Annotated in this window: 55 protein-coding genes (2 of these 55 cut by a window edge); 19 read left to right on the top strand and 36 right to left on the bottom strand. The window is 43.2% G+C overall.

Annotated features, from left to right (window positions below; all coding sequences use genetic code 11):
• Window positions 1-216, top strand: partial view of an ATP-dependent DNA helicase RecG gene (gene recG / locus CYQ88_RS05085; RefSeq protein ID WP_101840269.1) — the 3' end only. The gene continues 1,860 nt to the left of window position 1, outside the view; only the last 216 of its 2,076 coding nucleotides appear in the window; its start codon lies off the left edge, out of view; the stop codon is at window positions 214-216.
• On the top strand, window positions 209-730 hold the full coding sequence (locus tag CYQ88_RS05080) for a chorismate lyase (RefSeq protein ID WP_101840268.1): 522 nt from the start codon (window positions 209-211) through the stop codon (window positions 728-730). Before recG ends, CYQ88_RS05080 begins: the two co-directional genes overlap by 8 nt.
• Here the strand turns inward: CYQ88_RS05080 and CYQ88_RS05075 are convergent.
• Window positions 720-1,763, bottom strand: coding sequence for a hypothetical protein (locus CYQ88_RS05075; protein ID WP_101840267.1), 1,044 nt, complete (start codon window positions 1,761-1,763; stop codon window positions 720-722). The two genes, CYQ88_RS05080 and CYQ88_RS05075, sit on opposite strands and share 11 nt — an antisense overlap.
• 74 nt (window positions 1,764-1,837) lie before the next feature.
• Here CYQ88_RS05075 and CYQ88_RS05070 point away from each other — a divergent pair, with 74 nt between their 5' ends.
• Window positions 1,838-2,344 carry a hypothetical protein gene (locus tag CYQ88_RS05070; protein WP_101840266.1) on the top strand — a complete coding sequence of 169 codons (507 nt, stop codon included), beginning with the start codon at window positions 1,838-1,840 and terminating at the stop codon, window positions 2,342-2,344.
• 23 nt (window positions 2,345-2,367) lie between these two features.
• Here CYQ88_RS05070 and ubiA read toward each other — a convergent pair whose 3' ends face one another.
• From ubiA to mnmG, 17 genes are all read right to left on the bottom strand, one after another.
• A complete protein-coding gene (gene ubiA, locus CYQ88_RS05065; RefSeq protein WP_101840265.1) occupies window positions 2,368-3,231 on the bottom strand; it encodes a 4-hydroxybenzoate octaprenyltransferase in 864 nt (287 codons plus the stop codon).
• 3 nt (window positions 3,232-3,234) lie between these two features.
• Window positions 3,235-3,501: a hypothetical protein gene (locus tag CYQ88_RS05060; RefSeq protein ID WP_101840264.1), complete on the bottom strand. Its 267-nt coding sequence runs from the start codon at window positions 3,499-3,501 to the stop codon at window positions 3,235-3,237.
• A gap of 35 nt (window positions 3,502-3,536) precedes the next feature.
• Complete coding sequence (gene glmU, locus CYQ88_RS05055) at window positions 3,537-4,901, bottom strand: bifunctional UDP-N-acetylglucosamine diphosphorylase/glucosamine-1-phosphate N-acetyltransferase GlmU (RefSeq protein ID WP_101840263.1); 1,365 nt, start codon at window positions 4,899-4,901, stop codon at window positions 3,537-3,539.
• Window positions 4,902-5,081: 180 nt separating this feature from the next.
• A complete protein-coding gene (locus CYQ88_RS05050; RefSeq protein ID WP_101840262.1) occupies window positions 5,082-5,516 on the bottom strand; it encodes a F0F1 ATP synthase subunit epsilon in 435 nt (144 codons plus the stop codon).
• 6 nt (window positions 5,517-5,522) lie between these two features.
• Window positions 5,523-6,905: a F0F1 ATP synthase subunit beta gene (atpD, locus tag CYQ88_RS05045; protein WP_199170163.1), complete on the bottom strand. Its 1,383-nt coding sequence runs from the start codon at window positions 6,903-6,905 to the stop codon at window positions 5,523-5,525.
• A gap of 29 nt (window positions 6,906-6,934) precedes the next feature.
• Window positions 6,935-7,798, bottom strand: a complete 864-nt coding sequence (atpG, locus tag CYQ88_RS05040; RefSeq protein WP_101840260.1) for a F0F1 ATP synthase subunit gamma — start codon at window positions 7,796-7,798, stop codon at window positions 6,935-6,937.
• Window positions 7,799-7,811: 13 nt separating this feature from the next.
• Complete coding sequence (atpA, locus tag CYQ88_RS05035) at window positions 7,812-9,353, bottom strand: F0F1 ATP synthase subunit alpha (RefSeq protein ID WP_101840259.1); 1,542 nt, start codon at window positions 9,351-9,353, stop codon at window positions 7,812-7,814.
• Between the two features lie 15 nt (window positions 9,354-9,368).
• Window positions 9,369-9,905 carry a F0F1 ATP synthase subunit delta gene (locus CYQ88_RS05030; RefSeq protein ID WP_101840258.1) on the bottom strand — a complete coding sequence of 179 codons (537 nt, stop codon included), beginning with the start codon at window positions 9,903-9,905 and terminating at the stop codon, window positions 9,369-9,371.
• Window positions 9,906-9,918: 13 nt separating this feature from the next.
• Entirely contained in the window at window positions 9,919-10,389 is a 471-nt protein-coding gene (locus CYQ88_RS05025) for a F0F1 ATP synthase subunit B (protein WP_101840257.1), read from the bottom strand.
• Window positions 10,390-10,446: 57 nt separating this feature from the next.
• Window positions 10,447-10,737 (bottom strand): F0F1 ATP synthase subunit C, encoded by a 291-nt coding sequence (gene atpE / locus CYQ88_RS05020; protein WP_019557536.1) that lies wholly within the window; start codon window positions 10,735-10,737, stop codon window positions 10,447-10,449.
• A gap of 142 nt (window positions 10,738-10,879) precedes the next feature.
• Window positions 10,880-11,692 (bottom strand): F0F1 ATP synthase subunit A, encoded by an 813-nt coding sequence (gene atpB / locus CYQ88_RS05015; RefSeq protein WP_101840256.1) that lies wholly within the window; start codon window positions 11,690-11,692, stop codon window positions 10,880-10,882.
• A gap of 11 nt (window positions 11,693-11,703) precedes the next feature.
• On the bottom strand, window positions 11,704-12,078 hold the full coding sequence (locus CYQ88_RS05010; protein ID WP_101840255.1) for an ATP synthase subunit I: 375 nt from the start codon (window positions 12,076-12,078) through the stop codon (window positions 11,704-11,706).
• Entirely contained in the window at window positions 12,071-12,367 is a 297-nt protein-coding gene (locus tag CYQ88_RS05005; RefSeq protein ID WP_101840254.1) for an AtpZ/AtpI family protein, read from the bottom strand. The genes CYQ88_RS05010 and CYQ88_RS05005 overlap by 8 nt, the downstream gene beginning before the upstream one ends.
• Window positions 12,368-12,540: 173 nt before the next feature.
• Window positions 12,541-13,407, bottom strand: coding sequence for a ParB/RepB/Spo0J family partition protein (locus CYQ88_RS05000; RefSeq protein WP_101840253.1), 867 nt, complete (start codon window positions 13,405-13,407; stop codon window positions 12,541-12,543).
• A 12-nt stretch (window positions 13,408-13,419) separates the two neighbouring features.
• Window positions 13,420-14,187, bottom strand: a complete 768-nt coding sequence (locus CYQ88_RS04995) for a ParA family protein (RefSeq protein WP_101840252.1) — start codon at window positions 14,185-14,187, stop codon at window positions 13,420-13,422.
• Complete coding sequence (rsmG, locus tag CYQ88_RS04990; protein WP_101840251.1) at window positions 14,188-14,856, bottom strand: 16S rRNA (guanine(527)-N(7))-methyltransferase RsmG; 669 nt, start codon at window positions 14,854-14,856, stop codon at window positions 14,188-14,190.
• Window position 14,857: 1 nt separating this feature from the next.
• Window positions 14,858-16,768 carry a tRNA uridine-5-carboxymethylaminomethyl(34) synthesis enzyme MnmG gene (gene mnmG, locus CYQ88_RS04985; RefSeq protein ID WP_101840250.1) on the bottom strand — a complete coding sequence of 637 codons (1,911 nt, stop codon included), beginning with the start codon at window positions 16,766-16,768 and terminating at the stop codon, window positions 14,858-14,860.
• A 444-nt stretch (window positions 16,769-17,212) separates the two neighbouring features.
• Here mnmG and CYQ88_RS04980 point away from each other — a divergent pair, with 444 nt between their 5' ends.
• The 10 genes from CYQ88_RS04980 (at window position 17,213) to CYQ88_RS04935 (ending at window position 31,323) form a co-directional block, all read left to right on the top strand.
• On the top strand, window positions 17,213-19,699 hold the full coding sequence (locus tag CYQ88_RS04980) for an EAL domain-containing protein (RefSeq protein ID WP_101840249.1): 2,487 nt from the start codon (window positions 17,213-17,215) through the stop codon (window positions 19,697-19,699).
• A 151-nt stretch (window positions 19,700-19,850) separates the two neighbouring features.
• Window positions 19,851-20,342, top strand: coding sequence for a Crp/Fnr family transcriptional regulator (locus CYQ88_RS04975; protein WP_101840248.1), 492 nt, complete (start codon window positions 19,851-19,853; stop codon window positions 20,340-20,342).
• 160 nt (window positions 20,343-20,502) lie between these two features.
• Window positions 20,503-21,906, top strand: coding sequence for a siroheme synthase CysG (gene cysG / locus CYQ88_RS04970; protein ID WP_101840247.1), 1,404 nt, complete (start codon window positions 20,503-20,505; stop codon window positions 21,904-21,906).
• 150 nt (window positions 21,907-22,056) lie between these two features.
• Entirely contained in the window at window positions 22,057-23,817 is a 1,761-nt protein-coding gene (locus tag CYQ88_RS04965) for an assimilatory sulfite reductase (NADPH) flavoprotein subunit (protein ID WP_101840246.1), read from the top strand.
• A gap of 24 nt (window positions 23,818-23,841) precedes the next feature.
• On the top strand, window positions 23,842-24,570 hold the full coding sequence (locus CYQ88_RS04960; protein WP_101840245.1) for a phosphoadenylyl-sulfate reductase: 729 nt from the start codon (window positions 23,842-23,844) through the stop codon (window positions 24,568-24,570).
• A gap of 10 nt (window positions 24,571-24,580) precedes the next feature.
• Entirely contained in the window at window positions 24,581-26,320 is a 1,740-nt protein-coding gene (locus CYQ88_RS04955; RefSeq protein ID WP_101840244.1) for an NADPH-dependent assimilatory sulfite reductase hemoprotein subunit, read from the top strand.
• A gap of 9 nt (window positions 26,321-26,329) precedes the next feature.
• Window positions 26,330-27,238, top strand: a complete 909-nt coding sequence (gene cysD / locus CYQ88_RS04950; protein WP_101840243.1) for a sulfate adenylyltransferase subunit CysD — start codon at window positions 26,330-26,332, stop codon at window positions 27,236-27,238.
• A 1-nt stretch (window position 27,239) separates the two neighbouring features.
• Window positions 27,240-28,685: a sulfate adenylyltransferase subunit CysN gene (gene cysN, locus CYQ88_RS04945; RefSeq protein ID WP_101840242.1), complete on the top strand. Its 1,446-nt coding sequence runs from the start codon at window positions 27,240-27,242 to the stop codon at window positions 28,683-28,685.
• Between the two features lie 13 nt (window positions 28,686-28,698).
• A complete protein-coding gene (locus tag CYQ88_RS04940) occupies window positions 28,699-30,471 on the top strand; it encodes an SLC13 family permease (protein WP_101840241.1) in 1,773 nt (590 codons plus the stop codon).
• A gap of 93 nt (window positions 30,472-30,564) precedes the next feature.
• Window positions 30,565-31,323 carry a DUF481 domain-containing protein gene (locus CYQ88_RS04935; protein ID WP_101840240.1) on the top strand — a complete coding sequence of 253 codons (759 nt, stop codon included), beginning with the start codon at window positions 30,565-30,567 and terminating at the stop codon, window positions 31,321-31,323.
• Between the two features lie 33 nt (window positions 31,324-31,356).
• Here the strand turns inward: CYQ88_RS04935 and CYQ88_RS04930 are convergent, their stop codons facing one another.
• Window positions 31,357-32,517 (bottom strand): YeeE/YedE family protein, encoded by a 1,161-nt coding sequence (locus tag CYQ88_RS04930; RefSeq protein ID WP_101840239.1) that lies wholly within the window; start codon window positions 32,515-32,517, stop codon window positions 31,357-31,359.
• Window positions 32,518-32,699: 182 nt separating this feature from the next.
• Between CYQ88_RS04930 and CYQ88_RS04925 the strand changes: the two genes are divergently transcribed.
• Complete coding sequence (locus CYQ88_RS04925; protein ID WP_101840238.1) at window positions 32,700-33,584, top strand: LysR substrate-binding domain-containing protein; 885 nt, start codon at window positions 32,700-32,702, stop codon at window positions 33,582-33,584.
• A 17-nt stretch (window positions 33,585-33,601) separates the two neighbouring features.
• Here CYQ88_RS04925 and CYQ88_RS04920 read toward each other — a convergent pair whose 3' ends face one another.
• The 3 genes from CYQ88_RS04920 to queF all read right to left on the bottom strand — a co-directional run bounded on the left by CYQ88_RS04920 (window position 33,602) and on the right by queF (window position 40,153).
• Window positions 33,602-36,085: a methyl-accepting chemotaxis protein gene (locus CYQ88_RS04920; RefSeq protein WP_143483763.1), complete on the bottom strand. Its 2,484-nt coding sequence runs from the start codon at window positions 36,083-36,085 to the stop codon at window positions 33,602-33,604.
• A 235-nt stretch (window positions 36,086-36,320) separates the two neighbouring features.
• The gene (locus CYQ88_RS04915; RefSeq protein ID WP_101840236.1) at window positions 36,321-39,215 is read right to left on the bottom strand and encodes an EAL domain-containing protein; all 2,895 of its coding nucleotides are present in this window, start codon (window positions 39,213-39,215) and stop codon (window positions 36,321-36,323) included.
• A gap of 107 nt (window positions 39,216-39,322) precedes the next feature.
• Window positions 39,323-40,153 carry an NADPH-dependent 7-cyano-7-deazaguanine reductase QueF gene (queF, locus tag CYQ88_RS04910; RefSeq protein ID WP_101840303.1) on the bottom strand — a complete coding sequence of 277 codons (831 nt, stop codon included), beginning with the start codon at window positions 40,151-40,153 and terminating at the stop codon, window positions 39,323-39,325.
• Window positions 40,154-40,227: 74 nt separating this feature from the next.
• Here queF and CYQ88_RS04905 point away from each other — a divergent pair, with 74 nt between their 5' ends.
• Window positions 40,228-40,422, top strand: a complete 195-nt coding sequence (locus CYQ88_RS04905; protein ID WP_101840235.1) for a hypothetical protein — start codon at window positions 40,228-40,230, stop codon at window positions 40,420-40,422.
• A 64-nt stretch (window positions 40,423-40,486) separates the two neighbouring features.
• Here CYQ88_RS04905 and CYQ88_RS04900 read toward each other — a convergent pair whose 3' ends face one another.
• The 11 genes from CYQ88_RS04900 to CYQ88_RS04850 form a co-directional block, all read right to left on the bottom strand.
• Window positions 40,487-42,025 carry a diguanylate cyclase domain-containing protein gene (locus CYQ88_RS04900; protein ID WP_101840234.1) on the bottom strand — a complete coding sequence of 513 codons (1,539 nt, stop codon included), beginning with the start codon at window positions 42,023-42,025 and terminating at the stop codon, window positions 40,487-40,489.
• A 165-nt stretch (window positions 42,026-42,190) separates the two neighbouring features.
• The gene (locus CYQ88_RS04895) at window positions 42,191-42,787 is read right to left on the bottom strand and encodes a YigZ family protein (RefSeq protein ID WP_101840233.1); all 597 of its coding nucleotides are present in this window, start codon (window positions 42,785-42,787) and stop codon (window positions 42,191-42,193) included.
• A gap of 81 nt (window positions 42,788-42,868) precedes the next feature.
• Window positions 42,869-43,828 (bottom strand): cation diffusion facilitator family transporter, encoded by a 960-nt coding sequence (locus CYQ88_RS04890; protein WP_233188815.1) that lies wholly within the window; start codon window positions 43,826-43,828, stop codon window positions 42,869-42,871.
• 10 nt (window positions 43,829-43,838) lie between these two features.
• Window positions 43,839-45,074 carry a 23S rRNA (uracil(1939)-C(5))-methyltransferase RlmD gene (rlmD, locus tag CYQ88_RS04885; RefSeq protein ID WP_101840232.1) on the bottom strand — a complete coding sequence of 412 codons (1,236 nt, stop codon included), beginning with the start codon at window positions 45,072-45,074 and terminating at the stop codon, window positions 43,839-43,841.
• Window positions 45,075-45,076: 2 nt separating this feature from the next.
• Window positions 45,077-46,432 carry a tRNA uridine-5-carboxymethylaminomethyl(34) synthesis GTPase MnmE gene (gene mnmE / locus CYQ88_RS04880; RefSeq protein ID WP_101840231.1) on the bottom strand — a complete coding sequence of 452 codons (1,356 nt, stop codon included), beginning with the start codon at window positions 46,430-46,432 and terminating at the stop codon, window positions 45,077-45,079.
• Between the two features lie 88 nt (window positions 46,433-46,520).
• On the bottom strand, window positions 46,521-46,847 hold the full coding sequence (locus tag CYQ88_RS04875) for a hypothetical protein (protein WP_101840230.1): 327 nt from the start codon (window positions 46,845-46,847) through the stop codon (window positions 46,521-46,523).
• Between the two features lie 66 nt (window positions 46,848-46,913).
• Window positions 46,914-48,575: a membrane protein insertase YidC gene (gene yidC, locus CYQ88_RS04870; protein WP_101840229.1), complete on the bottom strand. Its 1,662-nt coding sequence runs from the start codon at window positions 48,573-48,575 to the stop codon at window positions 46,914-46,916.
• A 64-nt stretch (window positions 48,576-48,639) separates the two neighbouring features.
• Window positions 48,640-49,095: a ribonuclease P protein component gene (gene rnpA / locus CYQ88_RS04865; RefSeq protein ID WP_101840228.1), complete on the bottom strand. Its 456-nt coding sequence runs from the start codon at window positions 49,093-49,095 to the stop codon at window positions 48,640-48,642.
• A 13-nt stretch (window positions 49,096-49,108) separates the two neighbouring features.
• Window positions 49,109-49,243, bottom strand: a complete 135-nt coding sequence (rpmH, locus tag CYQ88_RS04860) for a 50S ribosomal protein L34 (RefSeq protein WP_101840227.1) — start codon at window positions 49,241-49,243, stop codon at window positions 49,109-49,111.
• A gap of 130 nt (window positions 49,244-49,373) precedes the next feature.
• On the bottom strand, window positions 49,374-50,240 hold the full coding sequence (locus tag CYQ88_RS04855) for a cyclic nucleotide-binding domain-containing protein (protein WP_101840226.1): 867 nt from the start codon (window positions 50,238-50,240) through the stop codon (window positions 49,374-49,376).
• Between the two features lie 110 nt (window positions 50,241-50,350).
• Window positions 50,351-50,662, bottom strand: a complete 312-nt coding sequence (locus tag CYQ88_RS04850) for an MGMT family protein (RefSeq protein ID WP_101840225.1) — start codon at window positions 50,660-50,662, stop codon at window positions 50,351-50,353.
• Window positions 50,663-50,891: 229 nt separating this feature from the next.
• Between CYQ88_RS04850 and CYQ88_RS04845 the strand changes: the two genes are divergently transcribed.
• Both CYQ88_RS04845 and CYQ88_RS04840 read left to right on the top strand, forming a co-directional pair.
• On the top strand, window positions 50,892-51,842 hold the full coding sequence (locus CYQ88_RS04845; RefSeq protein WP_199170160.1) for a PAS domain S-box protein: 951 nt from the start codon (window positions 50,892-50,894) through the stop codon (window positions 51,840-51,842).
• Window positions 51,773-52,492, top strand: coding sequence for an HD-GYP domain-containing protein (locus tag CYQ88_RS04840; RefSeq protein WP_101840224.1), 720 nt, complete (start codon window positions 51,773-51,775; stop codon window positions 52,490-52,492). The genes CYQ88_RS04845 and CYQ88_RS04840 overlap by 70 nt, the downstream gene beginning before the upstream one ends.
• 236 nt (window positions 52,493-52,728) lie before the next feature.
• Here the strand turns inward: CYQ88_RS04840 and CYQ88_RS04835 are convergent, their stop codons facing one another.
• The 3 genes from CYQ88_RS04835 to CYQ88_RS04825 all read right to left on the bottom strand — a co-directional run bounded on the left by CYQ88_RS04835 (window position 52,729) and on the right by CYQ88_RS04825 (window position 55,885).
• Window positions 52,729-53,808: a c-type cytochrome gene (locus CYQ88_RS04835; RefSeq protein ID WP_101840223.1), complete on the bottom strand. Its 1,080-nt coding sequence runs from the start codon at window positions 53,806-53,808 to the stop codon at window positions 52,729-52,731.
• Window positions 53,795-55,156: a sulfite dehydrogenase gene (gene soxC, locus CYQ88_RS04830; RefSeq protein WP_101840222.1), complete on the bottom strand. Its 1,362-nt coding sequence runs from the start codon at window positions 55,154-55,156 to the stop codon at window positions 53,795-53,797. The genes CYQ88_RS04835 and soxC overlap by 14 nt, the downstream gene beginning before the upstream one ends.
• 291 nt (window positions 55,157-55,447) lie before the next feature.
• Complete coding sequence (locus tag CYQ88_RS04825; protein ID WP_233188814.1) at window positions 55,448-55,885, bottom strand: hypothetical protein; 438 nt, start codon at window positions 55,883-55,885, stop codon at window positions 55,448-55,450.
• Window positions 55,886-56,058: 173 nt separating this feature from the next.
• On the opposite strand from CYQ88_RS04825, the gene hemB reads away from it, so the two are divergent.
• On the top strand, window positions 56,059-57,078 hold the full coding sequence (hemB, locus tag CYQ88_RS04820; protein WP_101840220.1) for a porphobilinogen synthase: 1,020 nt from the start codon (window positions 56,059-56,061) through the stop codon (window positions 57,076-57,078).
• 4 nt (window positions 57,079-57,082) lie between these two features.
• Window positions 57,083-57,671 carry the 5' portion of a shikimate dehydrogenase gene (gene aroE / locus CYQ88_RS04815; protein WP_101840219.1) on the top strand. Its footprint extends 251 nt past the window's final position, so the window shows 589 of its 840 coding nt (coding positions 1-589); its start codon is at window positions 57,083-57,085; its stop codon lies beyond the right edge, outside the window.

The raw sequence follows: 57,671 nt of genomic DNA, 5'->3' as shown, positions 1-57,671 counted from the left end.
GCCGAAGAAGATTTGAAAATTCGCGGGCCAGGTGAAATTTTAGGCACGCGCCAAACGGGTGGCCTCCAATTTCGCATTGCCGACTTAAAGCGCGACCAACACCTTATCCCTGAAGCAAAACACTGGGCACAAACTTTAGTTAAAACTGCACCCGAAATCAGCGATCAGCTTCATCAGCGATGGGTGGGAACCAAGATGGATTATAAACATGCTTAAACACTGGCTTCCTTTGCGCTTACTTGAACGGTTGGGTTTACCCACTGAACTTAAGCCGTGGTTATTAGACAATGGATCTCTTACTGAAAACCTACGCCAAACGTTTGGCGCGATTGAAGTGGAAGTGCTCGCCGAGGGATTAGCAACGCCCATGGCGTCAGAAGCACGTTTATTAGAATTAGCGTCAGGAGAAAAAGTGTGGGTACGCTGTGTCTGCCTCCATGTAAAGGGGCTGCCTATGATCTATGCGCGAACCGTGATTCCAGATTGGCAACCCAACAACCCTTGGTACCAAATCAAACATCTCGGCAATCGACCCTTAGGTGAGGTGCTCTTTCAGATCCCAAACTTAGAAAGAACCCCTTTTGAATTGTGTCAACATCCCGCAGATTATTGGCCACACTTAACGACTGATTGGCCGCAAGGGCCAACATTTGCACGCCGTTCCATCTTCAAGCAGCAACAAGCCCCTCTTTTGCTGACAGAAGCTTTTCTACCAAGGTTCAAGGTTTAACTTTATAAAACTGTGCTTCTAGCATAAGCAGAATACTAAAGTCTGCCTGTTTAAAATCATTCGATTCCGAAAAATCGACTCTGGGTTCCAATTCAACAAATAACCATCTTTTATAAACCCGTTCTCGCCAATTAACGCCGGCATGATATGCAGACAAATGAAACCCTTTTTCTTTTGTGGTCCAACTCCAACCTAAGTGATAAGCCAAACCACGATGAACATTGACTTGATCAAACAAAATAAAATTATGGTCAATATCGTAAGCCTGTTCCTTATCTAACCAAGTCCCGATGGTTTCAGATCGAAATAAATGCTGTTTTCCTAAGTTTGCATCAAATGTTTGAGTAGACCTTAATCCCACACCTTGTACGCTTTCCCAAAATAAATCATGACTCATACGTGATGTCCAAACCGGACTTAACAACCATTTTTTATTCCCTTTAATTCGGGCATAAGGGTCTGGTTGGATAATATTCCGAAAATTAACGCCAAACCCAACAAACGAAGAAATGACATCCTTGGTATCAATTAAAAAACGTAATCCAACTGCATTACTGTTGTTTTTATCATTGACGGCCGTGGCCTTTCTTTGAACTGGTTGGGTATTGTCATTACCGGTTAAACTTTCCGTGAGAGATTGTTCAGCAGAAGTCACAATGATTTGCCATTTTTTATTGGTTCTTGGCAGATCTATTTTAGCGCGTAAATTGATTGACTGGTCAATCTGACCATCCTGGTGGAATTGAAACGGAAAACTGATGTCTAAGCGATTACCTTTACTTTGCTCAAAGGCCACTTCTGTGCCAAAAAAATTATCGGTTGCCTGACCTAAATCTTCAACTTCACTCCCCACCCACTTTTGCCAGTCATCCAACCTATTTAAAGTTTCATTCAACATCGGAATATCGGTATGTTCTAAAAAATAGGTTTTCTGATCCGAGGATTCGGCTGGCAGTTCATTGGAAGCTGGTGGGGGATTAGGGGGTTGCGAGGTTTCTGCAACGCATAAAACGGGCAGACAACTTAAGATCATAACGTTTAACCAAGCAGGACAAGGTATAATGCTTGATGCTCTAATATTCAAATAAGTTGCTCCCAAATAAGACTATGTCCGATCACATTAAACAGATACAAGCCCGTTACGAACCGCTCGAAGATCGGATCTTGTTTAAGCTGCACACCAAAAATCAACAAAGCCTGCAAGCTTGGATAACACGCCGTTATCTGCAATTATTATTGCCAACCTTACAGGGAAAACACCCTCAGACAGGCCAAGCTATTTTGTCTCAGAAATCATTAGCCATGTATCAAGCTGCAGCGGAAAAGGGTCAACTCGAAGCCAATTACAATGCGCCCTACCAGGAACCTGAGCAAGCTTCAGAGCCTTTAGGTAAGACCCCCATTTTACTAACTAAACTCACGTTGAAAGGACTTGAAACCCCGTCTCCTCAACTCATACTGGAACCAGAGACCGGACCTGGCATTCAATTTAGCTATGACGCTGAATTTATGGGCACCTTACTCAAAGTCTTTATACAAGCCTATGATACAGCCAATTGGCAGTTGAGCTTAGATCCACTGTTATCAACCCCTGAAAGCATAACCTTACAATAGCTTAAGCCTTTATCGCAAATCATCTAACCCGCTAAAGACTGGTCTCCGATAATGGCTACCAAAACCACCAATCCTACCCAGTGATTATTTAAAAATGCTTTAAAGGCTTGTGCAGGGTCGTTTTTTGATAGTAAGTATTGATGATAACCAAATAACCCGCAGACTGCAATTAAGGCTAAATGATAAACAGTCCCCAATTCAAATAACTGTCCTATCCAAACCAGTCCGGACAGCATAATTAGCTGAAAAAAGCCAATCACCCATTGAACCTGGTTTCCAAATAATATGGCCGTTGATTTGATACCAATTTTCAAGTCATCTTCCTTATCCGCAATGGCATAGGCGGTATCATAAATCAGTGCCCACACCAACGTCACCGAAAATACCACCCATGCTTGCCATGGGACTTGGTTTTGCACAGCGCTAAACCCCATCGGTATTGCCCAAGCGAAGGCCGCTCCTAAAAAGGCTTGCGGCCAATATGTATAGCGTTTCATAAAGGGATATAAGGTCGCCAATAATACGGCTCCCAATGACATCCATATTGTCAGACTATTCAATAACAAAACCAAACCAAAACCGAGCAAAACTAGGATTGTGAAAAAGAGCAATGCTTGCTTGTCAGACAATTGACCTGTGGCTAGCGGTCTTGCACAGGTACGTGAAACATGTCCATCCAAATGACGATCTGCATAATCATTAATGACACAGCCTGCGGAACGCATAATAATCGCCCCTAAAATAAAAATAATCACTGTATCAATGGGAGGGTTTCCATCAGCTGCTAACCACAGTGCCCATAATGCCGGCCAAAGCACCAAATAGATACCGATAGGTCGGTTTAAACGGGTCAATTGAAAATAGGCTTTGATCGTTTGTTTCGTCATAGGCTATTGACAGTTTTCAATTAAGGGTTCCAACAAGGGCTTGGCAGCAGGATTCAATTCACAATAGGATTCCAACTTGCCCTGATTGTCTGAATAATGCAACCATGCTTCCGCTAATTGTTTATCATGCATTAACTGATAATGAATGACATAAGCCCAACCGACAAACTGACTTTGACCGCCATCTTTACTGATGACCTGCCACCCCTGCTTTTCCATCAATGCTTGTAAAGGGTCTGCTTGTAATGGCTTTAACGTAATATAGAGCAAATCTTCTCTCCTAGCGTCTAAACAACCAGGCCTGGTTATTTTTTCTGCGGTCTTTGCCAAGTTGCAATACTTAGCTGCTTACTGCGCGATAAAGTCAAAGTGTTAGCTGGAGCCGTTTTAGTAATGGTTGAGCCGGCTCCAATCGTTGCGCCTTTCTCGATCGTAACGGGCGCCACTAATTGTGTATCTGAACCCACAAATACATCATCACCAATAAGGGTTTGATGTTTATTTGTACCATCGTAATTACAGGTAATAGTGCCAGCGCCAATATTCACATTTGATCCCATCTTGGTATCCCCAATATAAGATAAGTGATTCACCTTTGATCCCGTCGCAATTTGCGCGTTTTTGGTTTCGACAAAATTTCCAATTTTAACGGATTGAGCCAAAGTAGTTCCAGGTCTGAGCCTTGCATAAGGACCGATATCGCAACTTTCATCCAATTGCGCACCATCAATATGACTGAAGGGATGAATCACCGTGTTGGCAGCAATATGGGCATTTCGAATGACACAATTTGCACCAATTGTAACATTGTCTCCTAAAGAAACCTTCCCCTCAAAAATGACATTCACGTCAATAGACACATCCATCCCCACATCAACGTGCCCACGGATATCGAGTCGACTAGAGTCAACAAGTGTTACCCCTTTTGACATTAAATCATCTGCTAGTAAGGCTTGATAATCACGCTCTAACCCTTGAAGTTGACGCTTATCATTAACACCAAGTACTTCAATTTCCGAATCCGGTTGTGAAGTTGCAACCTGACAACCTGAATCGACACATAGTGAAACAATATCTGTTAAATAGTATTCACCTTGTGCATTATCATTGGATAGTTGTGACAACCACTGCCTAAGCGATCCACCTTTTGCTGCCAACATACCCGTATTAATTTCCTTGATCTGTTTCTGAGCTTCACTTGCGTCCTTCTGTTCGACAATAGAAGTCACTGCACCAGCCGCATTCCTGACAATTCGGCCATAACCACTGGAATCAGCTAATTCAATTGTAAGAAGTGCCAGTGGATGTTGTTCATCAACTTTTGAAATCAAGTTCTCAAGTGTCGATTTCCGGGTTAATGGAACATCACCGTATAAAATCAAGACCGTATCGTTATCATCGAAATGAGATTCAGCAACTTGGACTGCATGACCTGTTCCGAGTTGCTCTTCCTGCTCTATGTAGATTAAACCCTCAGAACCCATCACAGATTTAACCTGCTCTGCTCCGTGACCAACGATAGTGATAATGGCTTGATCAGTCAAATTTTCAGCGGTTTCTACCACATGGGCAAGTAATGGTTTCTGTGCTAAAGGCTGCAATACTTTCGGATGATGTGAACGCATACGAGTGCCCTTGCCTGCAGCAAGAACAAGAATTTTTAAGGACATTCAGTGGCTCCAAATATAATAAAAACACAAGGTAAATCATCTAAATTAAAGGATGGATTACCTTGAATCTCTAAGGGGTTAAACCGAGACAATCGTCGAGTATGAATTCTACCAAAGCAGACAAATTAACGGACAAAAAAAAAGCACCCGAAGGTGCTTTTTCTTAAACGAAAAATTGACTTAAGACAATCCTGTCTTTTGTAAACGATCCCGTAATTTGGTAATTGTCTGAATCTGCGCAACAGCTTCCGCAAGTTCGACTTGGGCACGCGCAATATCGGTATCCGATTTTGCTTGCTCCATCGCTTCTTCTGCACGCTGTTTGGCTTCTTCTGCAGCTGCATGATCCAAATCTTCTGCACGGATAGCCGTGTCAGCAAGAATGGTCACAATTTCAGGCTGAATTTCAAGGATACCACTGTTGATAAAGAATAAATCTTCTTCATCTCCACTGACAACACGAACTTGACCTGGTTTTAACTGGGACAACAACTGGGTATGTTTTGGCAGGATGCCGACTTCACCATCGGCAGCCTGTGCAAAGACCATATCCGCTTTACCAGAGAACATTGAACCCTCTGCACTTACAATATCGACTTGCATTGAGACTGCCATAATCAATTAATCCTTATATTTTTTAGCTTTTTCGAGAACTTCGTCAATGTCACCAGCATACATAAATGCTTGCTCAGCAACATCATCCATTTCGCCATTAAGGATCATTTTGAAACCACGAATGGTTTCTTTCAATGAAACATAACGTCCATCTTCACCAGTGAAGACTTTTGCTACGAAATAAGGCTGTGAGAAGAAGCGCTGCATTTTACGTGCACGAGCAACCAAAGAACGGTCTTCTTCGGAAAGTTCATCCATCCCTAAGATAGCGATAATGTCTTTCAATTCCTTATAACGCTGTAGTGTTTCTTGAACACCACGTGCTGTTTCATAATGTTCCTTACCAACAACCAATGGGTCCAACTGACGTGAAGTTGAATCTAAAGGATCGATTGCAGGATAAATCCCGGTTTCAGCAATTGAACGGTTCAGTACAACCGTTGCATCCAAGTGAGCAAACGTTGTAGCAGGTGCTGGATCCGTCAAATCATCCGCAGGAACATATACTGCCTGGATAGACGTGATAGAACCTGTTTTAGTAGACGTGATACGCTCCTGAATTTGACCCATTTCCTGAGCCAAAGTAGGCTGATAACCAACCGCTGATGGCATACGACCTAACAATGCGGATACCTCAGTACCAGCCAATGTATAACGGTAGATGTTATCAACGAAGAATAGGATATCACGACCTTCATCACGGAAATACTCAGCCATGGTTAGACCCGTCAAAGCAACACGTAAACGGTTACCTGGTGGCTCATTCATCTGACCATAAACCAACGCAACTTTATCAAGTACGCCAGATTCTTCCATTTCATAATAGAAGTCATTCCCTTCACGAGTACGCTCACCTACACCAGCAAATACTGAGAAGCCTGAATGCTCAATCGCGATATTACGAATCAATTCCATCATGTTAACGGTTTTACCAACACCGGCACCACCGAATAGACCAACTTTACCACCTTTTGCAAAAGGACAGATTAAGTCGATAACTTTAACACCCGTTTCCAAAAGCTCTTGAGAAGCCGCTAGCTCATCAAATGCTGGTGCTGGACGGTGAATCGTCATAGTTTCTTCATTGCCTACTGGACCAGCATTGTCGATTGCGTTCCCAAGAACATCAAAAATTCGACCTAGTGTTGCTTTACCCACAGGAACAGAAATTGCCTTACCTGTGTTAGAAACAGCCATGCCACGTTTTAGACCATCAGATGAACCCATTGCGATTGCTCGCACTTGGTTATCACCGATCTGTTGTTGAACTTCAAGTGTTAGTCCTAGTTCATCAACTTTTAACGCGTCATAGATCTTTGGTAAATCAGCACGATTAAACTCGACATCGATTACCGCGCCGATTACTTGTACTATTTTTCCACTCATAATCTTTAACCTTTTATTGAAATACTTCAAACTTAAACAGCTGATGAACCAGCCACAATTTCCGATAACTCGGCAGTGATTGCTGCTTGACGTGCCTTGTTGTAAGACAACTTAAGCTCATTAATCATTTCACCTGCGTTATCAGTCGCATTCTTCATTGCAATCATTCGAGCACCTTGTTCACAGGCTGCATTTTCAACAACTGAGCCGTAAACGGTACTTTCAACATAACGACGCATTAATAAATTAAGTGCAGTCTTCGCATCAGGTTCATATAAGTAATCCCAGTGCGATTCATCGTCAGTTGTTTCTGATTCCAAAGGAACTAGCTGCTTAATGGACGGTGTTTGAGTCATTGTATTTACAAATTCATTGTAAGCTAAATGTACTTCATCCACTTCACCTGACTCATAACGGTCTAAAACCACCTTAATGGTTCCGACCAAATCATCAATATGAGGTGCATCACCGAGATCAGACACAGTTGCTACAACATTACCGCCATAGCTTCTAAAGAAAGCTTGTGCCTTATTTCCAACCAATGCCAGTTCAACTTGAACTTTTTGTTCTTGCCACTGCTTAAACAGAGGCAATGCTTTTCGGAATAAGTTTGAATTTAAACCACCACATAAACCGCGATCAGAAGAGACGACAATCAATGCAACACGCTTGACACTTTCACGCGCCTGAGTATAAGGATGCTTATATTCAGGATGCGCACTTGAAACGTGATTGATGACTCTCTTCACTTTTTCAACATATGGGCGAGTAGCATACATACGAGCCTGCGCTTTACGCATTTTCGATGCAGCCACCATCTCCATGGCTTTGGTGATTTTCTTGGTATTCGTTACGGACGTAATTTTAGCCCGTATTTCTTTACTCCCGCCTGCCATGGCTTACCCCTTCTTAATAAACGCCGTTTGCTTTAAATGCATCAATCATTGCTTTAACTTCTGCAACGATTTCATCGTTCCAGTCGCCTTTAGCATTAATTTTTGCTGCCAAATCGGCATTTTCAGAATTAAGATAAGCATGTAAAGCGCTTTCAAAATCAAGAACTTTTTCTACTTCAACATCATCAAGATAGCCTTCATTTGCAGCATACAAAGAAACTGCCATTTCAGCTGTGGTTAAAGGAGAATATTGGCTTTGCTTCATTAGTTCAGTAACACGCTTACCACGTTCTAGCTGAGCTTTGGTTGCTGGATCAAGATCCGAAGCAAACTGAGCAAATGCCGCTAATTCGCGATATTGAGCCAAATCTAGACGGATACCACCACCTAGTTTTTTAATGGCTTTTGTTTGTGCAGCACCACCAACACGAGAAACCGAAAGACCCGCGTTTACAGCAGGACGAATCCCTTGGGTAAACAAACTAGTTTCAAGGAAGATCTGACCATCTGTAATCGAGATTACGTTAGTCGGTACGAATGCAGAAACGTCACCAGCTTGCGTTTCGATAATTGGTAGTGCAGTTAAAGAACCTGTCTTACCTTTCACTTCACCATTAGTAAATTCTTCAACATACTTCGCATTTACACGAGCAGCACGCTCAAGTAAACGGGAATGTAGATAGAATACATCACCAGGGAAAGCTTCACGTCCAGGAGGACGACGTAGTAGCAATGAGATTTGACGATAAGCTTGAGCCTGCTTAGTTAGATCATCATAGATAATCAAAGCATCTTCACCACGGTCACGATAGTATTCACCCATCGCACAACCCGCATATGCAGCCATGTATTGTAGCGCTGCAGGATCTGAAGCATTAGCCGCAACAATAACAGTGTTTTCCATTGCGCCATACTCTTCTAGCTTACGAGCAACGTTATTGACTGTAGAAGCTTTCTGACCCATCGCAACATAGATACACTTAACACCAGTTCCCTTTTGAGAAATGATAGCGTCAATCGCGATTGCGGTTTTACCTGTTTGACGGTCACCGATAATCAACTCACGCTGACCACGACCAACTGGAATCATTGAGTCGATAGACTTGATACCAGTCATCATAGGTTGATCAACAGATTGACGATCGATTACGCCCGGTGCGATACGCTCAATTGGGGAAGTAACCTTCGCGTCAATAGCGCCTTTACCATCGATAGGACGACCTAAACCATCCACAACACGGCCGTTCATTTCTGGACCGACTGGGACTTCTAAAATTTTACCGGTACAAGTTACCTTGTCACCTTCAGAGATGTGATCATATTCTCCAAGTACAACAACACCTACCGAGTCACGCTCTAGGTTAAGCGCCATACCGAAGGTTTGCTCGTCAAATTGAACCATCTCACCATACATTACGTCTGATACGCCGTGAATAAGAGCGATACCGTCAGCGATACTGACAACCGTTCCTTCACTGCCAGACTCTGCAGCACCTTCAAATCCTTTAATACGGTCTTTGATTAGGTTACTGATTTCAGAGGCATTCAATTGCATGTGTGTTCCTCTCCATTATTGGGCGATTGCTGCGCCAAGTTTGTTTAATTGTGAAAGTGCTGAGCCATCAATTGCCCAGTCACCAACTCGAATTCTTACGCCTGCGATTAAAGAAGGATCTTCTTCATAAGACACTTCAACCTCAGCATCAAACTTAGCATTTAAAGCAGCACTTAATTTCTTTTTCTGCTCATCCGTAGGCTTTTGAGCCGAAATAACGGTTGCCAATACACGTTTCTCTTCCTTCGCTTTTAGCTGTTGGAAAAGCCCTGCAATTTCAGCAAGTGCATTGAGTCGTTTATTTTCAGCCAAGACGGTTAAGAAATTCTTAGCTTCGTCAGTCAAACCAGACCCCATGATTTCAACCAAAAGATTCGTAACATCATTCGCTGCTACTGATGGTTGAGACATAAAATCTTGCATTGCTTCATCTGAAGCAATTGCAGCCAAACTATTTAGCTGCTCTGACCACTCAGCAAGTGTATTTCCTTCTTTAGCAGCTTCAAAAGCTGCTACAGCATACGGTCTTGCAATGGTTATTAATTCTGCCATAGCTTATAGTTCCTTAGATTGATTTAACTAAGGTGTCAAGCATGTCGTTATGTACAGCTGCATCAACTTCTTTGTTAAGAATTTTTTCTGCACCTGAAACGACCAACGAAGAAATCTCTTTACGAAGTTCTTCTCTGGCACGACTTACTTCTTGTTCTAGTTCTGCTTGGGCGGAAGCTTTAATGCGGTCAGCTTCTTCTACGGCTTTTACTTTCGCATCTTCTACGATTTCAGACCCGCGCTTTTCAGCTTGACTCAATACATTTTGAGCTTGTAGTTTTGCGTCTTTTAGTACATCTTTAGCACGTTTTTCAGCTAACTCAAGTTCATGCTTTCCTTTCTCAGCGGCAGAAAGTCCGTCATTAATTTTCTTTTGACGATCTTCCATTAACTTAGAAAGTGGCCCCCACAGCACTTTATTCACAAACCAAATCAACAGCAAGAAAGCTATTATTTGGATGAGAAGCGTTGCGTTAATACTCACAGTGGTTACCTCGCCATTCGTTATTTAAAAAAATATAATTGATGCGTTGCAGCTAGATTATGCACCTAGCGCAGCAGTCATCGCTCCAACGAATGGGTTTGCAAACAAGAACCACATAGCGAAAGCTAGGATAATGAATGGGAAAGATTCCATAAGACCAGCGAAAATGAACATGTTAGTCATTAAAGCAGGACGCATTTCTGGTTGACGAGCAATCCCTTCTAAAGTTTTAGAACAAATTAGACCCCAGCCAATAGCTGAACCTAGACCTGCAGCAGCCAAAATTACACCTACACCAATAGCAGTTGCGGCATAGATATCAGCAATCATAGTAGCAGTTACTTCCATCGATTTTCTCCAAAGTTTAAAGTTAAAGTTAAAAAAAGCTTTTTACCCCTGTCGTCCCAATTAACGAAACTCGGTGATAGGTGCGCTTAAACCTTTTGAAAGAGTTTTTTAAAAACCCTTTCTATTCCTTTTTATTTGCCTCTTAGTGCTCTTCGTGAGCCATGCCAAGGTAAACAATAGTAAGCACCATAAAGATAAAGGCTTGCAAGGTAATAACCAATAAATGGAAGATTAACCAAGCCAAATCCAATATAGCTTGTAGTGGCGCCCAGAATAAGGCAGCGGCACCCACTGCCAAAGTTCCACCAATCAAAGCGATCAGCAGGAATACAAGTTCACCAGCGAACATATTACCGAATAGTCGCAAAGCTAAAGAGAGAGGCTTTGAAACTTCCTCGATAAATGTCATAACGACATTCACTGGTACAAAAAATTTACCAAAAGGATGGAATAGGAACATTTTAATAAAGCCCAAAAGACCTTTACATTTAATGTTGTAGTATAGAATTAAACCAAATACGACTGCAGCCATTGCCAATGTCGTGTTCAAATCCGTGGTCGGGACCACTTTTAGATAGGCATGAGAATCACCCGTAACTAACTGGAAAAGATATGGCAGTAGATCAACTGGAATCAAATCCATAAAGTTCATCAACCAAACCCAAACAAAAATGGTTAATGCTAAAGGTGCAATCAATGGATTGTGGCCAGGGAACGCATCGCGTACATTTGTCGAAACAAAGTCCAGTATACTTTCAACAAAATTCTGAAATCCACCCGGGGTTCCAGATTCCAATTGTTTCCCTAAACGCGCAGCAACCAATACGATCAATGCACCCAACAAAAAGCTCACCACGATGGTATCGAGGTTGAACGTCCAAAAGCCTTCGCCAATGTGGTTGTTTGTCAAGTGATGTTGAATATACTCGACAGTTCCCATTTTTTCAGCACTCAAGGGTCTTCTCCTTAGTCAGTCAAACGCTGCTTACCTTTCAAGTTAAACACCTGAGCCAACTGCATTGCCACAAAGGTCAATACCACTGGCATCGGCGCAAACTCAAATGCTTGCAGCCCCAAAACAAATAACACAGCAAGTAGACTAAATCTAATTACTGCACTCAAATATAAAACCTGTATACCCTGCTTAGGGTCATGCTCTGCTTTTCTATCCGCTCGTGCAAAGCTGTTAACCAGGATCAGCAAATTTGCTATCCCAATCAAAAATCCGTAGATTGCTTCCAACCATTGGCCTTGCGTTGCAAATATGGCAACCGCAATCACACCAATAATGCCTTGTATTCTAAAGGCTTGTTTTAAATGACCACCTTGCAACTTATTCATCTCTTGCTGGCTTAGGTTCTGTTTTTTGCGCTTTCCCTGTATCGAGAAGTGACATTTTCTCCAGCAGCTTATGAACTTTCATCATACCGCCTACAAAACCCAATACACCACAGCTCAACAAAAACAAAGGGGTTGTTTCAAGCAATAAATCAATAACATAGCCAACCAAGAATCCAGCAATAATCATACTGGTAAATATGGATCCTGCACTTAATAATAAAAAATTCAGTGCTGGCTTATGTTTTCTCGGAGCTGTCTCAGCGGATACAGGGGTTGACTCTTCTTTCACGCTGACATCTCCAAATATTTGCAACCAAACCAAAGGTTAGGCCGAAGTAAAACAGTCGAGAATCATAGCGGTTTATTGCCTGAAAATCTAGTGGAAAAGTAATAATTTTTCATCCACCACTAGATATTGTTAAAACACTAAACACTTACACTAAATGTAGATTTTTTAATTCGCTACTTTAATAACCCGATTAACCGCTCTAATTCCGCTTCTGACTTAAAGGGAATCTCGATCTTACCACGTCCCTTTGCACCTTGCGATATTTTAACGTTCGTCGCCATTTTTTCAGCCAACTGCTGTTGCTGTTCTTGTAATTTTACGGGTAAAGTATGACGGTTTTGTTGCGATTTGAGTGTTTTAGGTACCAATAGGTTTTGCACGGCCTGTTCCATCTCTCTGACAGACCACGACTTGGATATTGCTTTTTCTGCTAATGAAAGCTGCATATCTTCAGGCAAGGTAATAATCGCCCGTGCATGCCCCATGGTTAGATCGCTCTGGTGCAACCAATCTTGTATCTGCTTAGGCAGGGTCAGCAATCTTAACAGGTTGGTTACCCCTGTCCTCGACCGTCCAACGGCATCCGCTACGGCTTGCTGAGTGAGTTCAAACTCTTTCATTAAGCGCTTTAGCCCCATTGCAGTTTCAATGGGGTTTAAGTCTTCACGCTGAATATTTTCAATTAACGCCATTGCCAAGGTCGCCTGGTTATCCGCTTTGCGAATCACGACTGGCACTGACTCCAACCCTGCGAGTTTTGCAGCACGCCAGCGACGCTCCCCGGCAATAATTTCAAACTGCTGATTAGCGACCGCTTTTACAACAATGGGCTGAACAATTCCTTGAATCCGAATTGAGTCGGCTAATTCTTGCAACGCCACTTCTTCAAACTGCTGCCGAGGTTGATATACACCAGGAATTAAAGAATCAATGGCAACCTTATCGATTCGCAAATCAGCCACATTACTGTCAACCTTTTGCTTGCCTCCAATTAAGGCGTTTACCCCTCTGATACCCATGCCTGATCGTTTTTTTGCCATGTCCGTTTCCAGTTACAGTTTTGTTCGTCTAATCAATTCATTTGCCAATGCCAAATACGCAATCGCACCATTTGAAGCCAAATCATAATCCAAGATGGACTCACCATAACTTGGTGCTTCTGCCAAGCGTACATTTCGCGGAATAATGGTCTGTAAAACTTTCATACCAAAGTGCGCGACCAACTCATTTGACACATCATTTGCCAAGTTATTCCGACGGTCATACATCGTTCTTAATAAACCATCGATATGTAAATTAGGATTTAAGTCCGACTGAACCGCTTCAATCGTATCCATCAAGGCCGACAAGCCCTCCAAAGCAAAATACTCGCATTGCACAGGCACCAAAATACCTTCTGCAACGGTTAATGCATTCAAGGTCAACATATTCAAAGTCGGTGGACAATCCAATAGAATCACATCGTATTGTTCTCGAACTTTTTTTAAGGCTTTACGCAGTTTTTTGGGGCCTTTTGACTCATCGATCAAGTCTACTTCCGCCGCAGTCAAATCACCGTTCGCCGCAATCAAGTCCAAATTTTCAACAGCGGTTTCCAGGATTGCATCCCGCGCCTTGACTTCACCGACCAATACATCATAGGCGGAAACCGGCAAATCCTCTTTATCCACACCAATGGCAACCGTTGCGTTACCCTGTGGATCCAAGTCCATCATCAACACACGCTTGCCCATTCTGGCGAAAGCTGCTGACAAGTTAACGGTAGTAGTGGTTTTACCGACACCGCCCTTTTGATTCGCCACCGCAATGATTCGAGCCATTTAACTTTCCTGATGATTTTCGATTTGTATCAAGGTTCTTTGTGCTGACAATCCAGGCACATCCAGATTAAAAACTTGCAACATTTTAGCAAACTCTGGCAGATGTGCGACCTCATCTTGCGTTTTTTGCGCCTTCATTGCCCACCAACTTCCATTCGACGTCAACAAATGTCGTGTCCAGTTCAACATATCATCAAGTGAAGCGAAAGCGCGAGAGATCACCCCTTCATAAAGAGTTTCAGGCGCATAATGCTCTACTCGTTGCTGTATCACTTGAACGTTAGACAAGCCTAATTCGGCTTTCGCTTGAATGAGAAAACGGGTTTTCTTACTATTGCTATCGAGCAAATCAATCTGCCGCTCTGGAAAGACAATGGCAAGTGGAATCCCTGGCAACCCTGCACCCGTTCCGACATCGATTAATCGTTTGCTCGAGACATAAGGCGCCACACATAAACTATCAAGCAAATGCTTTACAAACATTTCCTTTTCATCACGAATAGCGGTCAAGTTATAAACTCGGTTCCACTTTTGCATTAACGCCAAATACTCAAGCAATTTTAACCAGGCCTGGTTGTTTTTAGGTAAATTAAGCGCTTCAAACACCTGTGCTAGGATATCCAAATAATCTGATTGAGTCAGCGTCACATTAGAGTTAAGACGATTCATATTAGTTTGTCTTCTCTGTCACTTTATTGGATTGGCGCCATTTCTTAATATAAATCAACAGTAATGAAATCGCTGCTGGCGTCACCCCTGAAATTCGTGAGGCCATGCCTAAGGTTGCAGGGCGATGATCTCTTAGCTTTTGCTTTACTTCATTAGACAAACCTGAAATCTGGTCCAAATCCAATCCTTCTGGAATCAACACTTTTTCAGCCCGTTTTAACTTATCAATTTCTTCTTGCTGACGCAGAATATACCCCATATATTTTGCTTCAATCTCAATTTGTTCAACCACCTTGGCATCCGAGACTGACGCTCCGAACATCGATAGCGTTGCCAACGCATCATATCGTACATTCGGTCGTTTTAATAAATCGAATAGCGTCTGCTCTTTACTGAGCGGCAGATCCATCAAGGCCTCCGCTTTTTTAGCATCCGCATGCTGCGGGTAAATCCAGGTTTGTTTCAACCGACTGGTTTCGGCCTGCAAGGTTTCCATTTTTGATTCAAATGCCAGCCAACGTGCATCATCCACCACACCCAATTCTCGCCCAATCGGCGTCAACCGTTGGTCAGCATTATCTTCCCGCAACATGAGTCGATACTCTGCTCGCGAAGTAAACATTCGATAGGGTTCAGAGGTTCCCAGCGTAATCAAGTCATCGACCATCACCCCAATATACGCTTCATCTCGACGAGGATACCATTGCGGCAGCTCCTGCGCACGACGACCGGCATTCAATCCCGCTAACAGCCCCTGTGCTGCCGCTTCTTCATAGCCAGTTGTACCATTAATTTGCCCGGCAAAATACAAGCCATGAATGGCTTGAGATTCTAAGGTTGGATTCAATCCTCTCGGATCAAGATAGTCATATTCGATGGCATAGCCAGGGCGCATAATACGAGCATTTTCCATCCCCTTCATCGACTGCACGATCTGCACCTGAGTTTCAAACGGCAAGCTGGTCGAAATACCATTAGGGTAAAGTTCATTAGACGTTAAGCCTTCTGGCTCAATAAATACCTGATGCTGGTTGCGCTCACTAAAACGCATCACCTTATCTTCAATTGACGGGCAATAACGCGGTCCGACACTGTTTATTTCACCCGCATCCGAATACATAGGCGACTGATCTAAAGCTCCGCGAATAAAATCATGGGTCTGCTCATTGGTATAGGTAATGTAACAAGGCATTTGCTGAGGGTGCATCGCTACCTTACCCATAAAAGAGAAAACGGGCAAAGGCGTATCGCCTGGCTGACATTGCATGGCATCAAAATTCACCGACCGCGCATCAATTCTCGGCGGCGTTCCCGTTTTCAAACGACCAACAGGCAATGCCAATTCTCGCAACTTTTCTGCCAAGCGGTTTGCTGGCGCATCCCCTGCTCGCCCGCCTTCATAGTTTTGCAACCCGATATGAATGCGACCAGCCAAAAAAGTACCCGTTGTCAACACCACTTGTGCCGCATAAAAACTTAACCCCATGCGTGTCTTCACACCAATAACATGTTCACCTTCAACCAGCAAATCTTCAACGGGTTGCTGAAACAAGGTTAAAAACGGCTGATTTTCTAATCGAGTCCGAATCGCCTGACGGTACAAAACTCGATCTGCTTGGGCGCGTGTTGCGCGCACAGCAGGACCCTTTGATGCATTCAAAGTACGAAATTGTATTCCGGCCTCATCAATCGCCAATGCCATAGCACCGCCCAGTGCATCCACTTCTTTAACCAGATGCCCTTTACCAATACCACCAATCGCTGGATTACAGGACATTTGACCCAAGGTATCGATATTATCGGTCAATAACAGCGTCCGAACCCCCATTCTAGCTGAAGCCAAAGCCGCTTCGGTGCCTGCGTGTCCACCACCGACAACAATGACATCAAAATGGGTAAATCGTGTTTCCATAAACCTTCCTAAAAAGCGTCAAAAACGCAACAAATTCAATTATGCGAAGCTCATAACTAACCATTTTGGTCATAATCGCTTCACAAAAGCGCATTATATCATGGTCACCTTGATAAGCGTCTCGAATAACCCAACGCATCCTCCACATTTCTTTCACAATTCAACACCCCAAGCCACATTAAGATAATGATGAGTTTTTTAACTCGCTATTTAAATGATGTTGTTTTAACTCGCTTGTAAAAGTTATTTTAAAAATGCTTTGTCGATCCGGTTTTGGATTTCAAGCGAGTTTTTTTACCCTTCTAAAACCCTTCAAACCCTCCACCCCCTACAAAACCAAACCAATATCCTAATAAAATATCTCTATCATCAATTCCCTGTGAAATATACCTTTCTAAAAAAACCTGCGCTATACTGACCAACAATTTATTGTTGAGAACTGTAATGTCACATCGCCCGCTTGAACAAGCTGAACCGACCTTGCAAAAGCAAGAAAAACGGTTGATACAACTCCAGGAGTTTGCCAAGGTGGGTCTATGGGAACTGGATATTGCAACCGGCAAGCTGAGTTGGTCCAGTGAAATCTACAAAATGCACGGCAAAGACCCAGCCACCTTCTCCCCAACATTGGACTATCTCCTCAACTCCCTTTCAGTGACCGATCGCGAACGAATGCAGCGCAAACTGAAAACGGCCATTGAAACAGGCCAAAAACAACATTTGTCGCATAAATTGGTTAGAGAAGACGGCACAGAAGTATTTATCGAATTGGTTGGCCACATTGAATATGATGAAAATCAAACCCCAATAAAAGCCGTTGGTATTTCCAGCGACATTACCCATCTGATACAACTGGAACGTCGATATCAAGAATTGGCGCATTTAATGCAAATTGCCCACCAGGAAATCTATATTTTTGACTACCATAACCTACGATATTTATATGCGAATGACTGCGCTTTAAATAACCTAGGCTACACGCTTGAAGAATTGACGCAACTCACCGTACTGGACACCAACCCTTATCTAACCCTTGAGCACGTTGAAAAACTGAAAGCGCTTGAAGGCAGCCAGAAAACGGTGACCAACCTCTCTATTCACCAGCGCAAAAATGGCAGTCGATACCCTGTTAAAGCCATTTTGCAGCACCTACCCTATCAGGGCCAGGATGCGGTGGTGTTATTTGACACAGACATTTCAGAATTAAAAAACATTGAAGCCCAATTAACCCAACAGAAAGAGTTAATGGAAAATGTATTGGAAACCGTTCCGGTTCGCATTTTCTGGAAAGACTTAGCGGGCAAATACTTAGGCGCGAACCAACTATTCCTATCGGATGCACAACTTGAATCTCAGCAGCAATTAATCGGCAAAACCGATTATGATTTACCTTGGCAAGACGACCAAGGCGATTACTACTTCCAAACCGATATGGCCATTATTGAATCCGGTCAATCAACACTCACCCAACAAGAAAGTTATGTTGATGAAGATGGCTCCGAAAAAACTTGGCTAGTTTCGAGAATGCCTTTGAAAAACGGTCAGCAACAAATTGTCGGTATGCTCGGTACCTATGAAGACATTACCGAACGTCGCAATTTAGAAATCCAGCTCAAACACCAAACAGAAATCTTAAAACATCAAGCGCATCACGATGAATTAACCCAGTTACCCAACCGAACTTTGTTTAATAACCGCTTACAATACGCCATCGAAAAAGCTAAACGTGCTCAAACCGCTTTTGCTGTGCATTTTATTGACCTGGATCAGTTCAAAAAGATCAATGATTCTCTCGGGCATGATATCGGTGATGAAGTACTGAAAATCATTGCCAACCGAATTCGCCGTACCATTCGAGCCGAAGACACCTTAGCTAGACTGGGAGGGGATGAGTTCACTATTTTGCAAGAATCTCTTAACAGCCCGCAAGATGCCGTTACCCTTGCACAAAAGATATTGGATGCGACCCATGACCCCATCCAAGTGACAGGTCATACATTTCTTTTGTCCAACAGCATTGGGATGAGCCTCTACCCAAAAGATGCCGACACCCCTGAAGACCTCCTTAAATATGCTGACGCTGCAATGTATCGCGCCAAAGATGAAGGTCGAAATAACTTCCAGTTTTATACAGAAGAACTCAGCAATAAAGCGTTTGAGCAAATGGCCATGCAAAGCAGCCTTCGCCAAGCCCTACATCAACAAGAGTTTTTAGTTTACTATCAACCGCAATATCATGCAGTAACCGAAAAACTAATTGGCATGGAAGCTTTGGTCCGCTGGCAACATCCCACCAAAGGACTATTACCACCCATCGCTTTTATTCCAGTTGCCGAAGAATCCAATCTCATTGTCGAATTAGATCGACAAGTGATGCGCGGGGCACTACACCAGCTCAAACACTGGTTCGATCTCGGTCTTAACCCACCAAAGCTATCTCTGAACTTAACAGTCAAGCACCTCCAGCAAGATGACTTTATCGAAAAACTTGACGAACTCCTGAAGCAATCTAACTGCAAACCGGAATGGATTGAATTCGAAATTACTGAAAGCAACCTAATGGAAAACCTAGAGAAAATGAATTTCAAACTAACACAACTGAAACAGTTTGGCTTTCATATTGCCATTGATGATTTTGGCACAGGTTATTCCTCTCTCGCTTACTTAAAACGACTACCTGTCACGAAATTGAAAATTGATAAATCTTTTATTTTAGATCTGCCTCAGGATGAAGAAGATGCAGTCATTACCAAAACCATGATTGCGATGGCTGAGAGCCTTGGCTTGACAGTGATAGCCGAAGGTGTTGAAACACTTGAACAAAAGTCCTTCCTCATTAATCATCAATGCTACCAACATCAAGGCTACTACTACAGTCGACCTATTTCATCTCTTGACATGACTGAAATCCTCAGTAAACTCGCCGAATAACGACCATGCCTGGTTATTTTTTGCCCTATTTTGACAACAATCAAAAAAAGATTTAAATGAGAAGGGTGCAAAGCCGAGAAAGATACAATACAATAAAAAAAATTTCGAAACGCTTAAATGCACAATAACGAATTCCATTAAGGAGAACTTAATGCAAGACATGACCTCTGAAAAACTCTATGACTTCTTTCAAGAGCACCACATTTGTACGTCACTGACACGTGAAGAAGTCAACAGCCTGACTCACTTTGTCAATCAAAAATCCTATACCAAAGGCGAGACCATTGCCGACAAAGGCGATCCGGGTGATGCCATGTTCTTGATTCTAGATGGCAAGGTCAACTTTGTGTCTTATGATGGCGCAGATGAAATGGTGGTCGGAACCCAAGGTCCTGGCTATTTTATCGGTGAAATTTCTTTCTTTGATGGCAAAGACAGAATGCTCAAAATGGAAGCGGCAACCAAGGAACTAACGCTGTTTGAAATTCAACGCGATATGTATGACCGTTTAAGAATTGAGCACCCTTTCTTAGCGTTGAATTTAGTTGAAAATGTGGTTAGCAATACAGATAAACTGGTTCGCAAAATTTCAACCGACCTATCTCACATGGAACACTATATGCGTGGTTACGGCCGTCATTAAGCCCCATCATGCCTTCTGCATCTCTTTAACACATTAAACAGATGCAGAACCTCATTCCCCTCTCGCATATCACAAAATTTAATATATAAATCTATTTAAATCATTTTATTTGATTTAACTTTTTTTCTATGATAGCGCCAACAATTACGAGGCACTTATCATGGATTACTTACCGATTTTTATAAAACTGCAACAGCAAGTTTGCTGGGTCATTGGTGGCGGCACCATCGCGGCACGTAAAGCTAGCTTACTACTCGAAGCCGGTGCAACCGTCACGGTTATTGCGCCACTCGTTAAAGACGAAATGGCACGATTGATTGAACAAGGCCAGTGTCAATGGATCGAGCAATCTTTTTCCGATGTCGACTTAAACGCACTTACCAAGCCCAAATTGATTATCGCCGCCACCGATGACCGTGACACCAATAAAGCTGTTTATCAATGGGGAGAATCCGCTGGAATTTTAGTTAATGTCGCCGACCAGACCGATTTATGTCGCTTTATTTTACCCGCCATTATTGACCGAGCACCGCTCACGATTGCTCTGTCAACTGGCGGTCGCTCACCTGTGCTAGCACGCATCCTTAAGGCTAGACTGGAAGCACTGATTCCTGCTGGATTTGGTCGAATCACAGAGCTACTCGGTCAATTTCGCGATAAGGTTAAAGCCAGCTTACCCACAGTCGAAAAACGCAAAGACTTCTGGGAAGAAACCTTAACCCCGAGCCTGATTGAACAAAGCTTACAAGGTGATTTGGACGGTGCAGCACAACAGATTCAGCAACAGCTCACTCAAACAGCACAGAACCAGCAAGCGATAACAACTCGCGGAGAAGTCTATTTAATTGGCGCAGGACCAGGCGATCCTGAGCTATTAACCCTCAAAGCACAGCGTTTTTTACAACAAGCAGATGTTGTCGTGTATGACAAGCTGGTCGCCCCAGAAATTGTTAACCTAGCGCGGCGCGAAGCCGAACGCATTTTTGTCGGCAAAAGCCGTGGGAATCATACGCTACCCCAAGAGCAAATTAATCAACGCCTGGTTGAACTCGCCAAGCAAGGCCTAAAAGTTGCCCGTTTAAAGGGGGGCGACCCATATGTATTTGGTCGCGGCGGAGAAGAAATGGCAACCTTGCAACAGCAAGGCATTCGCGCAACTGTTATCCCCGGGATTACTGCTGCCGTTGGCTGTGCCGCTTCATCTGGTATCCCACTCACCCACCGTGACTATGCCAAGTCTGTTTCCTTCATTACAGGCCATAAAAAAGCAGGCGACTTCGAGGAGGTCGATTATGGTCGCCTAGCCGATGCCGGAGACACTATGGTGTTTTACATGGGTCTACACAATGCGCCCAAAATTCGCACTGGGCTTCTGGATAAAGACATGGCAGCCGACACCCCCGTTGCCTTGATTGAAAATGGTACCTGTCCGAATCAAAAAGTATGGATTACGGATTTACAAAACTTTCCAGATACCATTCTTGAAAAAAACGTGCAATCTCCAGCCCTGATCGTGATCGGTGACGTTATCAAGGCCAGAGTCAGCACAGTATCGGCAGCCTGATTATCTTGCCCCAACCCAGTTATGAGTTGGGGGCAAAACAAGGTAATTATCTATTTTATAGATAGTTAAATCACTTTTAATCATTTTTATTAATAGATTTTACTTTTTATAATTCGACCATATTTCAAAGACTTTACAGAAGAGACCCCTATGAACCTGTTTAACACCTCCCAAATTGAAACCCTTGAAGCGCTTCGACAAGACAGTTCACCAGAACAACAATTGTGGTTAAGTGGCTATTTCTATGGCCTATCACAAGCTTCTTCAACCGTAACATCTGCCATCACTGCAACCAATCAATCGGTCAATTTACCGAGCGTAACCATTTTAGTGGCCACCCAAACCGGTAATGCACAACAGGTGGCAGAACAGTTGAAAGCCACCTTAGAAGCCGAATCTATTACTGTCACCCTCAGCAATGTATCAGACATTAAGGTCAAAGCGCTCACTAAAATCAGTCACTTAATTTTGGTCAGCAGTACCTATGGTGAAGGCGAACCCCCAGATACGGCGGCCGCTTTTCACAAATCGCTATTTGCAGCAAAGGCTCCCCAACTAGCAGACTTAAACTATGCGGTGTTTGGTTTAGGCGACAGTAGCTATGACCAATTCTGTCAAACCGCGATAGAGTTTGATAACCGCTTTGCAGAACTCGGTGCCAATCGTCTATTACCGCGTGTTGAAGCCGATGTCGAGTTTCAGCCACTCGTTGATGAATGGGTCATTTCTGTCAGGGATAGCCTTCTAAAAGAAGCTGGCGCGAGCACTACTGCTCAAGCGCCCGTTGCCTCTAAAAATAACCAGGTCTGGTCGGAAAACAACCCCTATTCAGCGGAAGTGCTTGCCATTACCCCGTTAACGGACGAAGCGTCGAATAAAACTGTATTTCATTTAGAGCTAGACCTTGATGGCTCAGGTATTGAATATCAAGCAGGCGATATTGCCGTCATTGGCACCCAAAACGATGCCGAGCTGGTCGCCAGTGTGATTCGACAAGCTGGATTGAGTGCCTCTGAGACGGTCACCTTAAATGGCGAAGAGTTTTCATTAGAACAAGCGCTAACGCACAAACGTCAATTACGCTGCATCACTACTAAGCAACTGGATGCTTATGCCGAAAAAGTCGGTCAGCCGAGCTTAGTCGCCAATACGCCATTAGATAAAACTGCTTTAAACCAAAGCGATGTGCTCGATATTTTCAATCTTGCTTCACCTGCAGGCGTATTGACAGCACAAGATTTAGTCGATTGGTTGCTACCATTACGCTCGCGTCAATACTCAATAGCCTCCAGCCAGGCGTTGGTGGAAGACGAATTGCACCTATGCATTGGCCAAGTGGTCTATGAATTGAATGGACGCACGCGTTACGGCACTTGCTCTAATGCGCTAGCCCATCTGCAAGAAGGTGATCAAGTTTCATTGAGCATCAAGCCCAATCCGAATTTCAAATTGCCTGAAAAAACGGATGCACCCATTATTATGGTGGGGCCAGGCACCGGAATAGCGCCCTTTAGAGCCTTTATGCAAGACAGAGAAGCGAATCAAATTAATGGCAAAAGCTGGTTATTTTTCGGCGAACAACATTTTAGTAGTGACTTCCTGTATCAAGTGGAATGGCAAAAATGGGTCAAAGCTGGCACACTGGAAAAAATCAGTTTAGCCTTTTCTCGTGATCAAGCTGAAAAAGTCTATGTGCAACACCGTCTTTCTCAGGCCGCTACAGAGATCTTTACTTGGCTAGAATCTGGTGCTTATTTTTATGTTTGTGGCGATCAAGCAAAAATGGCCAAAGATGTCCATGCAACACTATTGAAAATCGTTGCTGAACAAGGGCAGATGGATGAAGAAGCCGCCGAAGACTATTTGCAAAACTTGATTCAGCAAAAGCGCTACCAGCGCGATGTGTACTAAAAGTCGCTCGAGAAGGAATTTAAAATGACCAACACTAAAGACTTAGAGGATTTTTCGACCCAGTTATTGAGTCAAAACCTAGAACAGCGTTTACAAAACGTGGTAGCGACCTACGCAGGTCAGCGCATCGTGTTTTCAACCAGCCTAGGCGCAGAAGACCAGTTAATAACAGAAGCCATTGCCCGTTTAAAGCTTCCCATTGACATTTTTACGCTTGAAACGGGGCGTCTATTTGCAGAAACGCTCACCCTGCTAGACGAGACTGAAAAACGTTATGACATTTATATAGAACGTTTTCAACCGGACCCAGAAGCACTCAAGTCCTATGTTGAAAACTACGGACTCAATGCCTTTTATGACAGTATTGAACGTCGTAAACAATGCTGTGGCATTCGCAAGGTTGAGCCTTTAAATCGTGCCTTAGCCGGTGCAAACATTTGGATAACTGGCTTGCGTCAACAGCAATCTGAGTTTCGTCAAAACTTGGACTTATTGCAACAAGACGGTGAGCGCCAATTAATTAAATTTAACCCATTATTGGATTGGACACATGATCAACTATGGCAAGCCCTAGAAGAGCGCCAGATACCGATTAACCCATTACACAATAAAGGCTATCCCAGTATCGGCTGCGAACCTTGCACCCGAGCCATTAAACCTGGTGAAGATGAGCGCGCGGGACGTTGGTGGTGGGAAAATCCTGAACAAAGCCAACAAGAGTGCGGCCTACATGTCGCCCAGAACCATCATTAAGGAAATCAAAATGACACAGAAACCAACCCCTAAAGTTTTAAATGAACTGTCGCCCACTGATAGCGATATTGAAATTTTAAAAGACCAAAGTCATTACCTCAGAGGCACATTGGAAGACAGTCTTGCTGATCAGCTCACCGGTGCAATTTCTGAAAATGACACCCAAATCATTAAATATCATGGCAGCTACCAACAAGACGACCGCGATGTGCGCAATGATCGCCTAGCACGCAAACTGGAACCCGCTTATTCATTCATGATCCGCGTGCGTTTGCCGGGGGGCGTCATGAGCGCTCAGCAATGGCGAAATTGTGACCAAATCAGCCGCTCCTATGGCAATAACACCATGAAGTTATCAACGCGCCAAGCGTTGCAATTTCACGGCATTATTAAAAACGATTTGAAGCCGACCATTCAATCGATGGATAACGCCTTGCAAGACAGCATTGCCACTTGCGGTGACATCAACCGTAATGTGATGTGTACCCAAGACCCAAGCTTGAAAGCAATTCAACGACAGGTCTATCCTTATGCCAAACTCATCAGTGAAGGCTTTTTGCCGCAAACGCGAGCTTACCACGAGATTTGGTTAAACGACGACCAGGATAAAAAGCTGATTGCAGGCGGAGGTCAAATTGATGAGCCTGTTTATGGCAAACACTATTTACCACGTAAATTTAAAATTGCGATTGCGATTCCACCTTACAACGATGCCGATGTCTTTACCAATGACATAGGGTTAATTGCGATCGAAAAAGATGGGGAATTAGCAGGATTCAATATCAGTGTTGGCGGTGGTTTAGCCATGACCTTTGGTCGCAAAGATACTTTCCCTCGTCTTGCCAATTTGGTGGGCTTCTGTGAACCAGATCAGGCAATGGAGGCCATTGAGCAAATCATGTGTATACAGCGTGATTTCGGCAACCGTGAAGAGCGCAAACTGTCGAGATTTAAATACACCATCGAAAAATATGGTGAAGACTGGTTTGCCGAAGAGTTACAAAGCCGGTTAAGCTTTACGTTACAAAACACCAAACCCTTTGAGTTTACCACCTCTGCCGATCGCTACGACTGGCAACAGTGTGATGAAGGCCTATGGCATTGTGTCCTCCATATTGAAGGCGGCCGTATTCAAAATACAGACTCACTGGCACAACAAGATTTATTGCTGGCCATTTCAGAATTGGAGGCTTGTGAATTTAGGCTAACCCCAAACCAAAACCTACAATTGGTGGATATTCAGCCTGATGACAAACCAAAAATTGAAGCGCTTTTTAAACAGTTTAATCAGCCAGTTGCTGCTGATACTTTAAATGGACTGCAACGCAATGCGATTGCTTGTGTGGCATTAAACACCTGTTCCTTAGCAATGGCAGAATCTGAACGCTACTTGCCAAAATTGATTGCAAAATTGCAACCTCTATTGGCAGAACACGATTTAGAAAATCGGGATATTAAAATCCGCATGACAGGCTGTCCAAATGGCTGTGGTCGCTCAGTGATGGGCGAGATTGGGCTGATTGGTAAGTCGCTTGGAAAATATAACCTTTATTTAGGGGGCGATTTCCAAGGCCAACGCCTTTCCAAGCTTTATCAAGAAAACTTAGATGAGGATGGCATTATCGCTGCGCTATCACCACTATTTGCACGCTACAGCAAAGAAGGACTCGACCAAGAACATTTTGGCGACTTTCTCGTGCGCAACGAAATTATTCAACCCGCTCAAGGCGGTTTAGCCTTTCATTCATAGGAGTGGTTCATGACCCATTTAGACACAACTCATTTAAAACGCTTGGAATATGAATCCATCGAGATTATGCGCGAAGTGGTCGCTGAATTTGAAAACCCAGCCATGCTTTATAGCATCGGTAAGGATTCCTCGGTCATGCTGCATCTGGCACAAAAGGCTTTTGCCCCAGGCACACCGCCTTTTCCATTAGTTCATGTTGACACCACTTGGAAGTTCAAGGAAATGATTGAATTCCGAGATCAACGGGCGAAGGACGTAGGCATGGATTTGATTGTTCATACCAATCCGGAAGGGATTGAGATGAATATCAGTCCGTTTGAACATGGTAGCGCCTTACACACGGACATTATGAAAACCCAAGGTCTAAAACAGATGCTAGACCAGTATCAGTTTGATGCCGTTTTTGGTGGTGCTCGACGGGATGAAGAAAAAAGCCGTGCTAAAGAGCGGGTTTTTTCCTTTCGCGACAAAAACCATCGCTGGGATCCGAAAAACCAACGCCCTGAGCTGTGGAACATCTATAACTGCGAGCACCATAAAGGCGAAAGTTTCCGAGTTTTCCCATTATCAAACTGGACAGAATTGGATATTTGGCAATACATTTATTTAGAAAACATTCCGGTGCCCTCATTGTATTTGGCACAACCCCGATTGGTTGCTGAAGTCGATGGCATGAAAGTGTTAGTGGATGATGATCGCTTTCCTGAAGACTTACGGCAAAATGCAAAAGTGGAAAATGTTCGCTTCCGCACACTGGGTTGCTATCCACTCACGGGTGCCATTGAGTCGAATGCCACCACCTTGCCAGAGGTCATTCAAGAAATGCTGCTAACCAAAACCTCTGAACGACAAGGCAGAGCGATCGATAAAGACGCTTCAGCGTCAATGGAAAAGAAAAAACAAGAAGGATACTTCTAACATGGATGCGAATAACGCACTGATAGAGCAAGATATCGAAGCCTATCTAAAACAACACGAGAATAAAGAACTGCTGCGTTTTATTACCTGCGGCAGTGTTGATGATGGTAAGAGCACACTTATTGGACGACTGCTGTTTGATACCAAAATGATTTTTGAAGATCAATTGAACAGTGTCACACAGGACAGCAAAGTACACGGCACCCAAGGCGATCAAGTTGATTTAGCGTTGTTGGTCGACGGCTTACAGGCTGAAAGAGAACAAGGCATTACCATTGATGTCGCCTATCGTTTTTTCGCCACCGACAAACGCAAATTCATTGTTGCCGACACTCCTGGCCACCAACAATACACCCGCAATATGGCAACGGGGGCTTCCACCGCCAATGCCGCGATTATTTTGGTCGATGCACGTCATGGTGTTTTGGAGCAAACTCGTCGCCACAGTTTTGTCACCCATTTACTGGGTATTCGCCATCTCATCATTGCCGTCAATAAAATGGATTTAATTGATTATGATGAAGCGAAATTTAATCAAATCCAACAAGATTATTGGGCATTTGCCCAACAACTTGGTATCGAGCAAGCGCAATTCATCCCTATCAGCGCTTTAACGGGTGACAATATTGTCACCCCTAGTGAGCAGATGGGCTGGTATTCAGGCCCTGCATTATTGGAATCTTTAGAACAACTACCGCTCGATGAACAGGATGAATCCCAAGATTTCCGATTTGCCGTGCAATGGGTCAACCGTCCCAATTCTAACTTCCGAGGTTATAGCGGCACTATCAGTGCGGGCAAAATCGCGGTCGGTGATGCCATTACCGTCTACCCTTCTGGACAAACCACCCAGATTGCGGACATTATTGAGCCTAGCGTTTCTCCACAAACCGGTTCAGTCAGTTCGGCAAAAGCTCCTATGGCGGTCACCTTAGTGACAGCAGATGAAGTGGATATTAGCCGTGGTGATTGGATTGTGAAAAGTGATCAATCTGCGCCACAAGTCAGTCACGGCGTTGAAGTGGATTTGGTATGGCTTCATGAAAAACCAGCTGAAGTGGGTCAGCGCTATTTACTCAAAGATGCCACGCGAAAAACACGCGGCCGTTTACAAGCAATTGATGCCATTATCAATGTCAATACCTTGCAAAAAAACACTGGGAATCAATTACAGGTCAATGAAATTGCCCAGGCACAAATCCATTTTGACCAGGCCTGGCCATTTGATGCCTATGCGCACAATCGTGCGACGGGTAGCTTTATTTTAATCGACCCGATTACGCAGGCGACCGTTGGTGCAGCAATGGTTCGGAAAGTGCTAGACACGCCGGCTTCCGATACCGTTCAAAAACGTGATTACACCCCTTTTGAGCGCGATTTAAATGCATTAATACGTCAACACTTCCCAGAATGGGAAACGCGTAGTATTGATGAACTAGTGAAGTAAGGAACACTGCGGAATGGAATGGCAAGGGTGGTTTTCACTACTACTGACTGGGGCAGTTCTACTCGTATTAGTTTTTACGAAGGCAAAACCTCATTTTGTCATGATGTCCGCTTTAACACTACTCAGTGTTAGTGGCATCTTGTCTATTGAAGAATCACTGGCGGGATTTAGCAACCCTGGCTTAATTACAGTGGCGGCTATGTTTGTATTGGCAGCGGGCGTCTATGCCTCAGGGGGCATTGATTTAATCGTCAATACCTTTTTGGGTAACCCCAAATCGGAAAGAGGTGCGTTACTTCGTATCTTTCTGCCGGTTTCGGTACTTAGCGGGTTTTTAAATAACACTCCGGTGGTGGCCACTATGATCCCGGCCATCCATTTGTGGGCGCGTAAAATCAATATTGCCCCCTCAAAGCTACTGATACCATTAAGTTACACCGCCATTCTTGGCGGCACACTCACCATGATAGGTACCAGCACGAATCTTGTCATCAATGGTCAATATCAAAGTCTAACAGGTGAAGCAGGCTTTTCATTATTTGACATTACCCTGATAGGACTGCCTGTCGCCATTGCAGGGCTGGTCTTTATGTGGTGGTTTTTCCCCAAATGGTTACCGAATCGCAGTGATCAGAAAATGTTCTCAAACTTTCGAGAATTTACGCTAGAAGTATTGGTTTCACCACAAGGGCCTTTGGTTGGTAAGACTATTCAATCAGCGGGTTTGCGTGATCTCAATAGCCTCTATCTGGTCGAAATTGAGCGCGAAGGCAGTATCATTACAGCCGTGTCTTCTGAAGAAAAATTAAAAGGGAATGACCGACTGGTGTTTGCAGGCGACACCCAAGCGATTAGCGACCTCTTACGAATCAATGGTCTGGAAGCCCCCTTGTCCGAAGGTAACACGACGCTTGATAAAGAAAGTGCCGAGAGGCGTATTGTCGAAGCCGTCGTTTCGCCTAGCTGTGAGGCTGTCGGTTATGCTATTCGCGATGTGCATTTCCGGAATCGGTATGGTGCTGTTATTTTAGCCGTTGCCCGTAATGGCGAGCGGATTAAAGGTAATTTAGGAAACATCAAACTCGAAGCCGGAGATACATTATTACTGGAGGCGCGACCTGCCTTTGTCAGTCGTCAGCGCTATAATCGTGATTTTCTGCTCATTAACGAACATGATCAAGCGCGTTTACGTCATGATCGTGCCTATATTGCACTTGCCATTCTAGTCGGAGTCGTCATTACCGCCAGTTTTGGTATTTTAAGTATGTTGCATGCCACGTTACTCGGCGCAGGTTTAATGGTAATTTCTGGCGCTTGCACAGTAGCTCAAGCAGAAAAAGGCCTAGACTTACCGGTTATTATTACCATTGCAGCGGCTTTTGCACTGGGCGCAGCTCTAAATAAAACAGGAGCTGCCGATTTGCTCGCACAGGGGATGATTGAACTGAGTTTTGGCCAGGCCTGGTTATTATTAGTGCTGACCTATTTCACCGTGTCAGTCTTAACCGAAATGATTACGAATAATGCGGCTGCCGTACTGATGCTCCCCATCATTCTTGAGATGACGGACAAACTCAGTTTAAACAATGAACCCTTTATTTTTGCCATTATGATGGCTGCCTCCGCCAGCTTCGCTACCCCGCTTGGTTATCAAACCAATTTAATGGTTTATGGTCCTGGCGGCTACACTGTCAAAGACTTTTTGAAAGTGGGCTTACCAATGAACCTGTTTATTGGATTGGTTACCTTAAGCATCTTATTAATAGGTTGGCCACTTTCTGTTTAACGCTTCCCAGTCAAAAACCGCTATAATTCGTCCCTGTTAAATAGCGTTCAGCATGCTGAACGCAGTCATATCTGTTACTTTGAGAATCGAGCAATGAAACGTTATTTTGTCATTTTAATGGCCTCTCTATTAGTCCCAACAACCAGTTCGGCCATTGTTAATATTGAAACGCAACGAATGGATGAGGATAAGCCTGGATGGTCATCAAACTTTTCGCTAACGTTGGATGGTAAACAAGGTAACACGGATAAAAGCGCTCTAGCAGTGGCACTTGGAACGCAATGGGTTCAAGACAAAAACCGCACACTGTTAATTGGTGCGCTGAATTATGGAACTTCTGACGGCGTTAAAGATGATGAAGAGTATTTTGCCCACCTAAGGCACACCCATCAATTTGCACCTGGACTTGACTGGGAAATTTTCACCCAAAAGGAATATCAGCCGTTTACTTTTAATCGGAAACGGACCTTATATGGTGGCGGTATGCGCATCGAAACAAATTTTTCGCAATTTCATGGACACTCAGGACTCGGCATCATGCACGTTGACGAAAGCGCGATCGAATTAGATCGTTCAAATCATCGCACCCAAGCAAACCGCTTAAACCTATTCAGTGCCTTAAAATATCCATTGTCAAAAACAACGCAGTGGATGGGGGTTCTATACTTTCAACCCCAAATGAATCGCTTTTCAGACTATCAAGCAAGCCTCTCAACGGGTATTAATGCCGAGGTTATCGGGCCGCTACAGATAACTTTTGATATTAGCTATCAATATGATGTTGAACCAACGGCCTCTACGTTAGGGCATGAAAACCTTAACTACAATTTCTCTATGACCATTGACTTTTAAGCCATTGCCGAGGGTTCAGCAAAATGCGCGCGCTTAACGTCCTACACTGAACCTTGTCATCAATTTATAGCCGACCCAGTTGCCAAGCACCGCTGCAAAAATCCAAACCCAACCATGGAGACTACCGGATGCCACGCCGCTGAAAAAGGCGCCAATATTACAGCCGTAAGATAAGGTAGCACCAAAGCCCATTAACAGCCCGCCGATAATCCCGCCCGCTAAACTGATAGGGGTAACTGGCATTTTATTAGTCGCTTTTCGGTGCCATAACGTTACCCAAAAAGCACCCAAAATAACACCAATTGACGTTAGGCTAACGGGGTCTTCTAGTACAGGTCGATCAATACGGGTTTCATACAACGTCATGACCTCCCAAAATGGCCAATCGAGTCCCAAACTTGCCCAATCGGAAAACTTAATACTCCAAACGGTAAATATTGAAGCTATTGACCAGGGCTGACCCGACACCCAAAAAACCGCAAAGTTCAAAATAGCCAGAAATATGGCTGCAATCAATAATGGATGCCAAGCGGCCAGCCCAGTTGCATCGGATTTTTGTGCGAACAACGTATTTACATTACTATGGCGTCGCTTTTCGAGTTTTGAAAAGACACTATAAAACACTGCTAAGATTACAACGCTTATCAAAATGCCGAAACCATTACCTAGCTCGGTAAATGAAAAAGGCGCCAAGGTCGGCCAATTTACCCATTCACCGTAATAGTAAGCGCCGACAAGACCGCCTACAAACATAAAGCCAAAAGTAAGAATCGATAGAGGGCGTAATTGTCCCACACGATTTAAGGTTCCTGATGAACAAGACCCGGCCAACTGCATCCCGATGCCAAACATAAATGCCCCCAAGACCACTGAGCTGCTCACCGGTCGCACTAAGCCTTGAAAGCTTTGATCTCCAATTTGCTGTAGAACAATGAGTGGCGTAAAGAGTAGACTGGCAAGCATCAACATCACCAACTGAGAACGAATCCCTTCGGTTCTTCCCGTGGAAAAGAATTGACGCCAGCCACTGGTAAAACCAAAAATGAAATAATTTAAAGAAACCCCTAAAGCAATCCCCAAAACTAACAATAGCTGTAATCGAAATTCTGACACTGAAAACACCAATGCCAACATAAAAACACTGGCAATCCAAAACCACGGATACCCTAATTGACGCTGTGCAACAAATAACATAAGCCATCTCCATTTAACCGGAATATTTCATAAATTTGCACTGTCGTTGAGTAGAAATATATGAGACATCCAGGTTATGCCTTTTTTAATAAGTTGCATTTTACCCAGTCATCTTTATTTTATATAATGATGTTTTTTAATATTATTATCTAATTTATAGATATATTTGATCAGGTGCGGCTATGAATCTCAGTCAAGTCAAATTACTCATTGAATTGAATCGCAACCAATTTAATCTGTCTGCAGCCAGTGACGCACTGCATATTGTGCAATCTGCTGGAACTCGGCAATTAAAGCTATTAGAAGAAGAACTGAATTTAGCGCTTTTTGAACGAAAAGGAAAACGATTAACCGGCTTTACCGAAACCGGCCTCAAGATTTTGCAACAAGCTGAGAAAATGTTACTGGCTCAGGATAATATCTATGCAATTGCCTTGGATTTTCATCAACCGCAATCAGCTCACCTTAAAATTGCTTGCACCCATACCCAGGCAAAATATTTCTTGCCGAAGAAACTGGTCGCTTTTAAACGCAGTCATCCAAAAGTGAAGGTTCACATTGAACAAGGCACTCCGAAACAACTTGTGGATTGGGTCAAGCAAGGACAGGTGGACTTGGCAATCAGCACGGAAGCCCTGGATGATTGTGAACAGCTGACTAAAATTGACTGCTATAGCTGGCACCATGTTCTGGTTGTGCCCAACCATCATCATTTAATAGACGGACCGCTCAATCTCGCCGCGATTGCAGATTACCCCATTCTGACCTATATGGCGGGTATGACAGGGCAAGGCAAGATATTACAAGTCTTCAAAGATGAAGGACTGACTTTAGAAGTGGATTTATATGCGACTGACAGTGATGTGATAAAAGACTACGTCCGACTAGGCTTTGGGGTAGGAATTATTGCCGAAATGGCGATTGACTCCAAACTCGATAAAGACCTAACCGTTATCGATTTAACCCCTTGGTTGAGCGCTTGCACAACCAAGGTTGGTTTCTTATCCAATCGCTATCTTCCCAGTTTTGTGCATGACTTTATTGAGCTGGTCACTAACCCATCTTAGCCGCCTGGGAAAAACGCTTAAAATTCACCCCATTCATCATCAGAAGACGGGATTGGTGCAGACGATTTCATAGGCGCAGGTTCTTCCTTTTTAGGAATCGACGGTGCCGGTTTCGTCACTGGGCTGATGATTTTCGGTGGAGGCGTAAGCTTGACCTGACCATTTTGACTAATTGTAAAGAACGCCATTTCTGTTTCTAAACCGCGGGACTGATCCGACATACTTTCTGCAGCAGCAGACGTTTCTTCAACTAAAGCCGCATTTTGCTGGGTTGCTGAATCGATGCTACTAATCGCTTGTTGTAACTGTTGAACACCCTTGGTCTGCTCTTGTGATGCATTGGCAATTTGCTCACTCATTTCGGCAACGGTTTCAATTCGCTGAGTGATACCATTGATAGCTTCACCCGATTCGCCTGCCAAACGGGTTCCTTGATTGATCCGCTCAACACTTTCATTTATCAAACGGGAAATATCTTTGGCTGCTTCCGCTGACTTACCAGCTAAACTCCGTACTTCACCTGCTACCACTGCAAAACCACGACCATGGTCTCCAGCACGGGCCGCTTCAACGGCCGCATTGAGTGCCAATAAATTGGTTTGAAACGCGATGCCATCAATGATGGTAACAATATCAGCAATTTTGTGGCTGGATTCTTGAATTGCACTCATGGCCTCAATCGTTTGATCCATGACTAAAGCAGCCTGCTTAGCCTGTTGTTGCACTTCTTGTTCAAGCTGGGTCGCTTGTTTAGCACTTTTTGCATTATTTAACACTGCCGCGCTAAACTCTTCCATAGTGGCTGACCCTTCTTCTACGGAAGCCGCATTTTGCTGAACACGATCACTTAAATCCATCGCCCCCTGTGCGACCTCTTTAGCCGATTGATTGACCTCCTGAGCAATGTGCTGAACTTTTAGAATAATGTCATTTAAGTTCGTAGCATTATGGTTGATGGAGTCTTTTAAACCCAACAATTGCCCAGAACACTCGATGCTAACCGCCTTGGTCAAGTCCCCTTTGCTTTGTGCTTGCATGACTTGAACAATATCCCCAACAACAGACTCAAGCTGTTGCATGGTTTCATTAATGTTGGACTTCATACTGTCAAGTTGCCCTTGAGCTGGCGCATCGACTCTTTGGGCAAAATCTCCCCCTGCAACCTTATTCATCACACTATCAATATTCACGATAATTTCGCTTAGGCTAGAAAGGGTCATGGAAACCTTATCCAATATCGCTTTATAGTCCCCCTTCGCTTGATGCGAAATCGTTTGATCAAACTGTCCCGTTGACATCCAATCGAGTGCTTGGTTGGTTTGTCTCATGACTTCTGAAATGTTTTCAGCCGTTTGGTTCACATTTTGTTTTAATTGATCTAAATCGCCAACATACTCTTTCTTAACTCGATGGGTAAAGTCACCATCTGCTAAGCTTTTTAATACATCATTAACATCATAAACACCTTGGTCTAGCTGATCGAGAAGCTGGTTAACCGCTTCACCCATTTGCTTGGTTTCATCCTTACTGCTTAACTGAAGACGTGCTTTGAAATCAAACCGTTCACTGACGGTAGATAAAAACTCAGTGACTTGTGTAATAGGTTTAACAATATTACGTACTAGGGCAAATGTCAGCGCCATTAAGGCCACCGCGATGAAAAAACCAAACAGCACCATATTACGAATCATTTGCGATTGAGCTTCTTCTATCACGGTTAAATCCGTTAATAATACGGCTTTCGCATTCAGATCATTGCCACCTTCAAGCATCAATTCATTTCGTGCATAGTGCAAACCATTCAAATTTAGGTCACTGAGACTCTGGTCAGCGAGGATATTGAGTGACTGTGTCATTTTCTCCTGCGTTAACTCACTGATAGAATGGCCGACAACTTGATTTCCTGCGATAAAAACAATATCTGAGCCCGAAAGCAATTTCAGTTTATGGGCGAAATCATTATTAAGGTAAGACCCAACCTTAAGCGTCCCCACGACCTCTTCTTGAAAGACAATCGGGTATACCGAATCCAAACTCACCTTTCCAGATGACTTTGAATAATTTAACCCGGCAGCCGCCTCACCTTTCAACGCCCTAGCAACAAGTGGATTAGCTGATTTATTATCGCCATTCTTTTTCGGGTTATGGCCGCGCGCTAACACAACCCCCTGATTATCCGTCAATTCAACGGCAGTAACCGCCGCATCATTTTCATGATATTGCTTATAAAATTTTGTCATCATCTCTTGCTTGTCGCCGGTGTTATATTTCAAAGCGACTTGAAGCACGCGATTACTTGAAATGGTCTGGGAAATTGAATTGACAGAGCCTTGCTGTTGACTAATAAGTTCGGTGACAAGCGCTTGACCGCGCTGAGAATTTTGTTCTATTTGTTCATGCGCGAAGTCGGATATTCCAAGAAACGCATTCGAAACCATTGCACCACCCGATACCACCAGTGCCAGTATCATTAATAAGGTGATTTTTAATTGTATTTTCATGCAACCTCCATCTATAACATTATCGAGCGCCCAAAAGAGAGTTTCATTGTTTTCCCAATCCAAGACACCAACCAACAGCGCCGTTTTGGTATGCAACAACTATGCCATATCAGGCCATAGCTGACTGTATTTTGTATCAATCTCAATCAGATAAGTTAGAAACAATTTCACCATTCTACTGAAAACTACGCGTTATAATAGAACAAATATGAACAAATATTTTTATGACACTTGTTTATGACGATTTCAGATGATTCTGACACCAAGAGATAAAGGCCTTTGCCTCTAATGGCGGGCTGTAACAATATCCTTGCCCTAGCTGACAGCCTTTTTGTTGTAGATAAGCGACTTGTCGCTGTTTTTCCACGCCCTCAGCAATGACTTCTACACCCACTGCATTGCCCACGGCAATAATGGCATCAACAATGGCAATATCCTCTTTATCATCTGGAAGCGATCGAATGAATGATTGATCAATTTTAAGCTGATCTAATGGCAATTTTTTAAGATAGGACAGCGAAGAAAAGCCGGTACCAAAGTCATCCATTGCTAGCTTCACACCCAGTTCTTTCAGTTGATGAAGCATTTCAATACCAGCTTGTTCATCCTGTAGCAAGAAACTTTCGGTCACCTCCAGCTCAAGCACCTCTGCCTTAAGACCCGTTAAATGTAACACTTCAGCGACCGTTGATACAAACCCTGGATGCATGAGTTGTACGGTAGAAACATTGACCGATATGCGTTGCAAAACCAACCCCTGTGATTTCCAGTCGAACCACTGCTGACAAGCCTGCAATAACATATCTCGACCTAAAGGAATAATTAATCCGGTTGACTCGGCAATATCAATGAATTTATAGGGCATCACCAAACCCAATTCAGGGTGAGTCCAACGCACCAACGCCTCTGCACCAATCACCTCTCCGGTATCAAATGCGATCTGTGGTTGATAATAGGCCACCAACTGTTTTTGATCGATGGCTTTTCTCAGTGCATTTTCATAATAAAACACTTCCGTCGTGGATTCAGTCAATGCGGTTGTGTGGTAAGCATATTGACTATGGGGCGCCTTTTTAGCTTCAAACAAAGCTTCATCAGCCGACTTCATTAAATCCAATGCTTGATCTCCATCCTGACTGGAAATCGCGATCCCCACCTTGACATCCAACACATGGAATTGATTGCCAATTTCAAAGGGGGTTTTAAATAAAGATAAAAGCTGTTCAGCAAATTCAGAGACTTCATTCTTATGCATGATCGACTCTAACAGAATCAAAAAATTATCAGCACCCAATCGAGCAACAGAATCCTCAGAATCCAGCATCTTATTGAGGCGCATGGCCACATTTTTCAACAGTTGATCGCCATATTCATAACCCACCGCATCATTAATGGTTTTAAAACGGGCGATATCAACAATGAGTAGCGCCACTTGCTTGGTTTCACTACGTGTTTTTTTTATCGCCTGCTGTAAACGATTCTTAAATAACGATACATTGGGCAAGCCCGTTAAAATATCATAAAAAGACAGGCGATTTATCTCTTGCTCGGTGGCTTTTTGCTGGCTCAAGTCATTCATTAAACCTACATAATGAATAACGCGACCAGCATTACTTCTAACCTCATTAATCGTTAACCATTCTGGATAAATGGTTCCATCCTTTTTGCGATTCCAAATTTCTCCTTGCCAAACCCCTTCCTGCTTTAAGGTTTGCCACATATCTTCATAAAAGGCTTGATTATGCTGACCCGAACTCAGAATAGACGGTTTTTTGCCAACCACATCCGAAAAACGATAACCGGTAATTTCTTCAAATCTTCTATTCACCAATACAAATCGGTTCTCGACGTCCGTGACGACTATCCCTTCTCCGGCATTATCAAATACCGAGCGGGTTAGCATTTGAAAGCGCTCATTTTCAGCTAAAAACGTCAGATCATTGATGACTATAAGGTGCGCAGGTTCCGCATGGTAAGTAATGGGTTTATGGGTCATTTGTACCTGACAAAGACGGCCATCATGACACAATAATTCATGCACAGACGTTGTCGGATGATGGCGATCATTGTCATCCATACACGCCAAAATATCTTCACGATTTTGGTGTGGAATAATGGCCTCAAGTGTTAAAGACAATAAGGTCTTTTCGTCGTACCCCAGCATGCGAATAATTTCTTGGTTGGCAAAGGCAATCTTATGATTTTGATGAATGAGAATCCCATCTGAGGACATGCCTAATAAATCACGATAAAGGGTTTCGGCCTCTAATATCCGATGCTCTTTTTCTTTAATGCTTCGGCTAGCATGATAATGAAAATTTTCTTCAATATGCTGCAACAATTCAGTAAAGCTAATCAGCCCAACTAACTCGCCCGTAGCCGTTTCAACGCCCAAATGATGAATATTGTTTTCAATCATCAAACGGCGTACATTTGCTAGGCTCTGCAATTCAGAAACACTCTTTAAAGGCCAAGAAGCCAATTCTCGAACGGGTAAAGATGGCGATTCAACATCTTCGGCAAAATGTTTTAATAAATCCCTAATCGAAATTAAGCCATGAGCATCTTCGTCTTTCACCACCAAGGCATCAACCGACTTATTTGCCATTACGGTCATCACATCCGACAAAGCCGCATCGGCCATCACCCAATTTAAATGACCGCTCATTAATTCTTTAAGCAAAATGCCATCTAAAAAGGATTCACTTTGTTTGGCATTCACCAAATCCAGCTCGGATAAAACGCCAACACCATCACCGCTATTATCAACCACCAACAAATGACGGATTTTCATTTTGTGAAAAAGGTAGGTGGCGGATGAAATCAGCTCATCTTGATGGATTCGACAAACAGGCGAGTTCATCACCTCTTTTATGGGCTGGAACAATATGTCCGGTTGGGTAATATCCAATTTTACAAAATCGGTTCGTGTCCAAATACCGACAATTTCTTGGTCTTCCTCTACCAAGATGGAACCGATTTTCTGTTGGTTAAACCGTTGAATAACCGTTTTAATCAACGTATCAGACGAACACGTCACTAATCCATAGTGCATGAAGTGTGACACTAATAATGGCATGTGTGAACTGTCTTGTGGACGCTGAAGGCTAGGGGCAAATGACTGATTCATAATGCAAGCATTCTACCGTAAGGTTGCAAAAAATGATAAAGCTTATTATTTAACAAACGCCAACCCTATCGTAAAACATGATTTAAATCAAACTTATGGTTTTTTAACTATTGTCGAATTAAGCGACTCAAATTAAAAGTTTTTTCAAAATTAGATCGATAAGGATTGATATCCAAGCCTCCTCGACGTAAATAGCGCGCATAAACGGTGAGTTTCGTGGGGGCGCACTGCGCCATAATATCGCAAAATATGCGTTCAACGCATTGCTCATGGAACTCATTATGCTCACGAAAAGAAATGATATAGCGTAACAATCCTTCTGGATCAATTTCAGGACCTTCATAACGAATCAATACCGATCCCCAATCCGGTTGGCCCGTCACGAGACAATTTGATTTTAAGAGATGACTGTGCCAACAGGCCGCAACTTCGGTAGAGGACTTCACCTGTAACAAAGACGGCAACACTTGATAGTGGCTGATCTCAATATCCAACCCATCTAAGCACTCGCCGGGCATGGACCCCACAAGCTGTTGATCTTCCGAAAGATCATGCAATCGTACCTCAACAGGTGCCCCGCTTGCGGCCGATAAGTCTCGTTGCCAACTGTCGATTACCGCCTGAACACTTTCAAAACGCGTGCCATTAAAAGAGTTTAAATACAGTTTAAAAGACTTGGATTCAATCAGGTTTGGCGAATAAGCACTAAAAATAAACTCCGCCCAAGCAACTAAAGGTTTCCCTTTAGCATTCAACCATGACACTTCATAAGCGGTCCAAACATCTTGTCCGGAAAACGGTAAACTATCGGAGGAAATGCCTAATTCTGTTCGTTTTTCTTGGCGAGGAATGGGAAACAGTAACCCTGGGTCATAGGTATGACAATAGGGCGTGTGCTTGCCGAGCAGGCTTTGATTAGCCGCGTTTTGTTGAGGCATGTTGGCATCTGATGTCATAAATTTTACAAACTTTTAAATTACAATAGCTTCATTATAAAGAGAAAGGATATCCCGTGTTACAAACTTTAATCTCAGGCATGGTGCTAACGGTTCTAGCGCTTGGAATTTTATGGGGAAGCTTTAAAATTCTCAGAAAATTACCGCGTTTTGATGCGTTAAACAGTCGAGAAGCCAATAAAAGAATGCTTCAACTCACCTTACTGATCTATTTTTTCGGCATTAGCTTAACCCTCTATTGGATGGCTTAATTCGCCCAGGCCTGGTTACTTTTCAAGATTAATATCGTCAGTACGCCGTCCCCTAAAACGGCTTTCATTGCCGCTGGATATCTTCAAAAAAACAAATGGCATTTTTGCCCGAATTCTTAGCTTGATACATGGCTTGATCGGCTTGTTGAATTAATTGATCCGCATCGTCCAAATTATCATTCGATAAAAAGGTAACCCCAATACTGGACGACACTTGAATTGTATGCCCATTGATATCCATTGGCTCGACTGCCGCTTCCAGTATCCGGTTTAAAATTTGACGTGTTTGTGCTTTATCAACTTGGTTAGGTAAAAGAATTATAAATTCATCGCCACCCACCCGAGATAAGGTGTCTGCTTGTCTCAAGAGCCCTTCAACTTTCTGGCAGATCTGATTGAGTAGCTCATCACCAACAGCGTGACCAAAGGTGTCATTGACACGCTTGAAATCATCCAAATCTAAATAGACAATGGCCGAAAGCTGATTCGATCGAGGCTGCGCCGATATCAGACGATTGATTCGATCAAACAATAAAGCCCTATTCGGCAATCCTGTCAAAGGATCATGTAGCGCAGCATCTTTAAGCTCTTGGTGGGTGTCATTGACCGACTGCATCATACGCTTCATCTGATCGGCAAGCTCTCCTAACTCATCATCTTGAGTCTTTGGCAGAGAAATTTTTCCCGACGTCGAAAAGAGTGATGAACTCTGATTTAAAGCCTTTATCACCTTGATAATAGGTTGAGTCGCACCATACAAAATTAACATGGTCACACAGATCGTCAGTATCATAAAGGCTGTCAAATACTTCAATACATTATTAATTTGAACTGCCTGCTGGTCTAATCGTGCTTGCTCTTCTAATTGGATGTTCGTATCCAAAAGGTCATCAATTTGCCGATAAAGTTCTTGAAATTGAATCAAGTCTTTAACGATATTGTCCTTTAATGATATAACCTTAATGCTAAGTTTTTCGATACGCTGCACATCCATCATTAATTGGTTGATATACCCCTGCTGCTGCTGAGTCATGGGTTGAGACTGATACACGGAAATCCAATGGGAGATATCACTCGTTGAATCCATAATACGATCCGAGAACATCGGATCAGGCGCCAATACATACCCTCTAACAGCCGAGATAATTTCATACAAATTGATATCAATTTCTTGATCGGCATCTTGCTGTGTAACAGACGTATTGATTAAGCTTTTCTGAAATTCTTTATCGACTAAGTAATCAATGTGATTAGAAAGGAGCGCTTGCAATTGATTCAACTCTTGAACTAAATCACTGTTCGACTCAAAAATATTTCTTCCTAAGGCGATGAAATTTTCTGCTTGTTCTTTAAATAAATGTGTTTTTTCATTTAGCCGATCCACCTCCGTTTGTGAAGCATCGTAAATGTCAAAATTAGTTTTAAAGTCTAAGATTGCATCTTCAAATAGATGCTTATTCTGATTTTGATTGACATGTGTACGACTCACAATAAACACTTCGGTTGCCGCTTCATTAATATTAATTTCCAACTCATAAATCGCAGCTAAGCGTGGGTGTTCATTTTCAAGCAGATTTGAAATATTTGAAATGACAAACATCATTGAGAGGATAAAGACAATAAGACTTGAGGCGCCAATTACAAAAGGGAAACTGACTAATTTCTACTGAATATTCATTGACGCTTTCGGGCTGACCGCCCCTCCGTTTTTCAACACGCATTTATCAGATTTGGCTATCAGCCCATGACCGATCCAAAATAAAGATCCTTAGTTCTCAATAATGGTTGCGGATAAACTGGCCAGTTGATCTTGTAACAACGTCAGTGAGTGCGTTGGAATACTCACCAATAAGTTAACCTGGGTAGTGTATATTGCATCAGTTATCTCACCCTGTAAAGAGGCCATCACTCTTCTGATGAGCGCCTCCTCTTCATAAGGACAATCGAGTGATAGTTCCAATTTGGGGATATAGTCTTCTGTTTGTAATGCTTTTAATCCCTTCTGTGCTGACTCCCGATAGGCTCGAACCAGTCCGCCAGCACCTAAGCGAATGCCGCCAAAATAGCGAACAATGACTACCACAACATTGCCAATATTACTGTAGTGAATTTGACTCAGAATCGGCTTCCCCGCTGTGCCACTGGGTTCACCATCGTCGTTACATCCCGAGTTGGTCGAATTATTTGGATCCCCAATAACATAACCCCAACAAACATGTCGAGCATCTGGGTAGGCGACTCTTAATTCTGAGACATATTCCATTGCTTGCTGACGGGAAACCACTTTTTTAGCATAAGCGATAAAGCGACTTTTCTTAATTTCCGTCTCTTCAACAACGGCATTAACCGGTTCTAAATACGCCATACAACACACCACTTCAAACAAACTGGAGTTTTAATCATGTCACATTCAGTTCTTTGAACTGGCAGTTTTTGCTCTAACACCTTATGTGACTTCCTCTCCAACACTGCGTGAAATCGAAATTGGCTGTGCTGTATAGATAACATCCAGTGATAAATAATCATTGGTTTGTTTAAGTCGTTGATACAGCAATTTACGGTAATGGTCTTGTTGACTTAGATCAAATGACGTGTCAGGTAAAAGTTGAATATAAGCCTGCACATAAATCATTCTGCCAGCTTGTAATGCACGAAGTTTAATATCCACAACGGAGACTTCTGCGAATACCGTTGACGTGATTTGATCAAGTTGGGCAAGGTGTTCAGCATTATCGCTACGGCCGATTATCTGCAAGCCATTTTCTTTTAGAATCTTTAACGGCATCGGTAACATCATTAAAATCAGTACCAACAGCACGATTGGATCCATATAAGGTACCCATCGATGATAACCTGCCGACTCCATCCAAATCACCGCTAAGAAAGAGAGTCCGACCGCAACACTTAAAATGCCACCGACGATCCAGCCTTGCAAGTCCACTTCAATCATTGACGACTGTGCCGTTTGATTCATGCGATACAAAAGATATGCTAATACGAAATTAATAACCGTCGCCAACACGGAATAAAAAACGGCTGTATCAGCTTCAATATGATGCCCACCGAGAATAATCGCTTTTACAGAGGCATATAATCCCACCAAAATAACCAATAAAATTAAAATGCCTTTAATGAAATTCATAACCGGTTCAAAAATGGCATAACCAAATGGTTGGCTTTGGTGGGCTTGTTGAGCCATTAGGCTCACCACCCGTAACGTCAAGAGTCCTGCAACCATATCGACAAACGGATAGACAGCATCCATCAAAATGGCTTGAGAATGGGTTAAATAGAAAAAGACTAGCCCAAATACCGCCATGATTAAATCGCCCAGCATAACCAGTTTGATGGCTTGCTTTTCTGTGGCAATTTTTTTGGTAAGTGGGATTTTTTGAGTTGCTGACACAATTCGCCTCTTATAACTTAAAGACACCGATTTTTCGCTTGTTAGCCGGCTTGGCCGATTTGACCAACAACACCATCGCTTCCGTATGGGCCGTATTGGGAAACATATCCAATAGCGTGGCTTTTTTCAATCGATAACCTTGTTCCGTTAATGCTTTTAAATCGCGAATTAAAGTCGCCGTATTGCAAGACACATAAACAATGCGCTCCGGTTTTAATTTGCCTAACACCTTACACAAGGCAAACGCCCCTTGACGGCCAGGATCCAATAAAACGCTATCGTATTTTTGTTTACGAAACCACGCTAAATCGATCACGGGCTGAAACAAATCGGCCTTGTAAAAGTGAGCATTGTCCAACTTATTGGTTGTGGCATTCTGTTGTGCCATTTTGACTAAGTCTGCATCGCCTTCAATACCAATGACTTTTCCTTGCTGATCATGGAGTTGCTGCGCAATCGCCAATGAAAAATTCCCCACGCCACAAAAAGCGTCTAAAACCTGGTGACTTGGCGACAAGGCTAACCAAGCTAATGCCTGATTGACCATTTGTTGGTTAATGTCGGCATTGACTTGCACAAACCCCGTCACAGGGAAATTCAAAGTCAAATCGCCGAGTTGATAACAAGGAAGTACTTCTGGCTGTTGATCCGACCAAAAAATACCATTATCTGCTTCAACCACGGTCAATTCTTTTAAGGAACGACTGGCCGCCGCGAGCTGTTGCTGGCGTTTGTCGACCAGACTTTGATTTAAAGCCGACGTCAACATTGGGCATTGCTCGATATCAACAATCTCATTTGATCCTTTTGCCCGAAAGCCAAGCTTTGGCAGTTTATCGGACTTATTGCGCCCCAACACCAGTCGTGCACGACGACGATAACCCTCTTCTTCGCCATAAATGGGCGCTTCCAACTGACAATGCTTGATGTCAACGGCTTTCGATAAGTCCGTTTGAAACTGTTGCCATTTCCAATGTCGTTGCGCTTCAGGCTTTAACTGTAACAATTGGCAACCGCCACACTCCGAATCATAGTGACATAAGGGTTCCCGACGGTCTGGAGAAGCTTGTTCTAGCATGATAATTTCAGCTTCATCATAACGGTTATGTTGCGCAACCACTTTCACCAATACCTGATCACCTGGTACGGCCCCCATCACAAAAACGGTTTTCCCGTGATGGCGACCCACACCACGGCCTTCCTGTGACAGGCCTTCAATAGTGATTGAAATCGGAGTTTTTGTCATGGTTATTTTCCAATACAGAAAGAGGTAAAAATTCGGCCGAGTAAATCATCTGAACTAAATTGGCCGGTAATTTCCGATAAAGCCTGTTGTGCTTGGCGTAAATCTTCTGCCAACAATTCACCCGCCGCAAATTGCTGAAGCTGGGTTTGCCCAGTTTCAACGAAATGTAATGCTTGATTCAATGCTTCTAAATGGCGCTTTCTTGCCATAAAAACGCCTTCCGCCGTTTGTTGATACCCCATCGCCGTTTTTAAATGATTCTTGAGTAAATCCATACCCAAGTGATGTTTGGCAGATAACCAAATCTCTGTTTGGTCTTCAGATTCGACCAGGCCTGGGGCTTTTTCAATTAAATCAATCTTGTTATGAATCAAGGTAACCGGCAAATGACTGGGGAGTTTGGCTAAAATTGCTTGATCTTCTGGGTGTATGGACTCATTGGCCTGTACCACCACCAACACTCGATCCGCCTCTTCAATTGCTGACCAAGCTCTTGCCACGCCAATTTGTTCGACTGCATCGGTCGTTTCTCTCAAGCCAGCGGTATCCAGCACATGCAACGGTAATCCATCAACCTGGATTTCTTCTTTAACGATATCTCGCGTCGTACCAGCAATGTCTGTAACAATGGCAGATTCCCGCCCTGACAAGGCATTTAATAAACTGGACTTACCCGCATTTGGGCGGCCCAAAATCACCACCGACATTCCTTCACGCAACAAGACCCCTTGTTGAGCCGATGCCAAAACCTGATTTAACTGGGTTAAAATTGACTGTAATTCCCCAGCAACCTTACCATCCGACAAAAAGTCGATTTCTTCTTCTGGAAAATCAATTGCCGCTTCAACATAAATACGTAACTGAATCAGCTGTTCGAGTAATGTATTCACCTCATGCGAAAATGCGCCCTGCAAAGACCTCAAAGCGGACTTTGCAGCCTGTTGGGAGCTAGCATCAATTAAATCTGCAATTGCCTCAGCCTGCGCCAAGTCTAACTTATCATTCAGAAATGCTTGTTTAGAAAACTCGCCTGGCTCTGCTAACCGTGCGCCTAGCTGCACCACCCGTTCTAATAACCACTGCAAGATAACCGGCCCGCCGTGTCCTTGTAATTCCAGCACATCTTCACCGGTAAAGGAGTGAGGATTGGGAAAATACAATGCAATCCCTTGATCGAGAACCTGACCTTCGGCTCCTAAAAAATTGCCATAGTGAGCATACCGAGGTGCAGGAAGCACACCCAGTATCTGCCGAGCAATATCAGGCACATTTGCGCCGGATATGCGGACAATCCCTACCCCACCTCGTCCAGGAGGGGTCGCAATAGCCGCAATGGTTTCAGTTGTGGTTTCTGACATATCGGATCTCTGTCTGGTACTCTTAAAGCAAAAAACGCCCGGTAATGGGCGCTTTGGACATCTCACAATTCAATTGAATCTGAAAGAACTAAGCGATAACTTGATACGTTTGTAGCTTCACATCAGACACAAAGGGTTTTTCCATCAGTGCTTGCTGCGTCTTTTGCACTTTCTTTTTTGAAGTAAAGGTCATTTCTTCGGTTTCATCATTTACCTTAAAAGACAACACATATAAAGGGCGAGTCTCTACTTCCGGTTGGCTGCTAGCTGAATTCTGAACGGTGGCTTCAGAAGCAATGGGCAAATAGCCTTCTGAAGTTTTGTAACACACAGGTGTCATCCCATCAGCAACTAAAAATTCAACCTGGCCATACATAGGATGGTCTTTTCCCACTTTTTGATAGGTTAATTGCATGAAATATTTCCTTCCTATAATAAACGTTATGCCCTTGCCAGCCTTTCCACTAGCAAGGGATGCAAATTATTTTTCTTCACCTGCTTCAATTTTCTGAGTGATATACCATTGTTGTGCAACGGACAAGATATTGTTGACCACCCAGTAAAGTACTAAACCAGCTGGGAAGAACATAAAGAAGACCGTGAAGACAAACGGTAAGAACTTCATCACTTTCTGTTGCATTTCATCCATCATCGCCGATGGGTTCAATTTCTGTTGCACCCACATCGAAATCCCCATCAATACCGGCAAAATATAATAAGGGTCTTTGGCCGATAGGTCCTGAATCCACAGCATCCAGGGCGCTTGGCGCATTTCTGCCGAATAAAGCAATACCCAGTACAGTGCGATGAAAACAGGCATCTGAACTAAAATTGGTAAGCAACCGCCTAACGGATTGATTTTTTCTTCTTTATACAGCTTCATCATTTTCTGCTGGAAAATGACCTTATCATCGCCATAATTTTCTTTAAGCTGTTTTAATTTCGGCTGGAACTTCTTCAATCGTGCCATGGAACGATAGGAAGTTTCAGACAACTTATAAAACAATAACTTAATTAAAACCGTCAATAGGATAATCGACCAACCCCAGTTTCCAACAAATGAATGAATTTGTTCCAGCACCCAAAAGATTGGCTTTGCAATAATGGTCAGTACACCATAATCAACCGTTAACTCTAATCCAGGTGCAATCGTTTCAAGTTTATCTTGAATAATCGGCCCAATATAAAGGGTAGAGCTGAGGACACCGGACTCACCTGGTGCCACGGTTGTGATTGGTTCAACAACACCTGCCGCATAGTTTCCTTCTCCAACCGGCTTGGCATAAAAACGATTCTGACTGGCTTGATCTGGGATCACCGCCGACATGAAATAGTGCTGAATCATTGCGGCCCAACCACCCGTGGTTTGATAACCTGCGACTGGCTGCTGCTGTAAGTCGTCAAATGCATGTTTGTTGTATTTACTTTCAGCCATGCCATCATAAAGCACGGGGCCAGTATAGGTATACATCATCGCATTGTGCTCTGGATCATAAGGATTACGAACCAATTGTGAATACAAGCTACCCGCCCATTCCTGATCGGTTTGGTTTTCTACCTGGTATTGTAAGCCAACAACATAGTCACCTTTTTTAAAGGTATAGGTTTTAGTGACCTTAACGCCATTTTCTGTCCAGGTTAAAGGCACAGATAGACTGTCACCCGTCATCACATATTCACGCTGTTGCGCTTGATAAAGTGATTTATGGGTTGGTGCGGGTAAGACCGCCTTTGATTGCAAAGCCAAACCGTTTTGAGCCACATAAAGCATTTGCCCTGAATCGCCCATTAAGTGAAATGGCTGTGAACGATCTTCACTGGCAGCATAACTCAATAACTTAGCATCGCGAATATCACCACCTTGCGTGTCAATAACCAACTCTAATACATCGGTTCTTACGATAACACGCTGTCCTTTTGCCATTTGTGTTTTGGCAACAGGGACGTCCTGTGTCGTTAAATGCGCAGCGGGAACGTCTTCATTGACAACGGTTGGCACATCACCCGAATTCACGGCCTGCTCTTCAGCCTGAGATTGTACAACCACTGGCTGAGACTGCTTATGTTGAAATTGTGTCCATTGCAACCATATCCACAATAACGTAAACGCCAGTGCTAACCACCAAAAAGATCTCATATTCATTGGTACAGCTTTCCTATACTTTTCAAAAATAACGACACAAAACGACTAAGTTGAGTGCACAAATTTACTTTTTATCCTCAACAGGCTTTTTTCCACGCTTTTTGAGCTGACGAATTAAATGCTCAAAACTGTTACACAAGGTTTCATTATCAACCTCTTGCATACCGCGCCGCCCTAAAACGACAATATCATACCCGCTTAACGCTTGTTTATGTTGACGAAATGTTTCGCGAGCCAGTCTTTTTACTCGATTACGCCAAACCGATTTCATCAGCTGCTTTTTGGCAATGGCCAAACCCAAGCGGGGAGCGGCTTGCTGATTTGGTCGCACGATAAAGGTCCAATGACGATTAGAGAACTTTTGGGCTTTGGCAAAAACAAACTTAAACTGCTTAGGAGAGAGAAGACGTGCGGATTTGGGAAATTTGGCGTTATTAAGAGAATGAGAAACCAAATGAGCCTTACACTGAGTAAGATTCTCATTTGGCCTATCAGCAAGTTGTTGAGCGTCGTGGTCCATCAATAGACACGACTTAAACTGCTAAGCGCTTGCGCCCTTTCGCACGACGAGCCGCAAGAATTTTACGACCGTTTTTAGTTGCCATACGAGCACGGAAACCGTGAGTACGAGCACGCTTAATCACACTGGGTTGAAATGTACGTTTCATGAGTTCAATCCTATTAAACTAAGACCCAAAAATATGAAAAATTAAGGCCTATAAAAAAAATGACTTCTTTCAAAAGAATCGCGCATTTTAACGGAAACAAATCCAAATAACAACCGCCTAGACCAAATGTTTAATAAAAACTTTGGCGCCCTTGCTCTTCCATGCAGCGCTTCACAATGGATTGCTTTAACACCACCGCATCTAAACTAATTCGACCAATCCGAATAGCATCTAATAATGCATGGGGTTCAAGCTTTAGTTTTTTCGCCAATTCAATTAAATCGATATACTCCAACTCAGCTTTCAGCTCGGTATTGGTGGTTGATTCTAATGCATGAATTAAATCGCGCGTATCTTGCAATAAAGCGAAGGGATTAAAGGTTACTTGATTCTTGTCGATTTTTATCAATTTGAATTTAACAAATATGTCTAACAGTTTTTGACAACCTGTGGTCGATAATCCCATGATATCGTGACTATATTGAATAATTTCCTGTACATCGATTGTTGCCGTTTTATTTTCAACTTCCAACATTTCATCCAGATCTTCAGATGACTCTGACTTAGGAAGCTTTAAATATACTAATTTCATCAAGTTTGCTAAAGACAACAAAGGGGTACTACTCGCCGACTTATCCAATACAAACTGATTCAGTTTGGTCACTCTTTTAATCAAGGAGTTGATTATCACCCGAAACAAAGGGGGCAGGCCATCAATAATCGTTTCAACCTGTTTACGATCTATCTCATAGACTTCAGAAGGGGTTTCTGCGGTTGCCGAAGCCACACGCGGAGTGGCCGAAATCACCGACATTTCACCAAAACAGGCTCCCTTATTTAACACCGCTAAGGTCACCAATTTCTCACCACTTTGGGCCGTAATTTTAATAGATCCCTCTTTAATGATATAAACCTTATCGCCCTGACTCCCTTCTTTAAAAACAACCTGACCAGGTAAATACTGTTTGACTAAAGGGGCTTGGTTTTTTGACTTCATGAGCGTCTATTCCATAAAAACATTTTGTGCAGTGACTTGGGTAAGAAAATTTTAAAGGTTAAATTGTGCCACAAAACAACGAGATTGACGAATTAATTACAATGGCCACTTTATACTAGTGGATGCAATTTACTTTTGAAGTCCTGAATCTTGCCGGATCGAATTTCCAACCCTTCTGCTTCAAGGAGTTGTTGTTTTCGCTCAAGACCAAAGGCATAACCGCCCAAATGCCCGTCAGCATTCACCACACGATGACAAGGGACCTGAATCGGATTCGGGTTTTGATTCATTGCCCGACCTACTGCTCGATAAGCTTTTGTTCCCAAAGCCTCGGCAAGCGCCTTATAGGTTGTAACCCTACCTGCTGGCACCTGAGACAATAAACGATAACAACGTCTATTAAAAGTTAGCTTTTGATTCATCCCTGCAAATTTCCACAATAAAACAAAAGGTTAATTAAACCCCATTTTAGTTACTCATTATATTAGAACGAAGCTCGTTCAGGCCGACAATTGCAACGCATCATCACTATTCTTAGCTATCTAAGTAGATAAATCACAAGTCTTTTTTATAAACTCCTTCGGAATTTCCAGTTGTTTATCTCAATATTAAGGCGTAAAGTGGATTCTACTGCACTTAAGAGGGGTTCTCATGCCACACTCGAAATCATCGTCACCTAAAGACGATATGCCAACGCCTTCTGAATCAGACAAAGCCTTGCGCATTTCCGAAGCGCGTTATCGTCGATTATTTGAATCCGCTCAAGACGGGATCCTGCTCCTCAATGCTGAAACTGCCGAAATCGAAGATGCTAACCCGTTTTTGAAAAACATTCTGGGATACTCCCATAAAGAGCTTTTAGGAAAAAAAATATGGGAAATCGGTGCTTTTAAGGACACTTTACTGAACAAAGAAGCCTTCATCGAATTACAGACCAATCGTTTCATTCGTTATGATGACTTACCACTGGTGGCAAAAAATGGAGCATGCATTTCTGTTGAGTTTGTCAGCAATGTTTATGATTGCGAAGGCACTAAAGTGATCCAATGCAATATAAGAGACAACACCAAGCGACACCTTGCTGAAATCGCTTTAAGAGCGACCACCCGATCCCTTAAAATGATCAGTGAAAGCAATATTGCACTGCTTAAATCTGACACAGAAATGATCTTGCTAACCGAATATTGCCGCATCGCGGTAGAGTCAGGCGGATATCTACTGGCATGGGTTGGCTTAACAGAGGATCACGATGACAAGAATGTCAAAGTCATTTCCCAATTCGGACAGGATGACGGCTATTTAGAACTATGTAAAATCACTACATCAAAAGATGATTTTTCCAATAGCCTTACAGGCCGTGCCATCCATTCACAGAAAATTGAATTTTCTGACAATATTGCTACAGACTTGAAAATGACTCATTGCCAGAAAGAAGCATCAAAACGTGGTTTCAAATCTGCTATTGCGTTGCCTTTTCAGCTACCCAATAATAAGACCGCCTGTTTAACACTCTACAGTTCCAAACTTGATATTTGGTCTCCTACAGAGCACAGCTTATTAGCAGAGAAACACAAGACCTTTCCTTTGGACTCACTGCTCTGAAGACATCAGCAGATAAAATACTATATGAAGTCCGTCTACAGCATAGTCTTGAACAAACGATACAATTAATCGGCTATACCACTGAAGAAAGAGACCCCTATACCGCCGGACACCAGAGACGCGTTGCTGATTTGTGCTCTAAAATTGCCACAGAACTAGGGCTGTCGCCTGATCGTATACATGGACTCTATTTAGCCGCGTCAATTCATGACTTGGGGAAAATTGGTATTCCAGCAGAGATACTGTCTAAACCTAGAACGCTGAGTGAAATGGAATTTGGTTTAATCAAAGAACATGTAATTATTGGCTTCAATATCCTTAAAGACGTTGACTTCCCGTGGCCGATTGCCCAAATCATTCTGCAACACCATGAACGCATTGATGGTTCCGGCTACCCGAAGGGCTTAAAAAATGATGCTATTTTGTTGGAATCTAAAATTCTTGCCGTCGCCGATGTGGTTGAGGCAATGACATCACATCGACCCTATCGAGGAGCACTTGGCATTGAAGCCGCTCTAAGAGAGATCACTGCACAAAGCGGCATTACTTTAGATGCACCAATTGTTGATGCCTGTCTGCGCATTTTCAATGAGCAACATTACTCATTTGAAGAATCACCAGATCTTCAGCTTCAAAGAGACTTGGAATAACATTGTACTTGGATGAAAAAATACTGAATTGAATGATAAAACGACTTTTTTGAATGAAATTGACTACTTATTTACTGAGAAAGCCATTTCTCATTAATAACAAGTTAATCAATCACATCAGGTAATTTTTAAGCGCCGGCAAAAGCTGGCTTGCTTGATTTTTACTAATTCTGCTTTTCTTCAAGGTAAAAAAACCCGCTAATAGAAGCGGGTTTTTTATGAGTGATGATCACTTTTTACATTCCAGCGTGACCTACACCTGGAGGATCTTCATGTAAACGCTGTGGCACGTTGTACTGTAAAGTTCCGTCAGGAAGTTTACGGGCTTGAACATAATCATGCACATCCCCTTTACCATTCCCGACTTGTGAATCAGGACAGTTGTTCATACAACGTTCGTTGTGGACAACAGGACGGTGATCACAGAAGAAGTTGCCTTGGTTCTTCATATAACGGTTTTGCTTCATCAACAATTCTGAGTTATAGAAGGTATCATAATCCAACTCAATCGGCTCACCATCTTCATCAAAGCCAACTGGGATATAGTTAGATTGCATAATGTAAGCCGTAATCCCCATGTACCCTTTATCACCAATAAACGGTGCATTAGGCGTCCAATAAGGCATAGTACGACGAATATAATCAAAGAAAGTGACCGCATAAGGCCAATAGTTACCCACTGTTTTCATCGGTGCTGGATCACGGAAGTCAGATGCCACTAGGTTCTGATCCACAGCTAAAGGCAAGTACCCTTTGGCTCCTTCACCAAACTCACCATGACACATGGCACAAAACTGTACATACACTTTCGCACCTTCTTCAACAGTCATTCCAACTGACGGATCAGGCAAGCCTTTACCATCACCATCAACCGTGATATTCCACTTCTCTAAGGCAGATTCTGCAATCGGCGTTCCAAAACCATTGGCCACAAAGTCGGCATCACTGTAGTAATTCTTATTCACACTATCATGCACTTCAACAAAAGCGGCTGGCACTTTACATTGTGAATTACCATGGTTACCACCATCAATGCTGTCATCCACCTCAAAAGAATAAGGGTTTGCAGGGTCTAGCTTCCCTTTTAATCCAGCACGTCCGTGTGTCGCATCCTTACCTAAAATCGCTTCAATCACTTTTGCATCAAGATATTTTCCATCTGCATTTTTGATGATTTCGACATAGTTAGATGCATATAAGCCATCTTTTTTAGCAACCACTTCTTTATTAGAGTCTGGGCTACCACTCATTGCAAACACCGTTGCCGAACTTAAGGCAAGCGCTGCTGCGATTATTGTTTGTTTAGTACTGAACATTTTCAATCATTCCTCCGTTTTTGCCACCATCCCAATCATGGACACGCCAAGTAACCATCGCTGTACGGTGGTAAACGTTGTTCGTACCTTCCAATTTACGCATTTGCGGCATAGGCGGCTGAACATAGCCTGTTTCATCCGTCACTCGACTCATTAAGAAAGCTTCTTTACCATCCCATTCCCATTCCAGTTCAAAACGCGTCCAAGCCTTATCTAGCACGGGTGATGTAAAGTGCGCTTCTTTCCAGTTTTTGCCTCCATCAACAGAGACATCAACATGTGCTACTTTGCCACGACCTGACCAAGCTAAGCCACGAATGTAATATTTACCAGGGCCTTGCATTTTAAAGTCTGGTGAAGGATAAGTGATCACTGAGTTAGCTTCCATATACCAAGAGAAGCGTTGAGCTGTTCCATCAGGCATCAATTCAGTGTATTTAGAGGTTTCTTCACGGTGCTGCATAGGCACATCATGAACATAAAGTCGACGTAGGTATTTAACCCACATATTCGCTTCACAACCTGGAACGACTAAACGAATTGGGTAACCTTGCTCACGACGAAGTGCTTCACCATTTTGGGCATAAGCTACAAAACAATCGTCCATCGCAATATCAATTGGCAATGAACGTGACATCCCAGAAGCATCTGCCCCTTCCGGTAAAATCCACTTACCTTCAGGCTTGATCCCCGCTTCTTTTAATAGGTCAGACAAACGCACCCCAGTATATTCTGCACAAGACATCATCCCGTGCGTCCACTGTACTGAGTTCAACTGAACCCCTTTCCATTCCATCGCTCCGTTCGCAGGACACTCAACAAAGTGAATACGAGAAACCGAAGGGAAACGCTTTAAATCATCCATTGTGAAAATCAATGGACGCTCAACCAAACCATGAATCACCAAACGATGCTCTTCTGGATTAATGGTCGGAACACCACCGTGGAAGCGTTCAAAATGTAGTCCGTTAGGGGTAATAATACCGTGCAAGCTTTGCAATGGTGACATGGTAATTGATGCCATCGCATCTGGCGTCAACCATTCTAAGGTGCGACGCTGTACTTCTTTTTCATAAGGAGAAGGCATACCATAAGGGTACTTACGAACCCCAAAGCCTAAACTCTTACGTGCTGCGCCGTCTTGTAATACATCCGTTAGCTCTTCCTTACCTGCGTAAGGGGCAACCGCCTTAGTTGGATTATAGGTTTTGCCTTCAGCTGCTGAAGCTGCTTTGGTAAAAAGCACGCCCCCAGCTACAGCTGCACCGCCCTTTAAGAAAGCGCGGCGTCCTTGGTTGCGACTCTCATCCGTTTGAGTGGCAACCTTTTCAACGATTCTATCTGTCATTTAATGCTCCTTGATGGGTGCTCTTCACACCGAAAAGTCAAGAGGTTACTAGTTAGGATGTTTCTTTCAAAAGAAACAATAAAGAGATAAACCAGCTTTATCGATTCCCAGGAGAAAAACATCATAGTAATTTTGTTGTGTTACGCTTCAGCTCAAAAGCAGAAGGGTGCACAGTTTTTCTAGTCGTCTATAATATGTTTTAAGCCAGTTCACTTCAAGAACAAAATAAGAGTTTGCTTATATAATTTTTTTATGCAAGCCCGATTTAAATCTATGGTGTTACAAAAAAGTCTATACAGAACGCTGACAAATCGGGCCTGTTTTCGGCGTTTCAATATCTTCAGCCACCTGGGTTAAAAAGGCTTGCAACTCTTCAATGGTCAACACTGACAAGATTTTATTCATAATCACGGGATCCACTGCAATGGTCGTATAGTCGCCTGATGCCAACTGCACCTGCACACCACACACATCCGCCAAAGCACCAACTTCATTTCCTTCAATCTGTGCTGCCTGCTCGCCAAATAGCATATCGCTATAGAGCGTTTCAATTTGCTCCGCCATCGCATCACTCAAGTCGTCCATCACCTTCACTTCAAAACATGCATCACCATTGGGCGATTCGTCAACGCGAATACTGGAAGCATGTCCTAGCGCATCAACCTGTTGGCAAAACCGTTGCGCAATGGCCTCATCAAAAAACGTATATTCAAAATTATCTAACATCATGCCTCCTAAACATTCAATTTGATCTATTTCAATTGAGATGAGTGTTACCGTTTACTCGATTCGTATCTCAAATCTTCAAACCGCAATTGCAACCCTCGCCTTCTATTATGTAGCCTTTATTTTTCAACCTAATCAGCGTATCATTCTTTCAACTTACAGACTAGGAGATTTCCATGATTGAACGTCAATTCCCCATTACCCGTATGCGTCGCATGCGAAAAGATGCTTTTTCACGTAACTTAATGCGTGAACATACCTTGACTGCTGACGATCTCATTTATCCTATGTTTGTCATTGAAGGACAGAATCAGCGCGAAACAATTCCATCCATGCCGGATATTGAACGCCTAAGCATCGATTTACTGATTGAGGAAGTGAAAGAACTCCATCAATTGGGCATTCCAATGGTTGCATTGTTCCCTGTGCCGGCAGCGGATACCAAAACCCTAGAAGCGACCGAAGCTTACAATCCTGATGGCCTAGTACAAAGAGCCGTACGTGCGCTGAAAGCGGAAGTCCCAGAAATGGGTATTATGACCGATGTCGCTTTAGATCCTTACACCACCCATGGTCAAGACGGCATTATTGACGAAAATGGTTATGTACTAAATGACGATACCATTAATGTATTAATGCAACAAGCGCTGTCTCATGCCGAAGCGGGAGCTGATGTAGTTGCCCCTTCCGATATGATGGATGGCCGTATTATTGAAATTCGAGAGCATTTAGAAGAACACGGCCACATTCATACTCGAATTATGGCCTATTCTGCTAAATATGCTTCTGCTTACTATGGCCCTTTCCGTGATGCGGTTGGCTCTGCCAGTAACCTAGGCAAGGCTGACAAAAAAACCTACCAAATGGATCCCGGCAATAGTAATGAGGCGCTTCATGAAGTAGCGATGGACATTAATGAAGGCGCCGATATGGTCATGGTTAAGCCGGGCATTCCATATCTTGATATTGTTTATCGTGTCAAGCAAGAATTTAAAGCGCCTACCTTTGTTTATCATGTCAGTGGCGAATACGCGATGTTAAAAGCAGCCGCTCTGAATGGTTGGATTGATGAGCGCAAAGTGGTTTTAGAGACCTTGTTAAGCTGTAAGCGTGCTGGTGCCGATGGCATCTTAACCTACTATGCTAAGGTTGCGGCTATTTGGTTGGCGGAAGACGCCGCGACAAAACAAGGCTAATGCAATGACAGACTGTTATGCGGTGCTTGGCAACCCCATTGCCCACTCTAAATCGCCGATGATACATCGGCTATTTGCCGAACAAACGAATCAAGACCTCACCTATGAAGCCATCTTGGTTGACCCAGAAGAAACCTCATTTCAAGCAAAGGTTGCTCAGTTAAGGGCTCAAGGCTATCAGGGTCTAAATATTACCGTCCCCTTTAAATTAGATGCCTTTGAATTAGCCGATCAACTTAGTGAGCGGGCGCAACTGGCACAAGCGGTCAATACCTTTCACTTTAAAGGAGGCAAAATACTAGGCGACAATACAGACGGCATTGGCTTAATCAATGATATTGAGCTGAACGCTGGTTTTGCCATTCAAGGCAAAACCGTACTGATATTGGGCGCGGGCGGTGCCGTACAAGGCATTCTGGATCCATTACTGCAAAAACAACCAGGCCTGGTGCATATTGCCAATCGAACCGCCAAAAGAGCTCAAGTGCTCAGTGAACGTTTTACAACGAAGTGCGACTTAACTAGCAGTGACTGGGCATCCATTCCGCTGCTTGAACAAGGCTACGACCTTATTATTAATGGCACTGCTGCCA

Origin of the sequence: Hydrogenovibrio sp. SC-1 (genome assembly GCF_002848135.1) — a bacterium.
In the GTDB taxonomy this organism is placed as follows: domain Bacteria; phylum Pseudomonadota; class Gammaproteobacteria; order Thiomicrospirales; family Thiomicrospiraceae; genus Hydrogenovibrio.
This window is presented reverse-complemented; position numbering and strand designations above follow the sequence as displayed.

Coding starts and splice junctions, on each gene's coding strand:
- rnpA (WP_101840228.1), bottom strand. CDS start 49,095: ATGGACCACGACGCTCAACAACTTGCTGATAGGCCAAATGAGAATCTT.
- rsmG (WP_101840251.1), bottom strand. CDS start 14,856: ATGAATCGTCTTAACTCTAATGTGACGCTGACTCAATCAGATTATTTG.
- CYQ88_RS04825 (WP_233188814.1), bottom strand. CDS start 55,885: ATGATGTTAGATAATTTTGAATATACGTTTTTTGATGAGGCCATTGCG.
- CYQ88_RS04925 (WP_101840238.1), top strand. CDS start 32,700: ATGAATCTCAGTCAAGTCAAATTACTCATTGAATTGAATCGCAACCAA.
- CYQ88_RS04850 (WP_101840225.1), bottom strand. CDS start 50,662: ATGAATCAAAAGCTAACTTTTAATAGACGTTGTTATCGTTTATTGTCT.
- atpE (WP_019557536.1), bottom strand. CDS start 10,737: ATGGAAGTAACTGCTACTATGATTGCTGATATCTATGCCGCAACTGCT.
- CYQ88_RS04930 (WP_101840239.1), bottom strand. CDS start 32,517: ATGTTATTTGTTGCACAGCGTCAATTAGGGTATCCGTGGTTTTGGATT.
- cysN (WP_101840242.1), top strand. CDS start 27,240: ATGGATGCGAATAACGCACTGATAGAGCAAGATATCGAAGCCTATCTA.
- rlmD (WP_101840232.1), bottom strand. CDS start 45,074: ATGACAAAAACTCCGATTTCAATCACTATTGAAGGCCTGTCACAGGAA.
- CYQ88_RS04875 (WP_101840230.1), bottom strand. CDS start 46,847: ATGCAATTAACCTATCAAAAAGTGGGAAAAGACCATCCTATGTATGGC.
- hemB (WP_101840220.1), top strand. CDS start 56,059: ATGATTGAACGTCAATTCCCCATTACCCGTATGCGTCGCATGCGAAAA.
- mnmG (WP_101840250.1), bottom strand. CDS start 16,768: ATGGAAACACGATTTACCCATTTTGATGTCATTGTTGTCGGTGGTGGA.
- CYQ88_RS04980 (WP_101840249.1), top strand. CDS start 17,213: ATGTCACATCGCCCGCTTGAACAAGCTGAACCGACCTTGCAAAAGCAA.
- atpG (WP_101840260.1), bottom strand. CDS start 7,798: ATGGCAGGCGGGAGTAAAGAAATACGGGCTAAAATTACGTCCGTAACG.
- ubiA (WP_101840265.1), bottom strand. CDS start 3,231: ATGACGAAACAAACGATCAAAGCCTATTTTCAATTGACCCGTTTAAAC.
- CYQ88_RS04965 (WP_101840246.1), top strand. CDS start 22,057: ATGAACCTGTTTAACACCTCCCAAATTGAAACCCTTGAAGCGCTTCGA.
- CYQ88_RS04975 (WP_101840248.1), top strand. CDS start 19,851: ATGCAAGACATGACCTCTGAAAAACTCTATGACTTCTTTCAAGAGCAC.
- CYQ88_RS04835 (WP_101840223.1), bottom strand. CDS start 53,808: ATGTTCAGTACTAAACAAACAATAATCGCAGCAGCGCTTGCCTTAAGT.
- glmU (WP_101840263.1), bottom strand. CDS start 4,901: ATGTCCTTAAAAATTCTTGTTCTTGCTGCAGGCAAGGGCACTCGTATG.
- queF (WP_101840303.1), bottom strand. CDS start 40,153: ATGCCTCAACAAAACGCGGCTAATCAAAGCCTGCTCGGCAAGCACACG.
- soxC (WP_101840222.1), bottom strand. CDS start 55,156: ATGACAGATAGAATCGTTGAAAAGGTTGCCACTCAAACGGATGAGAGT.
- CYQ88_RS04955 (WP_101840244.1), top strand. CDS start 24,581: ATGACACAGAAACCAACCCCTAAAGTTTTAAATGAACTGTCGCCCACT.
- CYQ88_RS04845 (WP_199170160.1), top strand. CDS start 50,892: ATGCCACACTCGAAATCATCGTCACCTAAAGACGATATGCCAACGCCT.
- rpmH (WP_101840227.1), bottom strand. CDS start 49,243: ATGAAACGTACATTTCAACCCAGTGTGATTAAGCGTGCTCGTACTCAC.
- CYQ88_RS05050 (WP_101840262.1), bottom strand. CDS start 5,516: ATGGCAGTCTCAATGCAAGTCGATATTGTAAGTGCAGAGGGTTCAATG.
- CYQ88_RS05000 (WP_101840253.1), bottom strand. CDS start 13,407: ATGGCAAAAAAACGATCAGGCATGGGTATCAGAGGGGTAAACGCCTTA.
- CYQ88_RS04920 (WP_143483763.1), bottom strand. CDS start 36,085: ATGAAAATACAATTAAAAATCACCTTATTAATGATACTGGCACTGGTG.
- mnmE (WP_101840231.1), bottom strand. CDS start 46,432: ATGTCAGAAACCACAACTGAAACCATTGCGGCTATTGCGACCCCTCCT.
- atpA (WP_101840259.1), bottom strand. CDS start 9,353: ATGCAATTGAATGCCTCTGAAATCAGTAACCTAATCAAAGACCGTATT.
- CYQ88_RS04900 (WP_101840234.1), bottom strand. CDS start 42,025: ATGATGTTTGTCATTTCAAATATTTCAAATCTGCTTGAAAATGAACAC.
- CYQ88_RS04855 (WP_101840226.1), bottom strand. CDS start 50,240: ATGAAGTCAAAAAACCAAGCCCCTTTAGTCAAACAGTATTTACCTGGT.
- yidC (WP_101840229.1), bottom strand. CDS start 48,575: ATGAATATGAGATCTTTTTGGTGGTTAGCACTGGCGTTTACGTTATTG.
- CYQ88_RS04895 (WP_101840233.1), bottom strand. CDS start 42,787: ATGGCGTATTTAGAACCGGTTAATGCCGTTGTTGAAGAGACGGAAATT.
- CYQ88_RS04995 (WP_101840252.1), bottom strand. CDS start 14,187: ATGGCTCGAATCATTGCGGTGGCGAATCAAAAGGGCGGTGTCGGTAAA.
- CYQ88_RS05070 (WP_101840266.1), top strand. CDS start 1,838: ATGTCCGATCACATTAAACAGATACAAGCCCGTTACGAACCGCTCGAA.
- CYQ88_RS04960 (WP_101840245.1), top strand. CDS start 23,842: ATGACCAACACTAAAGACTTAGAGGATTTTTCGACCCAGTTATTGAGT.
- CYQ88_RS04940 (WP_101840241.1), top strand. CDS start 28,699: ATGGAATGGCAAGGGTGGTTTTCACTACTACTGACTGGGGCAGTTCTA.
- CYQ88_RS04935 (WP_101840240.1), top strand. CDS start 30,565: ATGAAACGTTATTTTGTCATTTTAATGGCCTCTCTATTAGTCCCAACA.
- cysD (WP_101840243.1), top strand. CDS start 26,330: ATGACCCATTTAGACACAACTCATTTAAAACGCTTGGAATATGAATCC.
- CYQ88_RS05080 (WP_101840268.1), top strand. CDS start 209: ATGCTTAAACACTGGCTTCCTTTGCGCTTACTTGAACGGTTGGGTTTA.
- CYQ88_RS05075 (WP_101840267.1), bottom strand. CDS start 1,763: ATGATCTTAAGTTGTCTGCCCGTTTTATGCGTTGCAGAAACCTCGCAA.
- CYQ88_RS04915 (WP_101840236.1), bottom strand. CDS start 39,215: ATGAATCAGTCATTTGCCCCTAGCCTTCAGCGTCCACAAGACAGTTCA.
- CYQ88_RS05030 (WP_101840258.1), bottom strand. CDS start 9,905: ATGGCAGAATTAATAACCATTGCAAGACCGTATGCTGTAGCAGCTTTT.
- CYQ88_RS05010 (WP_101840255.1), bottom strand. CDS start 12,078: ATGAATAAGTTGCAAGGTGGTCATTTAAAACAAGCCTTTAGAATACAA.
- cysG (WP_101840247.1), top strand. CDS start 20,503: ATGGATTACTTACCGATTTTTATAAAACTGCAACAGCAAGTTTGCTGG.